Annotated in this window: 50 protein-coding genes and 1 tRNA gene (2 of these 51 running past the window's edge); 28 read left to right on the forward strand and 23 right to left on the reverse strand. The window is 70.9% G+C overall.

Annotated elements, in window-relative coordinates; translation table 11 throughout:
* Positions 1-1527, forward strand: partial view of a kinesin gene (locus K8638_RS05540; protein WP_223753344.1) — the 3' portion only. 729 nt of this gene lie to the left of the window's left edge; 1527 of the gene's 2256 nt are visible here — the last part of the coding sequence; its start codon lies beyond the left edge, outside the window; its stop codon occupies positions 1525-1527.
* Positions 1528-1546: 19 nt separating this feature from the next.
* Here K8638_RS05540 and K8638_RS05545 read toward each other — a convergent pair whose 3' ends face one another.
* Complete coding sequence (locus K8638_RS05545) at positions 1547-2857, reverse strand: amidohydrolase (protein ID WP_223753345.1); 1311 nt, start codon at positions 2855-2857, stop codon at positions 1547-1549.
* Between the two features lie 284 nt (positions 2858-3141).
* On the opposite strand from K8638_RS05545, the gene K8638_RS05550 reads away from it, so the two are divergent.
* The 8 genes from K8638_RS05550 (at position 3142) to K8638_RS05585 (ending at position 12619) form a co-directional block, all read left to right on the forward strand.
* Positions 3142-4044 (forward strand): symporter, encoded by a 903-nt coding sequence (locus K8638_RS05550; protein WP_223753346.1) that lies wholly within the window; start codon positions 3142-3144, stop codon positions 4042-4044.
* 93 nt (positions 4045-4137) lie between these two features.
* Complete coding sequence (locus K8638_RS05555) at positions 4138-5040, forward strand: tyrosine recombinase XerC (RefSeq protein ID WP_223753347.1); 903 nt, start codon at positions 4138-4140, stop codon at positions 5038-5040.
* Positions 5041-5167: 127 nt separating this feature from the next.
* Positions 5168-5695 (forward strand): ATP-dependent protease subunit HslV, encoded by a 528-nt coding sequence (gene hslV / locus K8638_RS05560; RefSeq protein ID WP_223753348.1) that lies wholly within the window; start codon positions 5168-5170, stop codon positions 5693-5695.
* Positions 5696-5707: 12 nt separating this feature from the next.
* Complete coding sequence (hslU, locus tag K8638_RS05565; protein ID WP_370643916.1) at positions 5708-7105, forward strand: ATP-dependent protease ATPase subunit HslU; 1398 nt, start codon at positions 5708-5710, stop codon at positions 7103-7105.
* A 44-nt stretch (positions 7106-7149) separates the two neighbouring features.
* The gene (locus tag K8638_RS05570) at positions 7150-8382 is read left to right on the forward strand and encodes an aspartate aminotransferase family protein (protein ID WP_223753349.1); all 1233 of its coding nucleotides are present in this window, start codon (positions 7150-7152) and stop codon (positions 8380-8382) included.
* A 118-nt stretch (positions 8383-8500) separates the two neighbouring features.
* Positions 8501-9877 carry a J domain-containing protein gene (locus K8638_RS05575; RefSeq protein WP_223753350.1) on the forward strand — a complete coding sequence of 459 codons (1377 nt, stop codon included), beginning with the start codon at positions 8501-8503 and terminating at the stop codon, positions 9875-9877.
* Between the two features lie 27 nt (positions 9878-9904).
* Positions 9905-11746 (forward strand): molecular chaperone DnaK, encoded by a 1842-nt coding sequence (gene dnaK, locus K8638_RS05580; RefSeq protein ID WP_223753351.1) that lies wholly within the window; start codon positions 9905-9907, stop codon positions 11744-11746.
* Entirely contained in the window at positions 11747-12619 is an 873-nt protein-coding gene (locus tag K8638_RS05585) for a tetratricopeptide repeat protein (RefSeq protein WP_223753352.1), read from the forward strand.
* 4 nt (positions 12620-12623) lie between these two features.
* Here K8638_RS05585 and K8638_RS05590 read toward each other — a convergent pair whose 3' ends face one another.
* From K8638_RS05590 to K8638_RS05610, 5 genes are read right to left on the reverse strand one after another with little or no spacing between them, the layout of a single operon-like run.
* Positions 12624-13106, reverse strand: coding sequence for a MaoC family dehydratase N-terminal domain-containing protein (locus K8638_RS05590; RefSeq protein ID WP_223753353.1), 483 nt, complete (start codon positions 13104-13106; stop codon positions 12624-12626).
* Between the two features lie 6 nt (positions 13107-13112).
* Complete coding sequence (locus K8638_RS05595) at positions 13113-13508, reverse strand: MaoC/PaaZ C-terminal domain-containing protein (protein WP_223753354.1); 396 nt, start codon at positions 13506-13508, stop codon at positions 13113-13115.
* 17 nt (positions 13509-13525) lie between these two features.
* Positions 13526-14683 (reverse strand): SDR family oxidoreductase, encoded by a 1158-nt coding sequence (locus tag K8638_RS05600; RefSeq protein WP_223753355.1) that lies wholly within the window; start codon positions 14681-14683, stop codon positions 13526-13528.
* Between the two features lie 23 nt (positions 14684-14706).
* Positions 14707-15303, reverse strand: a complete 597-nt coding sequence (gene coaE / locus K8638_RS05605; protein ID WP_223753356.1) for a dephospho-CoA kinase — start codon at positions 15301-15303, stop codon at positions 14707-14709.
* A 4-nt stretch (positions 15304-15307) separates the two neighbouring features.
* Entirely contained in the window at positions 15308-15775 is a 468-nt protein-coding gene (locus K8638_RS05610) for a hypothetical protein (protein WP_223753357.1), read from the reverse strand.
* Between the two features lie 131 nt (positions 15776-15906).
* On the opposite strand from K8638_RS05610, the gene K8638_RS05615 reads away from it, so the two are divergent.
* The 6 genes from K8638_RS05615 (at position 15907) to exoK (ending at position 23381) form a co-directional block, all read left to right on the forward strand.
* Positions 15907-16419, forward strand: a complete 513-nt coding sequence (locus K8638_RS05615; protein ID WP_223753358.1) for a cytochrome c family protein — start codon at positions 15907-15909, stop codon at positions 16417-16419.
* A 4-nt stretch (positions 16420-16423) separates the two neighbouring features.
* Positions 16424-17044: a ribosome biogenesis GTP-binding protein YihA/YsxC gene (gene yihA / locus K8638_RS05620; RefSeq protein WP_223753359.1), complete on the forward strand. Its 621-nt coding sequence runs from the start codon at positions 16424-16426 to the stop codon at positions 17042-17044.
* Between the two features lie 83 nt (positions 17045-17127).
* Positions 17128-19059: a hypothetical protein gene (locus K8638_RS05625; protein ID WP_223753360.1), complete on the forward strand. Its 1932-nt coding sequence runs from the start codon at positions 17128-17130 to the stop codon at positions 19057-19059.
* 60 nt (positions 19060-19119) lie between these two features.
* Positions 19120-20796 carry a DUF6178 family protein gene (locus tag K8638_RS05630; RefSeq protein WP_223753361.1) on the forward strand — a complete coding sequence of 559 codons (1677 nt, stop codon included), beginning with the start codon at positions 19120-19122 and terminating at the stop codon, positions 20794-20796.
* Positions 20797-20947: 151 nt separating this feature from the next.
* A complete protein-coding gene (gene exoJ / locus K8638_RS05635; protein WP_223753362.1) occupies positions 20948-22237 on the forward strand; it encodes a spore coat polysaccharide polymerase ExoJ in 1290 nt (429 codons plus the stop codon).
* Positions 22227-23381: a spore coat polysaccharide biosynthesis glycosyltransferase ExoK gene (exoK, locus tag K8638_RS05640; protein WP_223753363.1), complete on the forward strand. Its 1155-nt coding sequence runs from the start codon at positions 22227-22229 to the stop codon at positions 23379-23381. Before exoJ ends, exoK begins: the two co-directional genes overlap by 11 nt.
* A gap of 392 nt (positions 23382-23773) precedes the next feature.
* Here the strand turns inward: exoK and K8638_RS05645 are convergent, their stop codons facing one another.
* Genes K8638_RS05645 through K8638_RS05660 form a run of 4 tightly spaced genes read right to left on the reverse strand, consistent with a single transcriptional unit; the run spans position 23774 to position 27544 of the window.
* On the reverse strand, positions 23774-24904 hold the full coding sequence (locus K8638_RS05645) for a quinone-dependent dihydroorotate dehydrogenase (protein WP_223753364.1): 1131 nt from the start codon (positions 24902-24904) through the stop codon (positions 23774-23776).
* A gap of 11 nt (positions 24905-24915) precedes the next feature.
* Positions 24916-25914, reverse strand: coding sequence for an adenosine deaminase (gene add, locus K8638_RS05650; RefSeq protein ID WP_223753365.1), 999 nt, complete (start codon positions 25912-25914; stop codon positions 24916-24918).
* A gap of 37 nt (positions 25915-25951) precedes the next feature.
* Positions 25952-26668 (reverse strand): Smr/MutS family protein, encoded by a 717-nt coding sequence (locus K8638_RS05655; RefSeq protein WP_223753366.1) that lies wholly within the window; start codon positions 26666-26668, stop codon positions 25952-25954.
* Between the two features lie 48 nt (positions 26669-26716).
* Positions 26717-27544: a TerB family tellurite resistance protein gene (locus K8638_RS05660; RefSeq protein WP_223753367.1), complete on the reverse strand. Its 828-nt coding sequence runs from the start codon at positions 27542-27544 to the stop codon at positions 26717-26719.
* Positions 27545-27599: 55 nt separating this feature from the next.
* On the opposite strand from K8638_RS05660, the gene folD reads away from it, so the two are divergent.
* Positions 27600-28448: a bifunctional methylenetetrahydrofolate dehydrogenase/methenyltetrahydrofolate cyclohydrolase FolD gene (gene folD, locus K8638_RS05665; protein WP_223753368.1), complete on the forward strand. Its 849-nt coding sequence runs from the start codon at positions 27600-27602 to the stop codon at positions 28446-28448.
* Positions 28449-28489: 41 nt separating this feature from the next.
* On the opposite strand, the gene K8638_RS05670 is transcribed toward folD, so the two are convergent.
* Positions 28490-29551 (reverse strand): hypothetical protein, encoded by a 1062-nt coding sequence (locus K8638_RS05670; protein WP_223753369.1) that lies wholly within the window; start codon positions 29549-29551, stop codon positions 28490-28492.
* Positions 29552-30164: 613 nt separating this feature from the next.
* Between K8638_RS05670 and K8638_RS05675 the strand changes: the two genes are divergently transcribed.
* The 3 genes from K8638_RS05675 (at position 30165) to K8638_RS05685 (ending at position 32439) form a co-directional block, all read left to right on the forward strand.
* Complete coding sequence (locus K8638_RS05675) at positions 30165-31058, forward strand: hypothetical protein (protein ID WP_223753370.1); 894 nt, start codon at positions 30165-30167, stop codon at positions 31056-31058.
* A 96-nt stretch (positions 31059-31154) separates the two neighbouring features.
* Entirely contained in the window at positions 31155-31448 is a 294-nt protein-coding gene (locus K8638_RS05680) for an outer membrane protein assembly factor BamE (RefSeq protein ID WP_223753371.1), read from the forward strand.
* Positions 31449-31503: 55 nt separating this feature from the next.
* The gene (locus tag K8638_RS05685; RefSeq protein ID WP_223753372.1) at positions 31504-32439 is read left to right on the forward strand and encodes an ADP-ribosylglycohydrolase family protein; all 936 of its coding nucleotides are present in this window, start codon (positions 31504-31506) and stop codon (positions 32437-32439) included.
* A 72-nt stretch (positions 32440-32511) separates the two neighbouring features.
* Here K8638_RS05685 and K8638_RS05690 read toward each other — a convergent pair whose 3' ends face one another.
* Together K8638_RS05690 and metF are read right to left on the reverse strand one after the other, a co-directional pair.
* Positions 32512-32934 (reverse strand): hypothetical protein, encoded by a 423-nt coding sequence (locus K8638_RS05690; RefSeq protein WP_223753373.1) that lies wholly within the window; start codon positions 32932-32934, stop codon positions 32512-32514.
* Positions 32931-33803, reverse strand: a complete 873-nt coding sequence (metF, locus tag K8638_RS05695) for a methylenetetrahydrofolate reductase [NAD(P)H] (RefSeq protein WP_223753374.1) — start codon at positions 33801-33803, stop codon at positions 32931-32933. Before metF ends, K8638_RS05690 begins: the two co-directional genes overlap by 4 nt.
* 97 nt (positions 33804-33900) lie before the next feature.
* Here metF and gcvT point away from each other — a divergent pair, with 97 nt between their 5' ends.
* The 3 genes from gcvT (at position 33901) to gcvP (ending at position 38393) form a co-directional block, all read left to right on the forward strand.
* Complete coding sequence (gene gcvT / locus K8638_RS05700; protein ID WP_223753375.1) at positions 33901-34983, forward strand: glycine cleavage system aminomethyltransferase GcvT; 1083 nt, start codon at positions 33901-33903, stop codon at positions 34981-34983.
* Between the two features lie 41 nt (positions 34984-35024).
* Positions 35025-35414 carry a glycine cleavage system protein GcvH gene (gene gcvH / locus K8638_RS05705; RefSeq protein ID WP_223753376.1) on the forward strand — a complete coding sequence of 130 codons (390 nt, stop codon included), beginning with the start codon at positions 35025-35027 and terminating at the stop codon, positions 35412-35414.
* Positions 35415-35486: 72 nt separating this feature from the next.
* Entirely contained in the window at positions 35487-38393 is a 2907-nt protein-coding gene (gene gcvP / locus K8638_RS05710; protein ID WP_223753377.1) for an aminomethyl-transferring glycine dehydrogenase, read from the forward strand.
* Between the two features lie 116 nt (positions 38394-38509).
* On the opposite strand, the gene K8638_RS05715 is transcribed toward gcvP, so the two are convergent.
* The 3 genes from K8638_RS05715 to K8638_RS05725 form a co-directional block, all read right to left on the reverse strand.
* Positions 38510-39430, reverse strand: a complete 921-nt coding sequence (locus K8638_RS05715; protein ID WP_223753378.1) for a cation diffusion facilitator family transporter — start codon at positions 39428-39430, stop codon at positions 38510-38512.
* A gap of 71 nt (positions 39431-39501) precedes the next feature.
* Entirely contained in the window at positions 39502-40746 is a 1245-nt protein-coding gene (locus K8638_RS05720) for an energy transducer TonB (protein ID WP_223753379.1), read from the reverse strand.
* Positions 40747-40867: 121 nt separating this feature from the next.
* A complete protein-coding gene (locus tag K8638_RS05725; RefSeq protein ID WP_223753380.1) occupies positions 40868-42679 on the reverse strand; it encodes a SpoIID/LytB domain-containing protein in 1812 nt (603 codons plus the stop codon).
* A gap of 121 nt (positions 42680-42800) precedes the next feature.
* On the opposite strand from K8638_RS05725, the gene K8638_RS05730 reads away from it, so the two are divergent.
* A complete protein-coding gene (locus K8638_RS05730) occupies positions 42801-44432 on the forward strand; it encodes a nitrous oxide reductase family maturation protein NosD (RefSeq protein WP_223753381.1) in 1632 nt (543 codons plus the stop codon).
* Between the two features lie 67 nt (positions 44433-44499).
* Here the strand turns inward: K8638_RS05730 and K8638_RS05735 are convergent.
* A tRNA-Cys gene (locus K8638_RS05735) sits at positions 44500-44571 on the reverse strand.
* Positions 44572-44720: 149 nt separating this feature from the next.
* On the opposite strand from K8638_RS05735, the gene K8638_RS05740 reads away from it, so the two are divergent.
* From K8638_RS05740 to fdxA, 4 genes are all read left to right on the forward strand, one after another.
* Entirely contained in the window at positions 44721-45872 is a 1152-nt protein-coding gene (locus tag K8638_RS05740; RefSeq protein ID WP_223753382.1) for an acyl-CoA dehydrogenase family protein, read from the forward strand.
* A 123-nt stretch (positions 45873-45995) separates the two neighbouring features.
* On the forward strand, positions 45996-46349 hold the full coding sequence (locus K8638_RS05745; RefSeq protein ID WP_223753383.1) for a rhodanese-like domain-containing protein: 354 nt from the start codon (positions 45996-45998) through the stop codon (positions 46347-46349).
* 75 nt (positions 46350-46424) lie between these two features.
* The gene (gene asd, locus K8638_RS05750) at positions 46425-47513 is read left to right on the forward strand and encodes an aspartate-semialdehyde dehydrogenase (RefSeq protein ID WP_223753384.1); all 1089 of its coding nucleotides are present in this window, start codon (positions 46425-46427) and stop codon (positions 47511-47513) included.
* Between the two features lie 108 nt (positions 47514-47621).
* A complete protein-coding gene (gene fdxA, locus K8638_RS05755; protein ID WP_223753385.1) occupies positions 47622-47957 on the forward strand; it encodes a ferredoxin FdxA in 336 nt (111 codons plus the stop codon).
* A gap of 74 nt (positions 47958-48031) precedes the next feature.
* On the opposite strand, the gene K8638_RS05760 is transcribed toward fdxA, so the two are convergent.
* From K8638_RS05760 to K8638_RS05770, 3 genes are all read right to left on the reverse strand, one after another.
* Entirely contained in the window at positions 48032-48832 is an 801-nt protein-coding gene (locus K8638_RS05760; RefSeq protein ID WP_223753386.1) for a hypothetical protein, read from the reverse strand.
* 140 nt (positions 48833-48972) lie between these two features.
* On the reverse strand, positions 48973-50025 hold the full coding sequence (locus K8638_RS05765; RefSeq protein ID WP_223753387.1) for a hypothetical protein: 1053 nt from the start codon (positions 50023-50025) through the stop codon (positions 48973-48975).
* A 15-nt stretch (positions 50026-50040) separates the two neighbouring features.
* A complete protein-coding gene (locus K8638_RS05770) occupies positions 50041-51216 on the reverse strand; it encodes an MFS transporter (protein WP_223753388.1) in 1176 nt (391 codons plus the stop codon).
* Positions 51217-51292: 76 nt separating this feature from the next.
* Between K8638_RS05770 and K8638_RS05775 the strand changes: the two genes are divergently transcribed.
* Positions 51293-51769 (forward strand): GNAT family N-acetyltransferase, encoded by a 477-nt coding sequence (locus K8638_RS05775; protein WP_223753389.1) that lies wholly within the window; start codon positions 51293-51295, stop codon positions 51767-51769.
* Positions 51770-51775: 6 nt separating this feature from the next.
* Here K8638_RS05775 and hrpB read toward each other — a convergent pair whose 3' ends face one another.
* The 3 genes from hrpB to K8638_RS05790 form a co-directional block, all read right to left on the reverse strand.
* Positions 51776-54343 (reverse strand): ATP-dependent helicase HrpB, encoded by a 2568-nt coding sequence (gene hrpB / locus K8638_RS05780; protein ID WP_223753390.1) that lies wholly within the window; start codon positions 54341-54343, stop codon positions 51776-51778.
* Between the two features lie 43 nt (positions 54344-54386).
* A complete protein-coding gene (locus tag K8638_RS05785) occupies positions 54387-55673 on the reverse strand; it encodes a hypothetical protein (protein ID WP_223753391.1) in 1287 nt (428 codons plus the stop codon).
* A 69-nt stretch (positions 55674-55742) separates the two neighbouring features.
* On the reverse strand, positions 55743-56227 hold the 3' portion of the coding sequence (locus K8638_RS05790; RefSeq protein WP_223753392.1) for an HAD family hydrolase. 220 nt of this gene lie beyond the right edge of the window; only the last 485 of its 705 coding nucleotides appear in the window; the start codon falls outside the window, past its right edge; the stop codon is at positions 55743-55745.

Below are 56227 nucleotides of genomic sequence, written 5' to 3' on the forward strand. Positions count from 1 at the left end.
CGCCTGCGCGCGGAGCGGGTGGAGGGGGCGCTGGGGGACGTGGTGGCGCTGGGCAAGGCGGCGGGCGACCTGCCCATCGCACCTCCCGAGCCGTCGGGCGTGCTGGAGTGGTCGCGGCTGCACCGGGGCCCCGCGTACGAGCAGCTGGAGGCGTTCCACAAGGACGTGGCGACTCCGATGACGGGAGACGCGAGGCGGCTGACGGACCCGGCCTGGCGCGAGCTGCTCGCGAAGGCGGACGCGGTGCTGGCGTGGCAGGTGAAGTTCGACGCGAGCCCGGTGCGGAAGATGGTGGACGCGCTGCCGGCGGTGGCGGACGCGGACCTGGATGCGATTGAAGCGGAGTGCGCGGCGGACCTGGCCCTGAAGCCGACGCTGGACGCCATCGTGGAGCTGGAGCGGCTGGTGCTCTACCAGCAGTGGCTGCTGGTGTTCGCGAACAACTTCATCAGCATGCCCAACATCTACCTGCCGAAGCGGCTGGCGCTGGTGGAGCGGGGGACGCTCATCCTGGGCGGGCGCAAGTACACGCTGTCGGTGCTGGCGGTGGACCGGGCCGCGCACGCGGCGCTCACGGCGCAGGGGACCACGTGCATCCTCTACGTCCAGGTGGCGCCGAAGGACGGGGCGCCGAGCTACGAGGTGGCGGTGCCCGTCACGCGGGGGCGGAGCACGGACCTGGTCGTGGGCAAGCGCGGCATCTTCTACGACGTGGACGGCAAGGAGCACGACGCCACGGTGACGCACGTCATCCGCCAGCCCGTGTCGCTGTGGGAGGCGATGACCATGCCCTTCACGCGCATGGGCACGTTCATCACCAGCAAGGTGGAGGGGCTGGCGACGGCGGGGGAGAAGACGTTCGATACGACGCTGGAGAAGGGCTACACGCAGGCGCTGGCGGCCCCGCCCACTCCGCCGGCCGCGGCACCCGCGGCGGCGGCTCCGGCGACGGGAGGCCTCGGAGGGCTGGTGGCGGCGGGCAGCATCGCGGCGGCGGCGCTGGGCTCGTCGTTCGCGTTCATCGTCACGCAGGTGAAGTCGCTGACGGTGGTGGACCTCATCTCCGCGGCGACGCTGATTGCCATCGTGGTGATGGCGCCGGCGGGACTGCTGGGGTGGCTGAAGCTGCGGCGGCGCAACCTGGCGCTGCTGCTGGAGGGCTCGGGCTGGGCGCTGAATGACCGGCTGATGCTGACGCCCGCGCTGTCCTCGCTGGTGACCCGGCGGCCGAGGCTGCCCAAGGGCGCGCGGGTGGACCGGATGGACATGGTGCGTCCGGCGCTGCTGCGCCAGCAGGAGGAGGACGGCGAGACGGAGGGACTGTCCATCTGGGCTCGGCTGGCCATTGCCCTGGCGGTGCTGTTCATCCTGCTCTGGCAGGTGCGTGTGCCCATCCTCACCGCGGTGTGCGAGGCCGGCTGGTTGTCCGAGGAGACCTGCACGGTGCTGCTGCCGAACGTGGTGTCTCCTTCCACGGCGCCGGCTCCGGGGGCGACGCCCGCGGCTCCCCCGGCGGGCGCGAAGTAGGCGCCCGCCTCCGCGAACGTCAGGGCGCGCCGAGGAAGGCCAGCGACGCGGAGACCATGGCCTCGACCCCTCGGTGAAGGGTTCTCTCCCGGTCGGGGGCGAAGTTCGGCTGGTGCGGGCTCGGCACGTGGCTGAGCTTGCCCATGAGTTCCGGGCCGGGGGCCGCCTCCCAGGCGTCCCGCGGCGTGGAGGACAGAAGCCAGAACCCCATCGGGATTCGCGCGCCGTCCCCCCGCTGCCCCAGCGCCCCGAAGTCCTCGCTGCCCGTGACGGGGAACGGCAGCTCCTGCACGTCGTCGGCGAACAGCTCCCGGTGTACCTCCTCGAGCCGGGCGACCACAGGCCGGGTGTTGACCAGCACCTCGGCCGCCGCCCGGACCTCGATTTCGGGAGGCCTCGGGGTGTGAGCGGCTTCGCACTCGGCCCGGACGATGCGCTCGATGGAGGCGAGGATGTGCCGCATCACCTCATCGCTCATGGCGCGCACGGTGATCTCCAGCACGGCCTCGAGCGGAATGATGTTGGCCTTGGTGCCCGCATGGAATGAGCCCACGGTGACGACCGCCGAGTCGTAGGGGCTGAGCTCCCGGGACACGATGCCCTGCAGTCGCACCACCACGCAGGCGCCGATGTAGACCGGGTCCACGGCGAGGTGCGGCTGCGAACCATGCCCTCCCTTGCCGAAGATGCGGATGCGCAGGCCGCGGCTCCCCGCCATCATCGCGCCGCCGCGATGGACAACCCACCCGCTAGGCCCCGGGCCGACGTGCTGGCCGAGGATGACCTCCGGGACGGGAAAGCGCGACCAGAGCCCATCCGCGAGCATGGCCTTCGCGCCGCTGATCGTCTCCTCCGCGGGCTGGGCGAGGACGATGACCCGCCCCCGCCACAGCTCGCGGTGCAGCGCCAGTGCCTCGGCGCTGCCCACCAGACAGGCCGTGTGGACGTCGTGGCCACAGGCATGCATGACGGGAACCTCGACTCCATCCGCTCCGTGGGTGCGCACGTGGCTCGCGTAGGGGAGGCCGGTCTGCTCCTCGACGGGCAGCGCATCCATGTCACCGCGGAGCGCGACGGTCGGTCCCTCTCCGTTCTCCAGCACGCCGACGACGCCATGCCCGCCCACCGCGCGCGTCACCTGATAGCCCGCCGCCTCGAGCCGGACCGCCACCTTCTCGCTCGTGCGCTCCTCGTGCCCCGAAAGCTCCGGGTGCTGGTGCAGGTCCATGTACAGCGCCTCGGTGCGGTCCAGGACGCCATCCAGGCTCGCGAGCAGCCGCCGTGCCCGCTCGGCGACCTCCCGCGTGTCGCTCTTGTCAGGTGCCTTCATGCTGTCCTCCTCCTCGTGCGCGCATGAGGGAATGAGGGCCCGATTCCCCTCGGCGCGCGAACGATGGGGCTGTCCATCAGGCGGATGCACCACGCTTGCGACGTGCCGGTTCTCTGTCTGGTTGAGGGAGGGACCTGGGCCTGCGTCCCTTGCGCGGCTCGGCCGTCCCTCCCCCGCGTCGGAGGCGGCGGGGAGCGAGGGAGGAGGCTGTCACCCGCCACCCGCGTGGTCCGCGGCGCGCGGAAGGCACACCCTCCGGGGAGACCCGGGCCAAGGAGGAGCCCTTGCGCGAGCCGCTCCTGCGGGCAGTGACGTTCCTGGCTTCGAACCTGCTCGTCCTCATGGCCCTGGCCCTGGGGCTCTCGATGGACTGGCGCCGGAGCCTGGTGGAATTCCGGCGGCCCGTTTTCTGGCGCGGTGTCGTGCTGGCGCTCCTCGTCGTGCCTGCGTGGACCATCGCCATCGTCAAGGTGCTGCCGCTCCACCCCGTCGTCGCCGGCGCGCTCCTGCTCATGGCCTTCAGCCCCGGCGTGCTCCTGCTCGTCAGGGTCGTGCGGGGTCAGCGGGGGAATGTGCCGCTGGCCATGGCGCTGTCACTGACGTTGACCCTGGCGGCCCTCCTCCTGCTGCCCCTGGCGCTCCGGGGGCTCAACGCGCTCTTCCCGTTGACGTTCCGGGTTCCTTCCGCGGCGCTCTTCACCGCCATCCTCCCCGGCGTGCTGCTGCCACTCGCCCTGGGGAGCGCGCTCCGGTGGTGGCGGCCGGGCCTCGCCAGGTGGCTGCGGCCCGGAGCGGACCTCCTCGCCAAGGTGGCGCTGATCGCCAGCGCGCTCGTGTTGCTGGGCCTCGGCGTGCCGCGGCTTCGTGCCGTGGATGGATGGGCGCTGCTCGCGGTGTTCCTGATGGTCTGCGGTGGGGCCTTCATCGGGCACATGGCCGGGGGGCCCGCGCTCGAGGACCGGAGGACGCTCGCCATCGCCGGAGCCGTTGGCAACCCGGCCATCGCCATGTTCGTCGCGAGCGTCAGCTACCCCGAGATGAACCTGCTCCCCATCATGGCGGCCTTCGTTCTGCTGCGCACCCTGGCGCTCCTGCCGTACAAGCGGTGGAGCAGGCACCTCGAGATCCGGACGACCCCACGGCCTCCGGGGCCGCTGCTACGGTCGGGACCGCGACTCCCGGTGTAGCGCGCGCGGACCGGTGCCGCCTGGAGCGGGACGCCGGTTCCACGTCACCGTGAATCTTGCGAGGATGCGGGGGCCTCGTAGGCTCATCGCGCCATGACGAACCTGTCGCCGCTGCTGGAGAAGTTCCGCGTCCACCTGGAGGACGAGAAGGGCGCGTCGCCGCACACGGTGCGCAACTACCTCATCGACCTGGTGGACTTCGAGCGCTACCTCGTCGAGCGGATGAAGCTGTCGCTCCTGTCCGGCACGCACGCGGCGATTCGTGGCTACCTGGGCACGCTGAGCACGGACCACGCGCCCGCGAGCCGGGCGCGGCGGCTGGCGAGCATCAAGTCGTTCTACAAGTACCTCGTGCGGCAGAAGCTGCTGCCGGCGAGCCCCGCGAAGCTGGTGAAGAGCCCGAAGCTGCCCAAGGCGCTGCCCAAGGTGCTGCCGGTGGAGGAGGTGTTCGCCCTCATCGACGTGCACGACCTGAAGACGGTGCTCGGGCTGCGGGACAAGGCCATCCTGGAGCTGCTCTACGGGGGCGGGCTGCGTATCAGCGAGCTGTGCGGCCTGGACCTGCTGGACGTGGACCGGAAGGGGCGCATCGTCCGGGTGATGGGCAAGGGGAGCAAGGAGCGGCTGGTGCCGGTGAACGCGCAGGCCATCCGCGCGCTGGAGGCATACCTCGCGCGGCGGGGCGAGCTGCTGGCGACGCCGAAGCCGGGGCAGGACCCGGAGGCGATGTTCCTCAACTTCCGCGGGGGCCGGCTGACGCCGAGGAGCATCGCGCGGCACCTGGACGCGCACGTGCTGAAGTGCGCGCTGACGCGCAAGGTGAGCCCGCATGCGCTGCGCCACTCGTTCGCCACGCACCTGCTGGGTGGTGGTGCGGACATCCGCAGCATCCAGGAGCTGCTCGGTCATTCGAGCCTGTCCACGACGCAGCGGTATACCCAGGTGACCTGGGAGCAGCTCCAGCAGGTCTACGACGCCGCGCATCCGCGGGCGTGAGGGGGTAGGGGAGCCCGGGGCCCCAGGGGGGCCTCCGCTTCCACCCCGTCCCGGAACGGTACGAGAGCGGACAAGCAGGCAGTGTTCCTTGGAAAACCGCTGCCCGGCTTGTTAGACCCGTGGGCCTATGTTCCACGGCACCACCATTCTCTGCGTGCGACGCGACGGGAAGGTCGCCATCGCCAGCGACGGCCAGGTCTCCTTCGACAAGACCGTGATGAAGAACACGGCGAAGAAGGTCCGCAAGCTGGGCGAGGGCCAGGTCCTCGCCGGCTTCGCCGGCAGCACCGCCGACGCCTTCACCCTCTTCGAGCGCTTCGAGGGCAAGCTCAAGGAGCACCAGAAGAACATGGCCCGCGCCTGCGTCGAGCTGGGCAAGGACTGGCGCACCGACCGCTTCCTCCGCCGCCTGGAAGCCCTCCTCGTCGTCGCCGACAAGGAGAAGACCTTCATCCTCTCCGGCGCGGGCGACGTGATTGAACCCGATTACGGCATCGCCGCCGTCGGCTCCGGCGGACCCTACGCGCTCGCAGCCGCGCGCGCCCTCATGGCCCACACCCAGATGCCCGCCCGAGAGGTCGCCCAGCAGTCCCTCGCCATCGCCGGCGAAATCGACATCTACACCAACTCCAACATCTCCATCGAAGAGCTCTAGGAGTCACCGCCCGTGGCCGAGTCTCGAAAGATGTCCGCCTTCACGCCCCGCGAGGTCGTCAGCGAGCTGGACCGCTACATCGTCGGGCAGAACGACGCCAAGCGCGCCGTCGCCATCGCCCTGCGCAACCGCTGGCGCCGCCAGCAGGTCTCCGACGACCTGCGCGACGAAATCCACCCGAAGAACATCATCATGATTGGCCCCACCGGCGTGGGGAAGACGGAGATCGCCCGGCGCCTCGCGAAGCTCGCCCAGGCCCCCTTCGTCAAGGTGGAGGCCTCCAAGTTCACCGAGGTCGGCTACGTCGGCCGCGACGTCGAGTCCATGATTCGCGACCTCGTCGAGGCCGCCATCTCCCTCGTCCGCGAGGAGGAGACCGAGAAGGTCCGCCCCCGCGCCGAGGAGCTCGCCGAGGACCGGCTGATGGAATTGCTCCACGGTGGCGGCGCCGCGCGCCCGTCCACGCCGCCGCCCTTCGGCTTCGCCCCGCCGCCCCCGCCTCCGCCCCAGCGCCTGGGCGACGCCGAGCGCGAGAAGCTCCGCGCCCAGCTCCGCGCCGGCACCCTGGATGACCAGTTCGTGGAGGTGGAGACCGCCGACTCCGCGCCCACCTTCATGCGCGGCTTCTCCGGCCAGGGCATGGAGGAGATTGGCGTCAACCTCCAGGACCTCTTCAAGAACATGCCGGGCATGAACAAGACGCGGCGCCGCCGCGTGAAGGTGCCCGAGGCGCTCCAGCTCCTGCGCCAGGAAGAGGCCCAGAAGCTGGTGGACCCGGACCGCGTCCAGCGCGAGGCCGTGGCCCGCGCCGAGTCCAGCGGCATTGTCTTCATCGACGAAATCGACAAGATCGCCAGCCGCGAGGGCGGCAAGGGCGGAGCCGGTCCGGACGTCTCCCGCGAGGGCGTCCAGCGCGACATCCTCCCCATCGTCGAGGGCTCCACCGTCACCACCAAGTACGGCATGGTGAAGACGGACCACATGCTCTTCATCGCCGCGGGCGCCTTCCACGTCTCCAAGCCCAGCGACCTCATCCCCGAGCTCCAGGGCCGCTTCCCCATCCGCGTGGAGCTGGAGCCCCTGTCCGGCGAGGACCTGGTCCGCATCCTCCGCGAGCCGAAGAACTCGCTCCTGCGCCAGTACACCGCGCTCCTGTCCACCGAAGGTGTGCGCCTGTCCTTCACCGACGACGCCGTGGTGGAGCTGGCGCGCATCGCCCAGCAGGCGAACGAGCGCACGCAGAACATCGGCGCCCGGCGGCTGCACACGGTGCTGGAGCGCCTGCTGGACGAGGTGTCCTTCTCCGCCACGGAGATGGGGCCCCGGGACTTCCAGGTGGACGCGGCTTATGTGCGCGAACGCCTGACCTCCATCGTCCAGGACGAGGACCTGTCGCGCTACATCCTCTAGCGCGCTATACCCCGCGCGCCACTTCCAGCAGAAGGAAGACTCCCTTGTCGCAACCCCAGCCGTCCTCCGCTTCCTCCACGCCCGCCAACGACGCCATCATCCAGAAGGCGAAACGGCACCTGCTGCAGAACTACAAGCAGCAGCCCGTCGTCCTGGTGCGCGGCCAGGGTACGCGCGTGTGGGACGCGGACGGGCGCGAGTACCTGGACCTGCTGGGCGGCATCGCCACGTGCGCGCTCGGCCACTGCCACCCGGAGGTGGTGGCCGCGGCCAAGGCGCAGCTCGACTCGCTCTGGCACGTCTCCAACGTCTTCTACTCGCAGCCGCAGATCGACCTGGCCGCCCAGCTCACCGAGTGGTCCGGGCTGCCGCGCGCCTTCTTCTGCAACTCGGGCGGTGAGGCGAACGAGGCGCTCCTCAAGCTGGCCCGCAAGGTGATGAAGGACCGCGGCACGCCCGAGCGCTACGAGGTCATCAGCTTCGACAAGAGCTTCCACGGCCGCACCCTGGCCACCGTCACCGCCACCGGCCAGCCGAAGTACCACGCCGGCTTCGAGCCGCTGCCCGCGGGCTTCACCCACGTGCCCTACGGCGACATCGACGCCGTCCGCCGCGCCGTGGGCCCGGCCACCGCGGCCATCCTCGTGGAGCCCATCCAGGGCGAGGGTGGGGTGCGCGCCGCGCCCCCGGGCTTCCTCACCGCCCTGCGCGCCCTCTGCGACGAGCGCGGGCTGCTGCTCCTCGTGGACGAGGTGCAGACGGGCATGGGCCGCACCGGCAAGCCCTTCGGCTTCATGCACGAGGGCATCCGCCCGGACGCCATCAGCGTCGCCAAGGCGCTGGGCAACGGCCTGCCCATCGGCGCCATGCTCTGCCGCGAGGAGCTGGCCGTCAGCCTCACCCCGGGCACCCACGGCTCCACCTTCGGCGGCAACCTGGTGGCCGCCGCCGCCGCCAACGCCGTGCTGCGCATCCTCCGCCGTCCGGAGGTCCTCCAGGACGTGCAGGCCAAGGGCGAGCACTTCCTCGCCCGCGCCCGCGCGCTGCAAGGCCGCCTGCCCCCCGGCCGCATCCAGGACGTGCGCGGCCAGGGCCTGCTGCTGGGCCTGGAGCTGGACCGGGACGTGGCCCCGGTGATTGGCCTCCTCCGCGAGGCCGGCATCCTGGTGAATGCCGCCGGCGAGCGCACCGTGCGCTTCGCGCCCCCCTTCATCGTCACCCGGGAGGAGCTGGACGAGGGCCTGGCCGTCGTCGAGCGCGTGCTGGCCGCCCTGTGAGGTGCTGTCGGCGGCATCCCACTCACGAAAACCCGGAAACCGTGTCCTGGACGTTTGACGCCCCGCGTCCGGGGACTCTAGTCTGGCCCTTCCCACAGCCCTTTCGCGGACCGTCCTTGTGAGCGCGCCAAACACGATCACCGGGCTGGGGGCCCGGACGGACCACATCGCCACGGTGCCCCACCTCGACCCCGCCCGCCTCCAGCTCACCGCTGAAGAGGGTGCGGTGCTGTCGCTCGTGGGGCGGGTGGAGCGCATCGACCAGGTGCTGGCCCGCTCCTCGCTGGGCGAGGCCCGCACCATCGCCGTGCTGCTGGCACTGCGGGCCAAGGGCGCCATCGTCCCCGCCCGCGTGGTGTCTCGCGGGCAGCCGGCACCGGTGGTGGATGCCGCCATGGCCGAGGAGGTGGACCTCGAGCCGGAGCGGAAGAAGGAAATCATCGACCTGGAGCGGGCCCTGGACGCGATGGACCACTTCGCGGTGCTGGGCGTGAAGCCGGGCGCCTCCGCGGCGGAGGTGAAGCAGGCGTACTACAACGCCTCGCGCCGCTACCACCCGGACCGCTACTTCGGGAAGAACCTGGGCAGCTTCCGCGCCCGCATGGAGCGCATCTTCCGGCGCCTCACCGACGCCCACAACGTCCTCACCCAGCCGGACAAGCGCGAGGCGTACCTCCGGGCCCACCCCGCGCTGGCGTCCGCCGCCGCGGCCGCCACGCCGCCTCCCGCGGCTCCGCCTCCGCCCGAGCCGCTCCAGCCGCTGACGCTGACGCCCGAGCCGCCCCCGGTCCACGTCGTCTCGCCGGCACCTCCGCCCCGGCCCGTGGCCCCACCGCCGCGCGCCCCGAGCCCACCTCCACGGCCCCCGAGCCCGCCGCCGCCCGCGCCGCCCGCGCCGCCCGCGAACGACGCGGAGTCCGAGGCCCGCCGCGCCGAGCGGCAGGCCCGCCTGGCGCGGCATCCGTACATGGCGCGCACCGGGAAGCTCACCGAGCTGATTGCCCGGGGCAAGGCGGCCCTCGCCCGGGGCGACTGGGAGCGGGCCTACCAGGACTTCCACCAGGTGCAGCTCCTCGACTCGAAGAACCGCGAGGTGGTGACGCTGCTGACGGAGGCCCGCCGCAAGCACGACGAGCAGCGGGCCCTCTCGGAGCTGGCGCGGGGGCGCGAGCTGGAGCTGCACGGGGACATCAACGGAGCCCTCGCCGCGTACCGGCTCGCCAGCTCACTGGACGAGCGGAGCGCCGACGCCGCCTTCCGCGCCGCGCGTCTGGGCTACCAGCTCGGGTACGATGCGAACGAGGTTCGCACCCTGGCGTACCGCGCCGTGGACCTGCAGCCGGGGCGTGTCGAGCACCAGCTACTGCTCGGGAAGGTGTTGACGGACGCCGGAGCGAAGCAACGCGCGAAGCGGGCCTTCGAGGATGCGGCGAAGCTGGACCCGGACAACGCCGAAGCGAAGGCGGCGCTCAAGAAGCTGCGCTGGCCGTTCTAGACGCTAGGATGATGAGCACGGTTCCCCATGGCTGAGTCCGAACCCCTCATTGGAATCGACCTGGGGACGACGAACAGCATCGTCGCCACCGTCCAGGACGGTCAGCCCGTCGTCATCAAGAACCGCACGGGCCAGGCGCTCACGCCGTCCGTGGTGGCGGTGTCCAAGAACGGCAAGCGGCTGGTGGGCGGCATCGCCAAGCGGCAGGCGATTACGAACCCGCAGGAGACGGTGTACGCCGCCAAGCGGCTCATCGGCCGGAAGTTCTCCTCGCACGAGGTGCAGGACGCGCTGCGCTCGCTGCCGTACGCGGTGGTGGCCGGGCAGCACGACGACCTGCGCATCCGCATGGGCGGGAAGGACCTGTCCGTGCCCGAAATCAGCGCCATGATTCTCCAGGAGCTGAAGGCGGACGCGGAGGCGCACTTCGGCAGGCCCGTCTCCAAGGCCGTCATCACCGTGCCGGCGTACTTCAACGACGCCCAGCGGCAGGCCACCAAGGACGCGGGCCGCATCGCCGGGCTGGACGTGCTGCGCATCATCAACGAGCCCACGGCGGCGGCGCTGGCCTACGGCTTCGGGCGCACGGTGAACGGGCGCGTGGCGGTGCTGGACCTGGGCGGCGGCACCTTCGACGTGTCGGTGCTGGAGATCAACCAGGGCGTCTTCGACGTGGTGGGCACCGGCGGCGACACGTACCTGGGCGGTGAGGACTGGGACAACCGCATCATCGAGTGGCTGGTGTTCGGCTTCGCCAAGGAGCACGGCATCGACCTGCGCAAGGACCGCATGGCGTTGCAGCGGCTCAAGGACGCGGCGGAGAAGGCCAAGGTGGAGCTGTCCAGCGTGCGCGAGTCGCAGATCAACCTGCCCTTCATCAGCACTCCGCCCGGGGGCGGGGCGGCGCTGCACCTGAATGCCACGCTCACCCGGGACAAGCTGGATGACTTGACGTCGGACCTGGCGGAGCGCGTGGTGGGCATCACCACGGAGGTGCTGGGCGAGGCGGGCGTGCGTCCCTCGGAGCTGAAGGAGGTCATCCTCGTCGGGGGCATGTCTCGCATGCCCAGGATTGTGGAGGCCGTGCGCGGCTACTTCCGGCGGGAGCCCTGCAAGGGCGTGCACCCGGAGGAGGTGGTGGCGCTGGGGGCCGCCATCCAGGCCCACGCGCTGGCGGGGCAGGAGAGCGAGTTGCTTCTGCTGGACGTCACGCCGCAGAGCCTGGGCGTGGCCATCGCCGGCGGCTTCGTGCGCCGCATCATCCCGAAGAACACCACGGTGCCCACGTCCGCCACGGAGGTCTTCGCCACGTCGAAGGACTTCCAGCGCGTGGTGAAGATCATGGTGCTCCAGGGCGAGCACGAGATGGCGCAGCAGAACGAGCTGCTGGGCGAGTTCGTGCTCACCGGCCTGCGCGAGGCCTTGCGCGGGCAGGTGGAGATTGAAGTGACGTTTGACATCAACGCGGAGGGCATCGTCTCCGTGTCCGCGAAGGACCGGGAGACGGCGCTGCGGCAGTCCATCACCGTCACCGCGTCCAGCGGCCTCACGGAGGAGGAGCTCAAGCGCATCATGGAAGAGCAGCGCGAGTACCTCATGGCCGCGCGGCTGTCCGATGAGCTGAAGGCGAAGCGCGTGGAGCTGGACACGCTGGCGCGCGACGTGGTGGACGCGCTCACGCGGGCGCGGCTGCTGCCGGGAGGCGGCGGGCTCGCGGTGGACGTGATGCCCCGGGCGGAGCAGGCCCTGGACCACGCGCGGCGGGTGCGCGACGCGGAGGACGTGGGGGCGCTCGGCAGGGCGTGCGAGCTATTGTCGGGCTGTCTCACCCAACTTCGAGCGCCGGCCCAGGGCGGCGCGAGGCGCTAGATGAGCCCCCAGCGCGCCAACCAGCTCATCGAGGCGGGACTGTGGCTGCGGCTGAGCGGCGACCATCAAGGCGCGCAGAAGCTGTTCGAGCGCGCGTTGCAGCTGGACCCCGGCAACACGCGGGCCCGTGAGTACCTGGAGGGAGCGGGCGTGGCACAGGGGGCCTCACCGTTCCCGGCTCCCCCGACGGAGCCCGTGCGCGCGCAGGTGCTCGGGCGGATGACGCCGGTGGCGGCGCCGTCGCTGGAGGGAGACTGGGGCGCCTGGGCGGAAGGGCAGGGCGGACCGGAGGAGGCGAATCCCTGGAAGACGCCCGCGCCGGTGTACCTCCCGGAGGATGGGGGAGACGGCGGACGGGTGGATGCGCTGGAGCTGCTCTCACGGGAGGACGAGTCCGAGCCGGAGGTGTTCAGCCTCCCCGAGAGCGACACGCAGGAGTACGGCGTCCCGCCGGAGGGTGACACGCAGGAGTACGGCGTGCCCGCGGGGGACAGCGAGCTGGATTTGCTGCTGCGTGGGGCGGAGGACCTGCTGGAGCTGGATGACCACTCGGGCGCGGTGGACCTGCTGTTCAAGGCGCAGGAGCTGGCCCCGGGAGATCCGCGCGTGGAGGCGCTGAGGCAGCGCAGCGAGCGGATGCTGATGGCGATGCTGGAGTCCAAGCTGGGCGACCTGGGGCGGGTGCCCCGGGTGCGGCTGCAAGCCGACGACATCATCTGGCTGAACCTGGATCACCGTGCCGGCTTCGTGCTGGCGCAGATCGACGGCTCGGTGACCTACGAGGACCTGTTCGCCCTGTCCGGGATGACGCGGCTGGATACCGCGCGCATCCTGGCTCAGCTGCTGGACGAGGGCGTCATCTCGGCGGGCTGACGCTTCAGCCCCCGCGGATGACCGCCGTCCAGGTCCCCTTCACCACCGTCTTGCCGGTCTGGTTGCGGGACTCGCTGGACACGACGAGGAAGGACATGCGCGCCTTGTCGAAGATGTTCTCGATGCGCCCGGTGGTGGTCATCACGTCGCCGGGCCGCATGACGTCCAGGAACTCCAGCTCCTGCTCGCCGTGCACCAGCATCAGCATGTTCACCGCCAATTCCGGGTCGGCGATGGCCGCGCTGAACGGGCGCACCGCGAAGACGACGGCGAAGCTGGGGAAGGCGATGAGGTCGAAGTATGGGCCAGCCTTCGCCGCCCGCGCGTCGTAGAGCAGGGGGCTGACGTGGGCGGGAGGCTCGCCCGGAGTGCCGGCGCCAGGGCGCGCGCCGCCCACCGCGAGCGCGAACTCGCGGAGCTTCTCCGCGCCAATGGTGTACGTGAAGGGGCCGTACTCGCGGCCGATGAAGCGCTTGTCGAGGGCCATGGGGGTCTATCCGATGAAGGCTTCGACGACGGCGCCCTTGAGGACGTCCTCGCCGCGCTGGTTGGTGGCCGAGATTTCCGCGGTGAGCAGGCCGTCCTGCACCGAGCGGACCTTGCCCTGGAAGGTGATGACGTCCTCGGCCCGCACGGGCTTCGAGAAGCGCACCCTCACGCGCCGGATGCGGCCGGGGTCACCCACGAAGACGGCGACGGCCTCCACGGCCCAGCCCAGGGTGCACAGCCCCTGGAGGATGGCACCTCCAAGGCCGGCCTCCTTGCCGACCTCCGGGTCGATGTGGATGGGGTTGTAGTCCCCGGAAGCACCCGCGTAGTAGATCGGCCGGTACCGGTCGCACTCGCGTACATGCGTGAACGTGTCGCCTGGCTGGAAGGTGCGTGGCATCCCAGCGATCTACCACGTCACGGCGTCGTGGAACGGGGCTCTCGCTCGGGCGAAGGCCCGTGGTCCAGCGGGTCCTCCACCTCGGAGCCCTCGCGGCGCTTGCGGTACTGCTCGCGCACGTAGGACACGAGCTGGTCCAGGTAGGCGGCGAGGGGAGGGCACCGCACGCCCGTGCCGTCCAGCAGGTCCAGCGTGTTGTGGCAGTTGTAGATGGCCAGGTGATTCACGTAGCTGATGGCCGCGCGCTGGGGCCGGGCCAGCTTCTCCAGCACCGGCAGCCGCAGCATGACGTCCGCCGCGCGGGCGGAGAGGTTGAAGCGCGGCAGCTTCTTGTTGGCCTTCTCAGCGATGAGCTCGTACACGCGGCGGGCGCTCATCGGGTTCGGGTCCACCAGGTGGAAGGTGCGCCCCACGGCGCGCGCGTCCCTGGACAGCCGCCACACCGCCTCCACCACGTAGTCCACCGGCACCACGTTGAGCGGCGCCACGCCGTTGCCCGGCAGCGGCAGCGGCACCACCAGCGGCGACGTCACCAGCAGGATGCCCAGGTAGTAGGGCCCCTCGAACTTGTCGATTTCGCCCGTGCGCGAGTCTCCCACCACGCTGGAGGGCCGGAACACGGTGATGGGCAGGGTGGCTCCGGCGCGCTGCACCAGCCGCTCCGCCTGGAACTTCGTCTCCTCGTAGGAGTTGCGGAAGGCCTGGCCCCGGTCCAGCTCGTCCTCGGCGATGACGCCCACCCGGTCGCCGGACACGTAGCAGGTGGAGAAGTGGTTGAAGCGCGACAGGTGCGCGCAGTCTCGCGCCAGCTCCAGCATGTTGCGGGTGCCGTCCACGTTCACCCGCCACGCCGTCTCCTTGGGCACGCCCAGCTGCGCCACCGCGGCCAGGTGGAACATGTCCGTCACCCGCTCACACAGGCGCTGGTACTCCTCGCCGGACAGGCCCAGGTGCATGTCCACCACGTCGCCGGTGAGCAGCTCCACCGGGGCGCCCTTCACCCTGGCCGCGTGCTTCTGCGCTTCCTTGAGGTGCTTGGGCTGCACCAGCGCGTAGATGTGCCCCTTCGGGTCCTCCCGCGCGATGTGCTCCACCAGCCGCTTGCCGATGAACCCGGGGTAGCCGGTGATGAAATACGTCCCGGCCCCGCCGCCCTTCTTGCGCGTCTCGCTCATGCGGCGCGCAGCATACCCCTCCGTCAGCCCCGCGCGAGCATGGCCCTCCAGACCGACTCCACCTGGGCTCGGGTGGACGCCAGGTCCCCGCTGTTGTCGATGACCCAGGTGGCATGGGCCTTCTTCTCGTCCAGGGGAAGCTGGGCGGCCAGCCGGGCCTCCGCCGCCGCCGCGTCCAGCCCGTCCCGGGCCATCAGCCGGGCCTTCTGCTCGTCCCGGGGCACCCACACCAGCGCCACCCCCTCCATCCAGCCGTGCATGCCGCTCTCGATGAGCAGGGGGACATCGTAGATGACGCGCTCCACCCCCCGGGCCTCCAGCGCCTGGACCTTCTCCATGAAGGCCTCGCGCACCAGCGGGTGGGTGATGGCGTTGAGGGCGGCGCGCTCGTTCGCGTCCGAGAAGACCCGCGCCCCCAGCTTCGCCCGGTCCAGGCGGCCGTCGGGGCCCACCACGCCGGGGAAGCGCTCGGCCACGGCGGCCAGGCCCGGGGTGCCGGGCTCCACCACCTCGCGAGCAATCACGTCCGCGTCCAGCACATGGGCGCCCAGCTCGCGGAACATCCGCGTCACCGTGCTCTTGCCCGAGGCGATGCCGCCCGTCAGCCCGAAGACGTGCACGGGGTTACTTCGCGGCCTTCTGCGTGGTGAAGGTGAACGACTGCACCGTCTTGCCGTCCTCGTTGAAGAAGATGGCCAGCCCCAGCTTGGGGTAGAGGAAGTAGGTGCGGAAGTCGTCCGTCAGCTTGCGCAGGTAGCAGGGGCTGGCGGGCACCGGGCCGGACGGGCAGGCCGGGCCGTAGCTGTTTTCAATCGTCTCCTTGTCGATGACCGGCCCGGGGAACACGTCGATGCGCTCCACCGTCTGCGAGGCGGGGTCCACCTTGAACTGGGCCTGGGTGGTGCCCTTGATGGCCTCCTTGCCCAGGTAGGCGATGATTTCCTTCCCGTCGAGGGTGACGGTGCGAGAGGGCTCTCCGAACTTCTTGACGATTTCCTCCCGCTTGGAGACGCCCGGTTCGATTCCCTGCCACGGCTTGGCGGCGGCGGGGACGGCGAAGGCGAGCACGGCGAGCATGGTCAGGGTCCGCATCACGACTCCTCCCTAACGGATCGGGCAGGCAGGGCTCAAGAAAACCACGGTGTTTCAACGGATGAAGCTCCACGGCATTCAATCACGAGACGCCTTGCCCCGTCCGGGGGGGTCTGCTAGTCCGACGCACCATGCGTGCTCCTGGCTCCAGGGTCCTCCCCCTGCTCCTGCTGGCCTTCGGTGGCGCGGCGGGCGCCGCCGACTTCGTCGGTCCGGATAGCTGCAAGGGCTGCCACCCCGAGGCGTACGAGGCGTGGATGCAGTCCAAGCACGCCCGGGCCGAGAACTCCCTCTCCGAGCAGCAGAAGAAGGACGGGCGCTGCCTGTCCTGCCACTCGCCGGACCAGGCCGCGCAGGCCACGGCCAGCGTCACCTGCGAGACGTGCCACGGCGGCGGCCAGTACTACTCGCCCGAGTACGTGATGAAGGACCCGGAGCTGTCCCGGCTGGTGGGGCTGGTGGACCCGTCGGAGAAGCAGTGCCGCACCTGCCACGACGCCTCCTCGCCCTCCCTGCGGCCGTTCGACTTCAAGGAGTCGCTCAAGGCCATCGACCACTGGTCCGCCGAGCGCGCCCGCCGCGCGGCCCGCGCCGACGCCTCCTCCTCCACCCAGGCGCCGCCGCCCGCCAGCACCAAGAAATAGCCGCGTGATCAAGATCCTCGACGCCCGTTTCGTCGTCACCGCCGTGGAGCCCAAGGGCTACCCGGCGGGCCACACCGCGGAGGTGGCCTTCGTCGGCCGCTCCAACGTGGGCAAGTCCTCCATGATCAACGCGCTCACCCAGCGCAAGAAGCTGGTGCGCGTGTCCAACACCCCCGGACGGACCCGGACGCTCAACTTCTTCGACGTGGACCTGGAGCGCGACGGCCAGCGCCACCAGGTGCGCCTGTGCGACTTGCCCGGCTACGGCTTCGCCAAGGCCAGCAAGGCGGACAAGGCCCAGTGGGAGGAGATGATCACCACCTACCTGGAGAAGCGGCACCGCCTGGAGGCCGTCGTCAGCATCATCGACGCCGAGGTGGGACCCACCCCGGACGACCTGGCCACGCTGGACTACCTCCAGGCCCACAACCGCCGCATCCTCGTCGTGGCCACCAAGATGGACCGCCTCAACAAGGCCCGCCGCAAGCCCCGCCTCGTGGAGCTGTCCAAGGCCATGGACCTGCCCCTGGAGGTGATTCTCCCGTTCTCCGCGACGGAAAAGCTCGGTGTGGATGAAGTCTGGGGGGCCCTCCTGGGTACATTCGGGAAGGCCACCCGGGTTTGAGTTGACCGGGCGAGGCCATCCACGGTTTCCTGGTCTCCTTCGGGGGGGCAGGTCGCGCCGGTTCCGGCGCCGGAGGTCTCATCATGCGCCAGCATCTTCTTCTGGCCACCGTGTTCGCCACGGTGGTCCTCACGGCCTGCAGCTCGGGCGGTGGAGCATCCAAACCCGACGCCGGCGGCGATGACCCCCTGGGCACGACGGACGGCGGCCGCGACGGTGGCGGCGGTGACACTCGCGACGGCGGCGGCGACGAGCCGGACGGCGGAAGCACGTCCGTGGGCATTCCGCCCGGGGGCTTCAACCTGGACGCGGGCGTGGCCAACGGCACCGTCACCGTGGACGGCGTGCAGGTGGACCCCGAGGGCAACATCATCCTGGGCGGCGGCAGCACGTCGCTGGCGTTCGCGTGGATCGCCAACAACAGCGCGGGCACGGTGTCCAAGTACGACACGCGCACCGGCAAGGAAGTGGGCCGCTACCACGCCGTCATCCCCGTGGACGGCAGGAATCAGCCCAACGGCCTGCGCGGCAACGAGGGCCACAACCCCAGCCGCACCGCGGTGGACCTGTTCGGTGACGTGTGGGTGGCCAACCGCGCGCTGGGCGTGCAGGGCTCGGTGACGAAGATCGCCAACAGCAAGGCCTACTGCAAGGAGCGCAACGGCATCGAGGGCATCCAGACCAGCGAGGACAAGAACGATGACGGGCGCATCGACCCCGTCACGGAGATGATCATCCCGCAGGACTGGTCGAACCCGGCGCAGTACGACGAGTGCCTCCTGTTCAGCACGCCGGTGGGCCCCTCGTCCACGGACGCCGTCAAGGCGCGCGCCATGGCCATCGGCCAGGGCATCGAGAACAGCGCTGGCGACATCTGGGTGGGCGTCTGGGCCAACTCGCGCCTCATCAAGCTGGACCCGGACACCGGCCAGCAGGTCCCGGTCAACAGCGCGGGCGCCATGGACATCCCCGTGTTCGCGTCCGGCCAGGGCCCGTACGGCGCGGCCATCGACCGGCAGCAGCGGCTGTGGATGGTGTCCTCCAGCCTGAGCCCGCTGAAGCTGGCGCTCGTGGACACGGGCAATGGCGAGGTGGTGAACATCGACGGCAAGGCGTTCATCTCGCCGCCGTCCAGCCTGGGCAGCTCCGGCGCGTACGGCATCGCGGTGGATGGCCAGGACCGCGTGTGGGTCGCCGGCTGGACGTCCGGCCCCAAGGCGTTCCGTTACACCCACCAGGGCCTGTCCACCACCCTGGGCCAGTGGGCGGTGTTCGACTTCTCCAGCGCCATCAGCCAGCTCAACACCCGGATGCGGCGCGGGCGCGGCATCGCCGCGGATGACCGGGGCTTCATCTGGATGAGCTCGGACCAGGGCTCACAGCCCGGCAACCCGGACGCGACGCGGAATGCCTCGCAGGTCATCGCCTTCAACGGCGACACGGGGGCCCTCAAGAAGTTCCAGTGGACGGACTCGCAGCAGGTGGACTTCATCGACGCCACGGACGGCAGCTCGTACACCGCCATCGGCGTGGGCCTGGACGCGGACAACAACGCCTGGGTGAACAACAGCTCCGGCAACGTCATCCGCGTGGACCGCGAGTCGGGCGCCATCCTGCGCACGCAGCGGCAGGGCAGCGGCCTGTACACGTACTCGGACTTCACGGGCTACCAGCTCCGCAACTTCACCGCGCCGTCCGGCTGGTACCGGCAGGTCTTCACCGGCTGCGGCGCCAACACCACGTGGAGCACCGCCACCTGGGACGTGGAGAAGCCCGCGGGCACGGACATGAACGTCTACATCACCGTGTCCAACCGGCGTGACGGGCTGGAGGACCCCGCCAACCGCAAGGGGCCGTTCATCGCCCCGCCGGTGGACCTGGTGTCGGCGGGCTTCCCCAAGGGCAACTACCTGCGCATCGAGTTCGAGCTGAAGTCCACGGACCGCATCCTCAACGCCACGCCGAAGCTGAAGTCGTTCGACGTGGGCTTCCAGTGCGAGGTCATCATCCGGTAGTCGCCGCTCGCGGCGGCGTTCTGCTCCCCCCTGGAAGGGGGGTGTGGTAGGCACGCCGCCGTGTCCGAGAACGGCAAGGGAAATGGCAGGGATGCGCAGCTCGCCCCGCGCGAGCTGCGCCAGCGGTTGATGCGGCTGTCCCCGCGGCAGCGGGTGGACGCCCTGTTGGAAGTCCCGGAGGCGCGGGCGCTGGTGCGCTCGCTCCCTCCGGAGGACCTCTACGTCACCATCCAGGAAGTCGGGCTGGCGGACGCGACGGAGCTGGTACAGCTCGCGTCGCCCGGACAGTTCCGCGCCTTCGTGGACCTGGGCGGCTGGCAGCGCGACAAGGTGGACCCGCATGCGGTGCTCACCTGGCTGCGCGCCGCGCGCGGTGGCATCGACGACACGGAGGAGTTCCTCCGCAAGCTGCACGCGGTGGACCTGGAGGTGCTGGAGTACCTCCTGCGCGAGTTCACCGTGGTGCACGACCTGGAGGAGAACCCGGACGTCAACCCGCCGGGCGTGACGATGGAGACGCCCGAGGGGCGCTACCTCGTCGAAATCAAGGCCGAGGGCGTGGAGATGGCCGCGGTGCGCTCGCTCCTCAATGACCTCATCGCGGAGAACCCCTTCGAGGCGGTGCGGCTCCTGGAGGCCGTGCGCTGGGAGATTCCCAGCGAGATGGAGGAGACCGCCTACCAGTTCCGCCGCGCGCGGCTGGCGGACCTGGGCTTCCCCTCGCTGGAGGAGGCGGTGTCCCTCTTCAGCCGCGTGGATGTGGGGCCCTCGCCCCGGCCCGCGGGGACGGGGCCCGGCGTGGCGCTCGCGGCCACGGGCGGGCACGTGGACTACCTGGAGGCGGCGCTCCGCGGGCTGACGATGCTGGAGCGGGAGAACGCGGAGGACGAGCTGCGGGGCGTGGCCAACGCCGCGCTGGTGGCGGAGCTGGCCGACCCGGGAGACCTGGACGCCGCGCGCCAGGCGGCGGAGATGGTGCGCGACTACCTGTCGCTGGGGCTGGAGCACCTGACGGGAGCGGACCCGGGCCGCGCCACGGACGTGCTGCACGAGACGCCGCCGCGCCGCATCTTCCAGGTGGGCTTCACGCTGACGCTCCAGCTCAAGTTCCGCGCGGACCGGCTGATGCGGGCGCCGGGGGCGATGTTGGAGGGCGTGTTGATGGTGCTGCCGGAGGAGGCCGCCGCCATCCACGCGCTCCGGCGCAAGCGCCCGCGGCGCGCCCTGCGGGTGGAGGGCGCGGAGCCGGTGCCGTTCCGCTCGCTGCGCGAGGTGGCCGCCACCGAGGCGCTGCTGGCCCGCGCGGAGGCGCAGGTGCAGGTGTTCCGCGGCGTGCTGGGTGGCACCGCGGAGGCGGCGCGCGAGGCGGTGGCCCGCTTCGGCGTGCCGCTGGAGACGCTGGGCCTGGAGCGCCTGCTGGCCGCGGTGGTGGCCATGGCGGTGCTGGAGGGCAGGGCGGACGCGCGGCCGGTGCCGCTGGGACGCGTGGTGGAGCTGGGACAGCGCCTCTTCGAGGGCACCCCGGACGCGCCGCGTCTGCGGGCCACCGCCGCCGAGCGGGCCCTGTCCGGCCTGGAGGGCGCGGTGCCCCCGGAGTCCCGGGGCGAGCTGCGGCGCATGGTGGGGTTGACGCTCGAGCGCCTGCTGTCCGAGCTGGGCTCGCCGTGGCTCCAGGAGGGGCGGCTGGACGCCATCGCCGCCGCCGTCCTTCCCATGGAGAGCCAGCCGGTGCCGTAGGTTTTTCAGTCCGGGGCGCCCCCCCGGCGCGCGGTGGGGCGCCCAACCGTAGGAAGTCCAGGGCTTTGCCCGTCAGGGCGGCTGGCATGTCCTCTGCTTCAGTCAGTGCACGCGTGATTGTGCGCGAGGCAACTGCCGGGAGGTGGAGGGAATGGTGCCGGGCGAGCAGGGGCAGCGCCGTGATTCGTGGGCCTTCCATGCGCTGACCGCGTTCGCGGTGGTGATGTACGCGGCGCCGGGTGAGTGGATTCCCGCGCTGGCGCCGGCGCGGCTCGCGCTGGTGACGTCGGGGCTGGCGGCGGGGTTGATGGTGATACGCAGGCTGGGCCGCGCGGAGCCGCTCTACGTGGACGGCGCGCGAGGCCTGGCGCTCATCGGCTTCTCCACGCTGGCGGTGGCCTCCATCTCCTGGTCGCTGAACCCGGAGGTGACGCGGGCGACGGGCATCGAGCTGCTGAAGCTGACGGCCATCTACCTCACCCTCGTCAACGTCATCACCACCGGGCGGAGGCTGGCGGTGGTGTGCGGGGCCATGGTGCTGGCCTCGGTGGTGACGTCCATTGGCGTCATCGACTGGTACAACACGGGGGTGGACCTGGTGGAGGGCTTCCGCGCGCGCTGGGTGGGCGTGTACGCGGACCCGAACCACATGGCCATGAACCTGGGGCTGGTGGTGCCGCTGGCGGTGGCCTTCCTGGCGCGCAAGGGCAGCGCGTGGGTGTGGCGGCTGGCGTGCCTGGGGGCGGCGGGGCTGGCGGTGGCGGCCATCGTCCTCTCGCACTCGCGCGGTGGCTTCATCGGCCTGTCGGTGGCGATGGGGCTGTGGGCCATCCGCGAGAAGCGGCGCATCCAGGCCGTGGTGGTGGGCTCGCTCTTCGTGCTGGGCCTGCTGGTCTTCGCCCCCCAGAGTTTCTGGGAGCGCAACGAGACGGTGGCGGACTTCCAGGAGGACGCGTCCGCCATGGGCCGCGTGTACGCGTGGCAGGTGGCCAGCCGCATCAGCCTGGACAGGCCGCTGTTGGGCGTGGGGGCGGGGAGCTTCCGCTACGCGTGGCCCCTGTACGCGCCGCCGGAGGCGCGCCGCGCGTACGTGGCGCACAACATCTTCCTGGACGTGATTGGCGAGCTGGGCTGGGTGGGGCTCGCGTTCTTCCTGGTGTTCGCGGGAGGGGCCGCGGGCGCCGCCTTCGAGGCGTCGAGGGACAGGGAGATGGGCTGGCTGGCGCGGGCGCTATCGGCGTCGGTGGCCGGCTACCTCGTGTGTGATTTGTTCTCCGGCTACATCCTGTCCGCGCACTGCTACGTGCTCTTCGGACTGGCGGCGGCGGCGCAGCGGATTGCCCACGCGTCGGCGGCGGGGTCCCCGGTGGGAATCCAGAAGGTGACGGCTCCGGGTGGGCCGGCGGTGGCGACGTGGGAGGGGTCCGGACATGCGGCGTGAGGAGGCGCGGATGGGGCGGGAGCCCCTCCGCCTGGTGCAGTTCACCCGCTCGTTCCACATTGGCGGGACGGAGGTGCAGGTGCTGGAGCTGCTGAGGGGCCTGCCCCCCAGCTACCGGCTCCAGGTCTGCGTGCTGGAGGACGCGGGGCCCCTGATGGGGGCGCTCTGGAAGCTGGGCCACGCGCCGCGGGCGTTTCCCCTCGAGGGCTCGGTGGCGCAGCCCAACACCGTGTACCAGGTGTACCGGATGGCGCGCTGGCTGAAGGCGCACCGCGTGGAGCTGGTGCACGTGCACGACTTCTACTCCACCCTCATCGCCGTGCCCGCGGCGAAGCTGGCCGGGGTGAAAGTCATCGTCGGGCGGCTGGACTTGTCCCACTGGCAGGGCCGGGCGCGCCGCGCGGTGCACGCCCGGCTCACGCGGATGGCGGACCACGTCATCGCCAACGCGGAGGCCATCCGCCGCAGGCTGGTGGAGGAGGAGGGGCTGCCCGCCTCGCGCGTGTCCGTCATCCACAACGGCCTGGACCTCCAGCGCTTCGATGCCCGCGTGCGCGAGGGCCTCAAGGGGCCGCTGCCGGACACGGGCGGCGCGCCGGTGGTGGTGCACGTGGCCAACATGAACCACCCCGTGAAGCGGCAGGAGGACCTGCTGCTCGCGCTGGCCATGCTGCGCCACGGCGGCACCCGGCTGCAGGCCTTCCTCGTGGGGGACGGCCCGCGCCGGCCGGAGCTGGAGAAGCTGGCCGGGGAGCTGGGCGTATCCGACACCGTGCACTTCCTCCGACACCGCACGGACGTGCCCGCCATCTACGGGCGCGCCACCTTCGGCGTCCTGTGCTCCAACGCCGAGGGCATGTCCAACGCGGTGATGGAGGGCATGGCCGCGGGGCTGCCCATGGTGGTGACGCGGGTGGGTGGCAACACCGACCTCGTCCGGGACGGCGAGCGCGGCCTCGTCGTGCGGGCCGAGCAACCCGCCCAGCTCGCCCAGGCCTTCATCCAGATGCTCTCGAATCCCGAGAAGGCAAGAGCCATGGGCCGGGCCGCGCGGGACTTCGTGGCCCGGGAGTTGTCGCTGGAGAGGCTGATCCGGCTGCACGACGCGCTCTACCAGCGGGTGGCCCGGGGCACCGGCGCCTGAGGGCATGTCAGACCGCCCTGGATACTGCCGTCGAGTGAGCGGCAATCGGGCAGGCGGGTCCTACGTATGAAGGGTGCCGCCCTTCCATCGTCAATGGTGATGGCGCGAGGCGGGTGGATGCGGTAGACGGGAATAGCGTGGTATTCGCGGTGGTTCGGGAAGGCCCGAACAGGTCGGGGAACAAAACCGGGGTTGGAGCCGTCCAACTCCCGGTGGAATTCGGACCAACCGGGTGGCGTTGCAACGAATAGCTTTCGAGGCCCGTCAAGCACTGGGCCCGGGGCGCTCGCCGGTGAAACTCCAAGGCGCCGGCGAGCGCTCATTTTTTGTCGTACGGAGTGGTGCCCCTGGAGCTGGAGGGCCCCCCGGCCCCCACGAGAGCGGCCGGGGCCCTACATGTGCTCCCGGGGGCCTACCGTGTCAGCCTGCGGAGGCGCGGGTGTACCGGCGCTCCGGTGCTCCGCGCCGATGACGTCCTGGACGCGCTTGTACCCGTCCCGGGCGAGGAGGGTGGCGAGCGCGGGGAGGATGCGGCCCACCATGCCGGGCCCCTCGTAGATGAAGCCCGTGTAGACCTGCACCACGGACGCGCCGGCGCGCAGCTTCTCGTAGACGTGCTCGGCGGTGAAGACGCCGCCCACGCCGATGATGGGCAGGGCGCCGCCGCTGCGCAGGTACGCGCGGCGGATGACGGCGTTGGCCGGCTCGCGCACGGGCGCTCCGGACAGGCCGCCGGCCTCCTTCGCCAGCGGGTGCTCGAAGGGGCGGGCAATGGTGGTGTTGGTGGCGATGAGGCCCGCGAGGCCGCACGCGCTCGCCACGTCCACCACCTCGTCCACGGCCTCCGGGGTGAGGTCCGGGGCAATCTTCAGGAAGAGCGGCTTGCCGGGAGCCACCGAGGCCAGCCGCTCCTGCACGGCGCGCAGGAGGAGGGTGAGCTGCTCCGGCTCCTGCAAGCTGCGCAGGCCGGGCGTGTTGGGCGAGGACGCGTTGACCACCACGTAGTCGCCCAGCGGCGCCAGCGCGTCCACGCAGGCCACGTAGTCGTCCACCGCCTTCTCCAGCGGCGTGTCCTTGTTCTTGCCGATATTCACCCCCAGCGGGCCGGGGCGCCAGGTGCGCGCGCGCAGGCGCGTGGCTGCGTCCGCGGCGCCGTGGTTGTTGAAGCCCATCCGGTTGATGACGGCGCGGTGCTCCGGGAGGCGGAACAGGCGCGGCAGGGGGTTGCCGGGCTGGGGCCGGGGCGTGAGGGTGCCAATCTCCACCGCGGAGAAGCCGCAGGCGAAGAGGCCGTCCACGGCCTCGGCGTCCTTGTCCAGGCCGGCGGCCAGCGCCACCGGGTGGGCGAAGCGCAGGCCGGCCAGCTCCACGGCCATTCCCGGGGTGGCGCCTTCGAGGGCGCGTTCGCGCAGGGACTCGCACAAATCACGCGAGTGCCCCAGTTGGCGCAGCCCGGCGATGCCGAGCCGGTGCGCGCGCTCCGCGTCGAGCCGGAAGAGGAGCGAGCGGGTGAGTCCGTACATGGGCGTGGGGCCTAGGTGGCGGGGATGAAGGAGGCCTGCCGGGCCCAGGCGAGCGTCTGGTCCACCTGCTCCGGCGTGAGGATTCCGTTCTGCTCGATGATTTCGATTTCGCGGCGCATGTCCGTCTCGAGCAGGTAGGGGCCGTCGGTGTTGATGGTGAACTTCACCTTGCGGTCCCAGAAGGTGCGGATGATGTGGCGCAGCTCCTCCACGCCCTCCACCGCCTTGGTGTGGAGGTTGGAGGTGGGGCACAGCTCCAGGACGATGTCGTTCTCCCGGAGCACCTTCATGGCGTGCTCGTCGTAGGCGGCGCGGATGCCATGGCCGATGCGGTGCGGCTTGAGCTTCTCCACCACGGCCATGACGCCCTCGGCGCCGGTGCCGCGCGTCTCACCGGTGTGCACGGTGCACTTGAGGCCGGCGCGGCGGGCGCGCGCGAAGAGGTCCTCGTACTGGGCCACGCGCTCCGGGCTCAGCTCCATGGCGTTGGTCTCCGTGCCGGCCAGGTCGATGCCGTACACGCCGCGGGAGCGGTACTTGATGGCCTTGTCCACGAGGATGCTGTTGAGCTGGTGGTCGAACTCGCGGGCGAGGCAGAAGATGAGGCCCATCTTCACGCCGTACTCCAGCACCGCGCGGTCCATGCCGCGCAGCGCGGCGTGGATGATGTGGTCCAGGTCCAGCTCGGAGTTGAGGTTGCGCTTCATGGGGTTGAAGCGCAGCTCCATCTGCGTCACGCGGCTGCCGCGGTACTCCTTGCCGATGACCTCGTAGACGGAGCGTTCAATCGCGCTGGGCGAGGACTGAATCTTCTCCGTCCAGGTGTGGAGAATCTTGAGGTAGTCGTCGAGGCTCCCGACCTTGCCGGGGCGGGAGGTGATGAGCTCCACGAAGTCGAAGTAGTTCTTGACCGGGAGCTTGAAGCCCTGCTGGTGGGCGATGGACCAGAGGATGTGGGGCGCCACGGCGCCACCCACGTGGATGTGCAGGTCGATCAGATCGCGTGCCATGGCGGCATGTATGCACAGTGCCGGGCGCGCGTAAAGGTTAGCGCCGGAGCAGCACGTACACGGCTCCCGCGCCTCCGTCCTGCGGACGTGCGGTGGCGAACGCCAGCACCATGTTCCCGATGCGCTTCTGCGACAGCCACGCCTTGAGTCCCTCCTTGAGCACGGGAATCTGGTCCTTCGAGTTCAGTCCGCGGCCGTGGACGATGAGGACGCACCGCTTCTTGGCGCGGCGGCTGTCCGACAGGAAACGTTCCACGGCCTCACGGGCCTGTACCTGCGTCATGCCGTGCAAATCCAGGCGCCCCTGGACGGAGAAGTCGCCGCGGCGCAGCGCGCGCAGGAGGTTCCGGTCGATGCCCGGCCCCGCGCCCTCGATGTATTCGTCGGAGCCGGAGAAGTCGAAGTCACCCTGGCCGGCGACGAGCTCGGAGAGCTGCGCCAGGGCCTCGGCGTTCTCGTCGATGATTTCCGGCAGGCGCGGGTTGGGTTTGGGCGCCTCGCCACGGTTGGTGAGCTGCTGCACCCCGTCCATGGCGGAGTAGAAGAGGGCGGCCTCGTCCGACTCGCTCACCTTCGCGGCCTTCGGCGCCTTGGGCGGCGGAGGGGGCGCCTTGCGCTTCGCGGCCTCGGCGGCCGCCTTCTCCTGGGCCTCCTTCTTCTCCTGCTCCTTGATCGACTGGATGGCCGACTTGAAGGGGTTGTTGTGGAACGCCTCTTCCTTCTTCTTCGGGGGACCGCTGCGCTGCTTGCTCATGGCGGAGGTGTGTCCTCGTCGTGGGCGATTCCTGGATGTAACCCGGCGCTACAGTCCTCGCAGGCGCCGTATCTCCTCGTAGGCATCCCGGATTTCCTGGAAGCGGCGGGCGGCCTGCTCGGCGGCCTCTCTTCCGGCGTGGGCGGCCTTGTCGGGATGGTACTCGGCCACGAGCTGGCGGTAGGCCTTCTTCACCTCGGCATCGGTGGCGTCCGGGGTGAGGCCGAGCACGGCGTAGTGGTCATCGGCGTCGCCCAGGTGGTCGGCGGCGATGGCCTGCTCGTCCACCACGGAGACGCCCAGGCCCCGGGCCGCGCGGCGGAGGGCCTCCCGTTCGGAGCGCTGGAGGGGGCCGTCCACCAGCGCCAGCTCGAAGAGGGCGTCGAGCAGCCGGCGGCGCTCCATGGAGGGAAGCTGCGCCGCGCAGGCCCGCGCGGCGGCATCCAGGTCGGGCGGGCGGGCGAGGAAGGTCTTGAGGTGTCCCCTGACGAGTTGGAGGGACTCGGGGCCGTAGCCGAGGACGGTCTCGAAGTAGCGGCGCACCTCGCGCACCTCCTCGCGGCGGACGTCGCCGTCGGCGTGGGCCACCTCGACGAAGAGGGCGCAGAGGTCCCGGGCGAGCTCCTCGTACGGCTCTTCCTGGCGGGAGGACTCCGTCGCTTCCACGCCGGGCCGGTCCTCGTCCCAGGGCTGGGGGAGGGGTATGGCGAAGTCGGCGAGCACGTCCGGGTCCGTGAACGCGGCGTGCTGCTCGTCGAAGAAGTGATGGCCCACGAACGCTCCGGCCACCACGAGGAGGATGATGGCGAGCGGGTGGCCGATGAGCAGTCCCACCCCCAGCCCGATAATCGCCCCGAGAACTTTTCCCGCGCCCATGGCCGAGGTTTCACTCCCTTCCTGGCGGGGAGTTTCGCATAGAGTGCGCCGCGTTATGGCCCAGTTGATCGATGGCAAGGCAGTGGCGGCACGGGTGCGGGCGGAGGTGAAGGCGGAGGTCGAGCGGCTCAAGAAGGAGCGCGGCCTCGTCCCGGGGCTCGCCGTGGTTCGCGTGGGAGAGGACCCCGCGTCGAAGGTCTATGTCACCGGGAAGAAGAAGGCCGCCGAGGAGGTGGGCTTCAACTCCTGGGAGTACCACCAGGACGCGAGCATCACCCAGGACGCGCTGCTGGAGCTGGTGCGCAAGCTCAACGACGACCCGGCGGTGCACGGCATCCTGGTGCAGCTCCCGCTGCCCAAGCACATCGACCCGGACGTCATCATCTCCGCGGTGAAGCCGGAGAAGGACGCGGACGGCTTCCATCCGCTGAACGCGGGCAACCTGCTGCTGGGCCGGCCGGCGACGCGGGCCTGCACACCCTACGGCATCATGCGGCTGCTGGAGGAGATTGGCTGCGACCCGGCCGGCAAGCGCGCGGTGGTGGTGGGGCGCAGCAACATCGTCGGCAAGCCGATGGCGCTGATGCTGCTCCAGAAGAACGCCACGGTGACCATCGCCCACAGCAAGAGCGACGTGCGCCGCGAGGTGGAGAACGCGGACATCGTGGTGGTCGCGGTGGGCGTGGCGGAGCTGGTGAAGGGCGAGTGGATCAAGCCCGGCGCGGTCGTCATCGACGTGGGCATGAACCGCAAGCCGGACGGCAAGCTGGTGGGCGACGTGGAGTTCGCCAAGGCCGCCGAGCGCGCCTCGTACATCACCCCCGTGCCGGGCGGCGTGGGGCCGATGACGATTGCCATGCTCATCCGCAACACGCTGGAGGCGGCGGAGCGGACCGGGAAGTAACGCGCTCCGGCCCGGGGAGGTGAGCCCCGGGCCCGTGGGAGCTACCCGCGCAGCCAGCGCTCCAACTGGTCGCGCTTCTTCCCGCGCAGGCTCGTCGTCAGGCTCATCCCGTCGAAGTTCCACCGCGTGGGGAGCCGCTCGGCCGCGGCCGCGAGCCAGGATGGAAGTCCGGCGGGCTCGCACGTGCCCAGCCCCAGCTCGTCGCGGTGCACCTCGTCGCTGTTGAAGGACGTGCCTCGCGAGTGAAGGATGTCGGCGGGGTTCGAATCGGAAACGGAGATGGCGAACCACGTCGCCGAGCGGCTGTCGACGGTGACGTGCCCCTGGTGCCGATAGGCTGGCACGCCATTGAACGCGGCCGACGAGAGGTGGACCCGGAACCAGAAGACCTCGGGCTCACCGAAGCCGAGCCGCCGCGCGAAGTCGAGTGCGGGTGAGCGGGCCCGCCGCGCGGCGAGCAACGCCTGCATGCGCGAGAACAGGTCATCCATCACCGGCGTGGAGCGCGCGTGCGTGCGCAGGGCCTGGAGCCGGTCCAGCTCCCAGTCCTGCTGCCGCACCGCCCGCTCGACATGGGGGATGAGCGCATCGAGCGACGCCTCCGACGCGTCGGCGGCCAGCACGGCGAGCAGGTCCAGCGACACCTGCTCGCAGGCCACGGCCGCCGTCTGAAGGGCCTGGACGACGCGCGGTCTGGCCGCCAGCGCCTGGAACTTCGCCCGCTTCTGCTTCGAGCCCCAGGCGTACGTCGTCTCCAGGTCGAGCAGCACCTGCATCGCCTCGTCCCATTCGGCGGCGAGCGCGTCCGCGTTCAGGTCGCGCCGGACGTATTCGCGAAGGATGAAGGAATGGGGCCTGCGGTCGGACTCGAGCTGCTCCAGGACGGCGAGGATGACGGGCACTGGGAGCCGCCGGCACGTCCGCGCGAAGAGCCAGGCGGGGTGGTAGCTGTTACCGATGAGGCCTACCGCGGCCCGGGCCGCGAGGGCAGGGTCCACGTCGTCCGGGAGTGCCTTGAGGACCTCGAGGACGCGCGGCGACCGGTCGTGGTACGGCGTCCGGAGAACGGTCTCCAGCTCTTGTGGGGTGGGGCGGCCGGGCATGCCACGGAGTTGTACCCACGGCGCCCAGCGGGTGGAAACGTCATTGCGCGGGCGAGCGGCCTGGCTCGGCTCCATCGGTGTCACCGCTCATGTGGCTGCCGCCGCCCGTGAACGAACTGCCACCCGTGAGAGAGCTGCCACCCATGCGGCTGCCGCCGAGGCTGGAGCCATTGCCAGCCGCCCGGGGAGTCCGCTGACTGTCCGTCGCCGAACCGCTCGTGCCCGCGCCACTCCTGCCCGGGCCGCCCGTGCTGGCGCCATGTCCCGTGCTGACTCGTGAGCTCGTGCCGCCGCTCCCGTGCGCGCTGCTCGTTTCCGCGGCCTGCCCTCGCGAGCAGCCGCCGGCCATGAGTGTGACGGACACCAGGAGCCCCACCCGCAGCGCCCCCTTGACGCTCTTCATCGCCATGACGCTCCCCCCTGAACCCTTCTCGGCCCCGTGCAACGGTGGAGAGGACTCCCCGGGGCCGGTATCGCTCCCGGGGGTGGGCAGGGCGACCTGCGTTGACAGCCTCGGGCCGGGGCGGGGGCGGAATCCTACATCCTCGCCAGGAGCAACTCGGACCCGGGTTCCCGCGATAATGGGATACGTCACTTTTCTCAGGGGGAATCCATGTCCATCAACGTCCGCGGTGGCGACTCGCTCTCCAGCATCCTTCAGCGCGTGGGGAACGCCGTGAAGGAGATCGCGAAGCCGGCTCCGGCGCCCCAGGGTGCGAGCGTCGGTCAGTCCGTGCAGCAGCAGGCCCGTGTGCCGGGGTGGGATGGCACCAGCTCCTTCGAGACGGCCTCCGCGAAGGGCACCTCCGCCGCGGCGCCGGCTCCCGCGGCGTCCCGTCCCGACCTCGGCCGCGTCCTGCGCGACTACCAGGTTCAGGACGACCAGACGACGAAGTGGAGCCCGAAGGCCGGGGGCCTCATCCCCATTCCCTTCACCGGCGAGTACACCATCACCCAGACCGAGGCGAAGATGCTGGACGGGCTCTCGGTGTCCCGGGGCCTGGTGGGCCTGAATACGTTCAACAACATCAAGGACCAGGCCTTCGAAGTCTCCGACCGGCTCTATCCGAACCCCTCCAGCACCCCGGGCCATGTGCCGGCGGACCGGGAGCGGGAGTGGATGGGCAATGACGGCCACCGCGACGCCTTCCGCCACGCGTACTGGAACGCGCTGATGACGCGCGAGTTCGGCGCCGAGTGGACGCAGCAGTTCGCCACCGCGCACGAGGGCCTGCCCGGCAACCCCGCAACCCGCGAGGCGATGGACCTCTACAACAACGAGGTCGGCCGTCAGATTGCCATCGCGAACCCCAACGCCTCCCCCGAGGAGCTGGCCACGCTGGTGCAGCAGGCCGTGACGGACGGGAAGATGGTGGTGCTGGACCAGAGCGGCCAGCTCCAGTGGAGCGACCGGGTTCCGTACGGGCAGCACGGCCTGACGGACGGCGTGCCGGCGGCGGGCGGCCAGCCGGTGCCCAACGGCGACGCGAGCGCCCGGCAGTACTGATAGATGAGCCAGGGCGGGAGTAGGATGGGGGGCACGCGGCGCGGGCTGTGGCTCGGCGTCGCGTTGGCCCTACTCGCAGGTCTGGGGGTGTATCTGGTGTCCACGTCACAGAAGGGCGCCTTCGACGCGGAGCAGTGGAAGGCGCAGCGGGGCAGCACCGCGCGCCAGAATCCGCGCGTGGGCATGGTGGTGGAGCTGCAGGAGAAGCACCTCCGCAAGGGCATGAGCCGAGAGGAGGTTCAGAAGCTGCTCGGCGAGCCCGACCAGCGGCGGAACACCAGCGAGGTGTACGAGCTGGGCGCGTCTCCCTTCGGCCCCTCCTACGAGTACTTCGTCATCGACTACGACGGCGCCGGCAAGGTGACGCAGTTCCGTGTCACCCGGAGCTGAGGCGGCGTAGACTCGCTCCCCGCTCTCCTCGGGAGGGCAGGGGAGGAGTCGACGCATGCCGACGCGCGAGGAACGCATCTCGGGTGGGGTGTACGGACTGCTGGTGGGGGATGCGCTCGGTGTGCCGTACGAGTTCCACTCCCCCGCGGAGATTCCCGCGCCCGAGGCCATCGACTTCGAGCCTCCCGCCGGCTTCGACCGCGCGCATGGCGGAGTCCCGCCGGGCACCTGGTCCGACGACGGGGCCCATGCGCTGTGCCTGCTGGACTCGCTGCTCTACAACGGCCGGCTGGACGTGGAGGACCTCGGGCGCCGGCTGGTGAACTGGTACGAGTGGGGCTACCTCGCCGTGGACGGCAAGGTGTTCGACGTGGGCATCCAGACGCGCACGGCCCTGGCGAACGTCCGCGCCGGTGCGCCCGCGCTCATGGCGGGGCCCAGGGGCGAGCGCGACAACGGCAACGGCTCGCTGATGCGCGTGCTGCCGCTGGCCCTCTGGCACCACGGCGACGACGCGAAGCTGGCCTCGGATGCGATGGCGCAGTCGCGGGTGACGCACGGGCACATGCGCTCGCAGGTGTGCTGCGCGGTGTACTGCCTGTGGGCCCGGCGCATCCTGGAAGGCGCCTCGGACCCGTGGGCGGACGCGCTGGCCACGTTCAGGGATTTGTACGTGGAGGGCTTCGAGGCCCGCACCGAGCTGGACACGCACATCGCGCGGCCGGACGCGGAGGACACGCCGGGGACGGGCTCGGGCTACGTGGTGGACTGCCTGCGCTCGGCGCGGCATTGCGTGGAGGCGGGCCGCGACTTCGAGGGCGTGGTGAAGGCCGCCGTGAGGCTGGGACGTGACACGGACACCACGGCGGCGGTGGCCGGTGGCATCGCCGGGCTCATGTACGGCGTGCAGGGCATTCCCGCGCGGTGGCGCTCCGCGCTGCGCGGGCAGGAGCTGCTGAAGCCGCTGCTCGACAAGCTGCTGTCGCGCTGAGCGTTCCCTCGGCGGCCCACATTGCCCACGCCCGTTCAGCGGGAAGCGAAGCGGGCGGGGCGCGGGGGCGGCTCAGGCCTGGAACGCTTCCCGTACGCCCTCGCGGCGCAGGGTGAACAGCATCCAGATGGCCACCGGCACGCCGATGACGCAGCCAGGGGACAGGATGTACAGCGCGGTGATTCCGCCCACCGTGGCCAGGCCGTAGCCCTTGAGGTTCAGCGCGTTCAGCGCGCCCCACGCGGACAGCACGCCGCAGATGACGCCCACCACGAGCATCAGCGTCAGCGTCAGGCTCAGCTCCAGCGGAGCGGGCGTGGCGCCGGCGGGGACGAAGGGGGACGTCACCTTCATCGCGGCCAGCACGAAGCCGGCCACGTTGTAGATGATGTTCAGCACGCCCACGCACAGCAGGAAGAACGCTGGCGGCCGGATGATGTTCAGGACCTTGTTGCGCGGGTCGTTCGGGGGAAGCTGGATTCCAGGACCACTCATGAACGGGCTCTCAGGGCGCTCACGATCATCCGCGTCGCCGGGGACTTGTTGAGCGTGTAGAAGTGGATGCCGGGCACGCCGCGCGACAGCAGCTCCATGCACTGCACCGTCGCGTGCGCCACGCCGAGCTGCACCAGCGCTTCCGGCTGGTCCTTCACCCGCTCGAGCTGCAGCGCCAGCCGCATGGGCACGGTGGCTCCGCACATCCGCGTGAAGCGCTGGAGCTGCTCGTAGTTGGTGATGGGCATGATGCCGGGGACGATGGGGACGTTGATGCCCGCGCGACGGGCCCGCTCCACGAAGTCGAAGAAGAAGGCGTTGTCGAAGAAGAGCTGCGACACCACGAAGTCCAGCCCCGCGTCCACCTTCTCCTTCAGATGACGCAGGTCGTCGTCGCGGGACGCGGTCTCCACGTGGCCCTCCGGATAACACGCGCCCCCGATGCTGAAGTTGAAATCCTCTTCTCGGATGAATCGCACCAGCTCTGACGCGTAGCGAAATCCGCCCGGCGCCGGGACGAACTCCTTCTGGCCCTGGGGCGGGTCACCGCGCAGCGCCAGCACGTTCTCCAGCTTCGCGTCCGCCAGCCGCTGGAGCAGCTCGCGCAGCTCCTCCCGGGTGTGGCCCACGCACGTCAGGTGCGCCATGGCCTCGATGCCCGTCTCCTTCTTGATGCGGGTGACCAGCTCCACCGTCCTGTCGCGCGTGCTGCCGCCGGCCCCGTACGTCACCGACACGAAGCCCGGCTGCAAGGGGGCCAGCTCCTCCAGCGTCTTGAGGAGGTTGGCCACGCCCTCGTCCGTCTTCGGCGGGAAGAACTCGAAGGAGAAGCACGGGTTGGATGGATTCAACCGATTACGAATCTTCATGTCGCACCCAGTGTAGACGGTCCCCGCCGGTCTTGATCGGCGAAGTCTCGCGGCTATAGTCCGCGCCGTTTTCCACACCCCCCTCCAGGAGAGAGTGATGGTCCGGCGTACGCCCCTCAACGAGGCCCACCGCAAGTTGGGCGCTCGGATGGTTGACTTCGCGGGTTGGGACATGCCGGTTCAGTACTCGTCCGTCATCGGCGAGCACGAGACGGTGCGCACGGCGGTCGGCCTGTTCGACGTGTCCCACATGGGCGAAGTGGAGTTCAACGGCCCCGGCGCCCTGGAGACGGTCAACGCCCTCATCTCCAACGACCTCACCCGCATCTCGGACGGGCAGGCGGTCTACGCGGGCCTGCTCAACGAGCAGGGCACCTTCGTGGACGACATCGTCGCCTACCGCTTCAGCCCCGAGCGCATCTTCATCTGCGTCAACGCCAGCAACCGCGAGAAGGACTTCGCGTGGATGAAGGAGCACGCGAAGGGCGTGAAGCCCGTGGACCGCGGTGACGAGTTCGCGCAGATCGCCGTGCAGGGCCCCAAGGCGGCCGGGCTCGTCCAGCGCCTGACGAAGGCGGACCTCTCCAAGGTGGGCACCTACCGCTTCACCGAGGGCGAGGTGGCGGGCGTCAAGAGCATCATCTCCCGCACCGGCTACACCGGCGAGGACGGCTTCGAGCTGTACTGCCCGCCCGGCGGCGCGGTGAAGCTCTGGGACGCGCTGCTCACCGAGGGGCAGCAGGACGGCGTGAAGCCGTGCGGCCTGGGCGCGCGTGACAGCCTCCGGACGGAGATGAAGTACGCGCTCTACGGCAACGACATCGACGACAAGCATACGGCCCTTGAGGCCGGGCTCGGCTGGATTGTGAAGCTCGACAAGCCGGCGTTCATCGGCAAGGACGCCCTGGTGGCGCAGAAGGCGGCGGGCGTGAAGCGCAAGCTGGTGGGCTTCGAGCTGACCGGCAGCGGCATCCCCCGCCACGGCTACGCCATCCTCAAGGACGGCAAGCCGGTGGGCGAGGTGACGAGCGGCACCATGGGCCCGTCCGTGAAGAAGCCCATCGGCATCGGCTATGTGCCCACCGAGCTTTCCGCCGAAGGCTCCACCTTCGACGTGGACATCCGCGGCCGCGCCGTGCCCGCCGTGGTGGTGAAGACGCCGTTCTACAAGAAGCCCTGAAGCACCCAGCCCCCTTCGCAGCCCTTCCGAGGAGCAACGACATGGCCGAGACGATTCCTGGCGACCTGAAGTACACCAAGGAGCACGAGTGGGCCCGCGCCCAGGGCAAGGTGGTGGTGGTGGGCGTCACGCACCACGCCCAGGAGGCGCTCGGCGACGTGGTGTACGTGGAGCTGCCGAAGGTGGGGAGCACCGTCACCGAGGGCAAGCAGTTCGGCGTCATCGAGTCCACCAAGGCGGTGTCCGAGCTGTACTCGCCGCTGTCGGGCACGGTGGTGAAGGTGAACGAGGCCCTGGCGGACAACCCCTCCACCGTCAACACGGACCCCTACGGGGCGGGGTGGATCATCGAGGTCGAGCCGTCGGACCCCAAGCAGGTGGACGCGCTCATGGACGCCACCGCGTACGCCAACCTGCTGAAGAACGCGTAGCACTGAACAGCCACTCGCCGGCTGTTAGTGACGGTCCTTCGATTTCAAGCCTCGTACGCGAGCCCGACTGCCATGCCCTTGAATTGGAACTACCAGGAGTCGTTCGCCGGCCGTCACATCGGTCCGGACGAGCACGAGCTGAAGCAGATGCTGTCCGCGCTGGGCGTCACCTCGCTCGATGCGTTCATCGAGCAGGCCGTCCCGCCGGCCATCCGCTCCAAGGAGCCGCTGAAGCTCGGCCCTCCGCGCGGTGAGCACGAGCTGCTCGCGCAGCTCGAGGCCATCGCCGCGAAGAACCAGGTGTTCCGGTCCTTCATCGGGATGGGCTACCACGACACCCACGTCCCGAACGTCATCCTCCGCAACATCTTCCAGAACCCGGGCTGGTACACCCAGTACACGCCCTACCAGGCGGAGATTTCGCAGGGGCGTCTGGAGGCGCTGCTCAACTTCCAGACCCTCATCATGGACCTGACGGGGCTGGAGGTGGCCAACGCCTCGCTGCTGGACGAGGGCACCGCGGCCGCCGAGGCCATGGCCATGGCCCTGCACCAGAAGGGCGACGGCGCCGGTGGCGCCTTCTTCGTCTCCGATACCTGCCACCCGCAGACGGTGGACGTGGTGCGCACCCGCGCCGCGCCGCTGGGCGTGGAGGTGGTCGTCGGTGACCACCGCACGGTGGACCTGGGCTCGAAGAAGTTCGTGGGCGCGCTGGTGCAGTACCCGGCCACGGACGGAGTGGTGCATGACTACCGCGCCTTCGCGGACAAGGTGCACGCGGCGGGCGGCCTGTTCGTCGTCGCGGCGGACCTGCTGAGCCTCACGCTGCTCACCCCGCCGGGCGAGTTCGGCGCGGACGTGGCGGTGGGCAGCGCCCAGCGCTTCGGCGTCCCCATGGGCTACGGCGGTCCGCACGCCGCCTACTTCGCCACGAAGAACGCGTACACCCGCGTCATGCCGGGCCGCATCATCGGCGTGTCCGAGGACGCGCAGGGCCGCCGCGCGCTGCGCATGGCCCTGCAGACGCGCGAGCAGCACATCCGCCGCGAGAAGGCGACGAGCAACATCTGCACCGCGCAGGTGCTGCTGGCCATCATGGCCGGCATGTACGCCGTCTATCACGGGCCCAAGGGGCTGAAGTCCATCGCCGAGCGCGTGCACGGCCTCACCGTGGTGCTGGCGCGCGGCCTGGCGAAGCTGGGCCTCAAGCCGAAGCACGAGCAGTACTTCGACACGCTGCGCGTGGAGCTGACGCCGCCGCAGGTGCGCGCGGTGCTCGCGGCCGCCGAGGCGGCGCGGATGAACTTCCGCCGCATCGACGAGAAGACGGTGGGCGTGTCCCTGGACGAGACGACGCGGCCCGCGGACGTGGAGGCCATCCTCGCGGCCTTCGCCACCGGCGCCGGCAAGTCCGCCGCCCCCTCGCTGGAGGAGGCGGGCGCCAGCGTGGAGACGCCGGTGGCGCCGGAGCTGCGCCGCACCAGCGCGTACCTCACGCACTCCGTCTTCAACAGCTACCACTCCGAGGCGGAGATGCTGCGCTACATCAAGCGGCTCGAGGCGAAGGACCTGTCCCTCACGCACTCGATGATTCCGCTGGGCAGCTGCACCATGAAGCTCAACGCCACCGCGGAGATGATTCCGGTGACGTGGCCCCAGTTCGGCAAGCTGCACCCCTTTGCCCCCACCTCGCAGGCGGCCGGCTACAAGGTCATCTTCGAGCAGCTCGAGCAGATGCTCACGCAGGTGACGGGCTTCGCCGGGTGCTCGCTGCAGCCCAACGCGGGCAGCCAGGGTGAGTACGCGGGCCTGCTCGTGATTCGCGCGTACCACCAGAGCCGGGGCCAGGGGCACCGCGACGTGTGCCTGATTCCGTCCTCCGCGCACGGCACCAACCCCGCGTCCGCGGTGATGGCCGGCTACAAGGTCGTCGTCACCAGGTGCGACGAGGACGGCAACATCGACCTCGGGGACCTGCGCGCCAAGGCGGACGAGCACAAGGACAGGCTCGCGGCGCTGATGGTGACCTACCCGTCCACGCACGGCGTGTTCGAGGAGGAGATCAAGGAGATCTGCTCCATCATCCACGAGCGCGGCGGCCAGGTGTACATGGACGGCGCCAACCTGAATGCCCAGGTGGGGCTCACCTCGCCGGGCTCCATCGGCGCGGACGTCTGCCACATCAACCTGCACAAGACGTTCTGCATCCCGCACGGCGGCGGCGGCCCGGGCATGGGCCCCATCTGCGTGGCCAGCCACCTGGTGAAGTTCCTGCCGGGTCACCCCGTCATCAAGACGGGCGGCTCGGAGGCCATCAGCGCCATCTCCGCCGCGCCGTGGGGCAGCGCCAGCATCCTGCTCATCTCGTGGATGTACATGACGATGATGGGCGGCGAGGGCCTCACCCAGGCCACGAAGCTGGCCATCCTCAACGCCAACTACATCGCCGAGCGGCTCCAGCCGCACTACCCGGTGCTGTACCGCGGCAAGCGCGGCAAGGTGGCGCACGAGTGCATCGTCGACCTGCGCCCGCTGAAGAAGACGTCGGGCGTGGAGGTGGAGGACGTGGCCAAGCGGCTGATGGACTTCGGCTTCCACGCGCCCACCGTGTCCTTCCCCGTGTCGGGCACGCTGATGATCGAGCCGACGGAGAGCGAGTCCAAGGCGGAGCTGGACCGCTTCTGCGACGCGTTGATCGCCATCCGCCAGGAGATTCGCGACATCGAGGAGGGGCGCATGCCGAAGGACAACAACGTCCTGAAGAACGCCCCCCACACCTCGCGCGTCATCACCGCCCCGGAGTGGAACCGGCCCTACTCGCGCGAGCAGGCCGTCTTCCCCGCCGCCTGGGTGCGCGAGAACAAGTTCTGGCCGGCCGTGGGGCGCCTGAACAACGTGCTCGGTGACCGCAAGCTGGTGTGCTCCTGCCCGCCCGTCGAGGACTACATGACGCCGGACCCGAAGGCCGCGGTGGCCTGACGCCTCCCGCGTCCTGAAGGGCCGTGAAGCACCCGGGGCCGTCTCCCTTCATCGGGAGGCGGCCCTCTGCTTTTCAGGGCGTCCGCCCCGTCTCTGTCTTGGGGGAGGGGAGGGGCTCAGGCGCGCCCGGTGCGGGAGGGCGCGCTGAGCTCCGGCTCCACGTGGACCACCACGTCCACCACCTGCGGGTAGGCGGCCTGGAGCGTGCGCTCCACCCGGTCCGCCAGCTCGTGGGCCTGCGCGGTGGTGAGGTTCGGGTCCACCTCGATCTTGAGGTCCACGTAGACGCTCTCCTCCATGCCGCGGCTGCGCACGTCGCGGCAGCTGCGCACGCCCGCGACTTCCATCGTCTGGCGGGCCACCTCCACCGGGTCCAACCGCGCCGTGTCCGAGAGGATGCCCACCGCCTGCCGGACGATGCCGTAGGCCACCCACGCCACGAACACCATCACCCCCAGCGCGATGAACCCGTCCGCGCGCGGGTAGCCCATCCACACCAGCAGCAGCGAGGCCAGCACGGCGAGCGTGACGTAGACGTCGGACATCGTGTGGCTGGCGTCCGCCAGCAGCAGGGCGCTCTTGTACTTGTTCCCGAAGTGCCGCTCCACGCGCGTCACCGCCACGTTCACCACGAGGGTGAAGGCCATCACCCCCGCCATCGTCAGCGTCACCTGCGGGTGCTTGTCGTGCAGCACGGAGTCCATCGCCATGCGCCCCAGCTCCAGCATGCCGATGCCAATCATCGCGCCGATGCCGAGCGACGCGAGCGCCTCGAACTTGCCGTGGCCGTAGGGGTGGTCCGCATCCGCGGGGCGCGACGCCACGCCCATGGCCACCAGCCCCAGCACGTTGGAGCCGCCGTCGATGAAGGAGTGCAGCCCGTCCGCTGTCACCGCCGCGGACTGGCTGACGAGCCCGAAGGCGAGCTTGGCGATGGCCACCACCCAGTTGGCCACCAGGATGGCGAAGAGGACGAGGCGGACCTTCCGGTTCCGGTGCTGGAGGTAGAGGCTGCGGTCGGCGGCGGACGTTTCCACGGCGCGCAGGGTAGTGGGAAGCTCGCCCGGCGGCGAGTGACTCGTATTGCGCTCTGCCCGGAACCGCGCGTTCAGTTCGGCTGGCGGAACAGCCGCATCCTCGGGCCGCCGCCCATCTCCATGAAGAAGCCGAACTGGAACTTCACCTCCGCGTCCTGGGTCAGCAGGCCCGGCGGAGGGTTGGGGAAGGGCTGCGCGCGCTTGAAGGACGACACCGCCTCCAGGTCCAGGAAGTCCAGGCCGCTGCTCTTCTCCACCTGGATGTCCTTCACCTGGCCCTTCTCGTCGAGCGTCACCGCCAGCAGCGTGTACCGGTCCTTCCCCGAGTAGGTGGCGCCGGTGGGGTCCCTGCGGCGGAGCTGCTCGTTGGGGTTCCAGTGCATGCCCACGCTCTGCTTCACGCGGTTGAAGAAGCTGGCGTACTTCCACTCGCGCGTGTTGAGGAGGGTGGCGTCTCCCTCCTCCGCGTCCTGGAGGTGGTCATTGGGCGCCGCGCCCAGCACCTTGTCCATGACGGCGCGCGACGGCATCAGCGCGGCCATGCCCGGGGCCCCCGCGCGCCCGGTCGAGCCCGCCTCCTCGCCGCCCGTGCCCGGCTGGATGCGCAGGCGCTTCGAGTTGCCCGCCAGCTCGTCGCTCTCGTTCTGGTTGTTCACCGCCACGCCCGGGCCCCGCGTGTTGGGGTCCGTCTTCACGGCCACCTCGCTCTTGCGGCGGGCGTCGGGAATCTCGAAGGCGGGCTTCTGGCCGCCTTCCGACATGGGCTTCTCGTCGTTGCCCAGGCCGTTGTTGCCGGCGATGCGCGGGGCCTGCTGCGGCTGCGAGTCCGTGCCCGGCTGCTCCCGCGGGGCCGTCCGCTGCGGCATGGCGTTCTTGTAGAAGGGCGTCTGCTCCCGGGCGCGCGTCTCCTTCCGCACCCGGTTGTTGCTCTCCGCGAGGTACTTCGCGTTCGGGTCCACCTCGTCATTGCCGGGGGCGACATCCACCACCTGGCCCTGGGGCTTGTCCTCGGGCTTCTTCTCTTCCTTCTTCTCCTGGACGCGGGAGCGCTCCGCCACCCGTGACTTGGAGTTGACGTCCGCCTTGCCCCGGTTCTTCGCCCATTGGTCCGCGGTGAGCGGCCGGACGGCCACGGCGGTGGGCCGGGTGGCGGGCTTGTGCTCCTTCCCCGGGCCCTGGAGGGAGCCGCTCAGGAGCAGCGCACCCACATAGACGACGTGGACCAGCAGGGCGAGCGCCACCGCGGCGACGACGCGCCAGGGCGAGCCCTGCCGCCTGCGGCGGCGCCAGTCTGTTGGAGAAGAACCCGTGCTCACGGCGCGATGATAAACCTCCAGGCCGGCTGACTAGTCCCGTCCCGTTCGCGGCAGAACAGGCGGGCAGGGGAGGAGATTCGCGAGACGTGCACTGGTTCGCACGAGTAGCCCCCCTCCAGGCTCAATAGATGGGAGCCACCTCGGCGCCGTTGAAGTAGTGACGGAGGATGTCCTGGTAGCGCTGCCCGGCCTCCGCCCGGCCGATAGCGCCTGTCTGGCACATCCCTACTCCGTGGCCCCAACCCCCGCCACGGAAAAGCCAGCCGGTGAGCTGGCCCTCGGCGTTCCGTTCGGCCTCCACCACCGCCATGCTGCTGTTGAGCATCCCGAACAACCGGCGGATGTTCAACTCGCCCCGGATCTGCGTGGCCCCCCGCTCGCCGGACAGCGTCAGCACCCGCGCCCGCCCGGACACGCCCCTTTCGGACAGGGCCATGGCCAGCACCCGGCCCACGCCGAGGTGCCGTGTCAGCGCGTCCACCTGGGCCGCCGTGAAGCGCTTCTCCCAGCGGAACTTGCCCGCCGGCGCGAAGCTGGACAGCCGGCAGGCGGCCGGGAGGTCGGTTGCCGCCAGCCATTCCTCCAGGTGCGCCGGCAGGGGATGCCGACCCGACGGGGTCAGGAGGTCCGGGCGTCCGCGCAGCGACGGGTCCGGCGGGCCGCCCCACACCACGTCATTGTCCTCCGTGTGGCCGCCGCACATCGCGCTGTAGACGGAGTCCACCAGCCGGCCGTCCTCGCTGAAGAGGCCCTGGCCCCGGGTGGCCTCCACCGCGGCGGTGGTGCTGGCCACCTCGCCCGTGCGGCCCCGGTACACCGCGCAGTGCTGCTCCGAGCAGAGGAGGTACGGGTCCGCCAGGTGCTTGATGCCCACCTTGGCCAGCACCTCGCCGCGCGCGGTGACGGCCTGGGCCTTGAGCGCCTCCGGGTGCGCGCGGGCGTAGATTTCGGACGGCACCAGCCCCTTCAGCAGGTCCTCCAGGGGGACGACGTTCACCACCGCCAGCAGGCCCGCGCGGTCCACCACGAGCTGCAGCGCGCCCCGGAAGGTGCGGTCCTCGAAGCCGTGGAAGTCGTAGCCGACGCCGTACTCCACCTGGCGCACGTCGAAGCCCGCGCCGTCCGGCGTCTCCGCGTCCAGCCGGTCCTGCGCCAGCCCCACCACCACGCCGGACTCGTCCCGCACCTCGAGGATGGCGCTCGCGGGCGTGCGCACCTCCTCGAACAGCGTGGTCCTCACGCCGTATTGGCGCAGGAGGTCCGCCTGCCTGCGGGCCGCCTCCTCGGGGGAGAGCGCCTCGTCCATCAGCAGCAGGTGGCGCCGGTTGTCGATGACCTTGCCGGCGATGCCGTACACCGTGCCCAGCACGTGCGTGCGCACCGCCAGCCCGCGCGCCCGCCACTCCTCCTGGGCCGCGCTCATGCCCTCGCGGTCCGCGATGCGGAACTCGCCGAGCTGCACGCGCGCGGAGAGGACGGCCCGCTCGCCCTGCGTCACGCGCACCGTCCACCGCGTCCCCGCCGCCGCGTCCAGCACCTTGTCGTCGGGCCCGCCGAAGCGCAGCCGCATCCGGCCCCGGGGGGAGAACGTCACCTCGCGCCGGCCCTCCATCAGCCGGATGGGCACCCGGGGCTCACCGCCCCGGAAGTCCAGCCGCTTGAGGTCTCCCGGCCCCGGCAGGCCCTGTCCCATCAGGTCCTCTCCGCCCGGCAGCGCTGGCGGGGCGCCCGCGTCCGGGCTGGGGGGCGTTCCACCGTCGGCCAGGGGAGGGGCGCCAGCCGCGGGGGCGGCTTCCGGGGCCGCCGTGCCCCCATCCGGGGACGCGTCCGCCTGACCGGTGGCGGGGGAGGGGGCCGCTTCCGGCGCGGGCCTGGGGGCCGCGCAGGCGGAGAGCAGGAGGAGGGTGAGGAGCAGCGGGACGGCGGGTCGCACAGGGGGCGCCACCGTAGCCGCCACGCGCGCGGGCTGTCACGGGTCGTACGCCTGCCGGGCCGCCAGGGCCGCTGGGACACGCGGTGAATAGAGCGCCCGGGCTCCCGCGTTGCCCCTGCTCATGAAAATCCGACGAGGCAACCGCGTGAAGCTGAAGACCCCGGCGGCCGCTCTGGCCGCGAGCCTGCTCATGCTCGGCGTGACGGCCCACGCCGAAGGGCTTCCCCTTCCGGACCTGCAGGCGGGCGCTCCGGCGGCCCCCGCTCCCGGCGCCCCGGCCTTCAAGCCGGCCCTGGGGGTGCAGGCCGTGCCGAACACCCCGGTGGAGGCGCTGCCCGCGCACCCGGACCACGCCAACATCGCCGAGCCGTCCCCCCAGCCGGGCTCCCAGGCCTCGCCCCTGTCGGCCGCGGCCACCCCCCAGTTCTCCCGTGAGTGGGTGGTGAGCGAGTCCGGTAACGACTCCGGCGACGGCAGCGCCGCGCAGCCCTTCCGCACCATCGCCAAGGCCATCAGCCAGGCCAACCCCGGCGAGGTCATCCGCGTGCTGGCCGGCACCTATCCCGAGCGCATCGTCATCGCGGAGAACGCGAAGCCGGGCACGCCGGAGGCGAAAATCACCCTTCAGGGCGAGGGCCGCCCGCGCATCATCCCCGGCAACGGGGGAGGCGCGCTCGTGCAGGTGCGCCGCCCGAACTGGGTCGTCGACGGGTTCGAAGTCGACGTGCAGGGCCAGTCCTTCTTCGCCGTCACCTTCCAGGGCGACGTGACGGGCTCGGTGCTGGCCAACTCGGAGCTGCACCACGGCGGCGCCGGCGCGGGCGTGACGACCTACGACAACGCCACCGGCGCCACCATCGAGAACAACCACATCCACGACTTCGTGAAGAACACGGGCAACAAGGACTCGCACGGCGTCGTGGTGCAGCCCACGTCGCGCGACATCACCGTGCGCAACAACGACATCCACGACAACTCGGGTGACTCCGTGCAGTGCCTGGGGCCCGAGGGCTTCAGCACGCTGCCCCCCGCGGACGGGCTGGTGGTGGAGAACAACCACTTCTACGCCAACCGGGAGAACGCCGTGGACATCAAGACGTGCCACCGCGTGGCCATCCGCAACAACCGCATGCACCAGTTCCGCCCGTCCAGCACGGCCAAGGGGGACGTGGTGGTGGTTCACTACTCCGCGCGCGACGTGACGGTGGAGGACAACGAAATCTACGACGGCGCCAAGGGCATCTCCGTGGGTGGCAACCGCGAGGGCCCCATGCCCACGGGCATCGTCATCCGCCGCAACCGCGTGCACGACATCACCAACGCCGGCGGTGGCGAGGGCACCGGCATCCGCCTGGAGAACTCCAACGGCACCGTGGTGGTCAACAACACCCTCACCCGCGTCTCCACGGCGCTCATCATCGGCCATGGCACCGGCGGGCCCACGGAGGCCCCGGTGGTGCGCAACAACATCGTGGACGCCGCGCCCCTCGCGGTGAGCCTGGGCGCCCAGGCCCCCGGCATGCAGATGGGCAACAACCTCTTCCCGGCTGGCGCCCAGTTCAAGGAGAAGGGGACGCTGGTGGGGCTGGAGCAGTTCAAGTCCGCCGCCGGCGACACCACCTCCACCGCCGGCGCGCCGGACCTGGGCGAGGCCTTCGGCCCCGGCGTCGCGGCCGTGGACCATGGCATCGACGTGGGCCTGCCTTTCTGCGGCGCCGGCCCGGACATCGGCGCGGTGGAGATGGGCTGCTGACGGCCCCAGGCCCCTGAAACGACAAGGCCCGATGCGGAGTCGCTTCCGCATCGGGCCTTTGTCTTTGAGGCGCCACCCGGATTCGAACCGGGGAATGAAGGTTTTGCAGACCTTTGCCTTACCACTTGGCTATGGCGCCGAGAGGATGGGGTCGGCTTTATACGCAGCCGGCCCCTGCCTGGTCAAGGATGCAACAGCAGCCCGAACGCATTGCGTCCCGGTAGCATGGGTGCGCCAGAGGGTTCCACCCCGGGTGCGCCTGCGTACCCGACTGAGAGGTGCTTCGAGATGCTGCACGGCCACGGGATGTACCTGGAAGAGCATGACGCGTTCCGCCGCACGGTGCGGGCGGTGGTGGACAAGGAGCTGCTCCCCTTCGCCGCCGAGTGGGAGGAGCGGGAGGAGTTCCCCCGTGAGCTGTTCGCGCGCTTTGGCGAGCTGGGCTTCCTCGGGCTGAAGTACCCGGTGGAGTACGGGGGCTCGGCGGCCGGAGAGCTCTACGAGGCGGTGCTCCTGGAGGAACTGGGCCGGTGTGGCTCGGGGGGCGTGTCCGCCGGGCTGGCGGCGCAGTTCACCATCTCCACCGGGCCCATCCACCTGTTCGGCACGGACGCGCAGAAGCGCCGCTGGCTGGCCCCCGCCATCCGCGGGGAGAAGATTGGCGCGCTGGGCATCAGCGAGCCCGACGCCGGCTCGGACGTGGCCGGCCTGCGCACCACCGCGCGGCGCGACGGGGACTCCTACGTCATCAACGGCTCCAAGACGTACATCACCAACGGCGTGCGCGCGGACTTCGTGGTGCTGGCGGTGAAGACGAACCCGTCCGCCGGCCACAAGGGCCTGTCCATGCTGGTGGTGGAGAAGGGCACGCCGGGCTTCTCCGTGGGGCGCAAGCTGAAGAAGGTGGGCTGGCGCGCCTCGGACACGGCGGAGCTGTTCTTCGAGGACTGCCGCGTGCCCGCGGAGAACCTGCTGGGCGTGGAGGGACAGGGCTTCTCCCAAATCATGGGCAACTTCCAGTGGGAGCGCCTGTCGCTGGCCCTGGGGGCGCTGGGCGCCGCGGATGACATGCTGGAGAAGGTGCTCGAGCACGTGAAGTCGCGCCGCGCCTTCGGCCAGTCGCTCAACCAGTTCCAGGTGGTGCGGCACAAGCTGGCGGACCTGTTCACCGCCCGCGAGTGCGCGCGCCAGCTCACCTACCACGCCCTGCGCCTGCACGTGGCCGGCGAGTGGGCCGTCGCCCAGACGTCCATGGCCAAGAAGGTGGCCACCGAGATGGCCTGCCGCGTGGCGGACGAGTGCCTCCAGCTCCACGGCGGCGCCGGCTACATGATGGAGTACGACATCCAGCGCCACTGGCGCGACGCGCGGCTGGGGCCCATCGGCGGTGGCACCAGCGAGGTGATGAACGAAATCATCGCCAAGCAGCTCGGGCTGTAGGCCCGGGTCGCCCAGGGTGGGCGGCGCGGCGCGGCAGCCCTCCAGGGCCAGGCAGCCGGGGGAGCGCGACGGAACAGCCCCGTGGCGCTCCGGGTTCCCGGAAGAGACCCCGCGGAGGTCCCCGTGGAGCCCACCATCGTCTGTGCCGAGCTGTACATGCGTCTGGGGGACGACGAAGTGCTCGTCCTCGACTGTCGCGACCCGTCGGATTGGGAGCGCTATGAGCTGCACATCCCCGGTGCACTGAGAATGACTCCCGGGGAGATTGCCCGAGAGCTCCACATGCTCCCGGACGATGAGCTCATCGTCCTGTGTGGCTGCTCTCCCGACGGCAGGGACATCCGCCGCCTCTGCCGCCTGCTCCGGATGCGCGGGCGCGAGGCGGTGTGCCTCGAAGGGGGCCTCCCCGCCTGGGTGACGGGCGGCTACCCCACGGAGCGCCATGCCCGCGCCCCCCAGGTCGCCCTGCGGCACTGACGCGCGGCGGATGCAGCGCGTCGTCAAAGGGTGTATGCAGCGGCCGACCTCACCCTCCACTGGAGAGAACGCCCCATGGCCAGGCTTCGCGCGGCGCTCATCGGCGCCACCGGACTCGCCGGACAGCAGTTCATCGCAGCCCTGAAGGACCACCCGCACTTCGAGCTGACCGGCCTCGCCGCGTCCCCTCGCTCGGCGGGAAAAACCTACGGGGAGGCGCTGAAGACGGCCAACGGCATGACGGCATGGTTCGTCCCCGAGCCCCTGCCGGCCGAGGTGGCCCGCATGAAGGTGGTGGCGGGTGACGCGCTCCAGGCCAAGGACTTCGACCTGGTCTTCTCCGCCGTCGAGGCGGACGTGGCGCGCGAACTGGAGCCCCGGCTGGCGAAGGACATCCCCGTCTTCTCCGCCGCCAGCGCCTTCCGCTACGAGGAAGACGTCCCGCTGCTCATTCCTCCCGTCAACGCCTCGCACGCTCCGCTCGTGCGCGAGCAGCAGAAGCGGCGCGGCTGGAAGGGCTACATCGTTCCCATTCCCAACTGCACCACCACCGGCCTCGCCATCACCCTGGCGCCGCTGGCCGAGCGCTTCGGCGTGAAGGCGGTGCTGATGACCAGCCTCCAGGCCATGTCCGGCGCCGGCCGCTCGCCGGGCGTCATCGGTCTGGACATCATCGACAACGTCATCCCCCACATCCCCAAGGAGGAGCACAAGGTCGAGGTGGAGACGAAGAAGATCCTCGGCACCCTGCGCCCTGGTGGCGAGGCGCTCACCCCCCATGACGTCCGGGTGTCCTGCACCTGCACCCGCGTGGCCGTCATGGAGGGGCACACGGAGTCCGTCTTCGTGTCGCTGGGAGCGAAGGCCACCGTGGCCGAGGTCGTCCAGGCGATGCGCGAGTGGCGGGGGGCCGAGGTGGCTCGCGGCCTGCCGTCCGCTCCTCCGAACTGGATTGAAGTGCTGGATGACCCGTTCCGTCCCCAGCCCCGGTTGGACCGCGACACCCACGGCGGCATGGCCACGACGGTGGGGCGCGTGCGCGAGGACGGCGTGCTGGAGAACGGCTTCAAGTACGTGCTCGTCTCCCACAACACCAAGATGGGCGCCGCGCGCGGGGCCATCCTCGTGGCCGAGCAGCTTCGGGCCCAGGGGCTGCTGGGCTGACCGCGACGTCCGGCCGGCGGAGGGCTCAGATTCAGGGTGCCATCGCCGGCCCGAACCACTACTGTGCGCGCCCACGGACGCGCTAGATTCCGCTAGAGGAGAATTTTCATGGCCTACGTCGTCGCCGAGCCTTGCATCAAGTGCAAGTACACCGACTGTGTCGAGGTGTGCCCGGTCAACTGCTTCTATGAAGGTGCCAACTTCCTGGTCATCCACCCGGATGAGTGCATCGACTGCGGCGCTTGCGAGCCCGTGTGCCCCACCAAGGCCATCTTCCCGGAGACGGAGCTCCCCGAGAAGTGGAAGGAGTACAAGCCGCTGAACGCCGACTTCGCCGCGAAGTGGCCCAACATCGCCGAGAAGAAGGCTCCGCTGCCCGAGGCAGAGGACTTCAAGGACAAGCAGGACAAGCGCGCCCTGCTCGAGGCGAAGCCCGGCAAGTAGGCCGCTCACACCCGCGTGTCCACGGAAGGCCCTCCCGCCCCACGGCGCGAGGGCCTTCGTCGTCGCGGGCTTCCTCATTCCGCGCGCAGTGAGCGCAGCCGCAGCCCCCGCGCCTCCAGCCCCTCCCTCAGCCGCGCCAGGTCCTCGGATGGCAGTGGCCCGTTCCGGCCCTGGATGCGCAACGCCACCTCCCGAGGCCCCGTCCGCTCCACCTCCACCGTGGCGTCCAGGCCGCCCCGCAGGCTCAGGCTCAGCGCCGGCCGCTGGGACTTCACGAAGACCTCGATGCGCTCGATGAGCTCCAGCGCCGCCTCGGTGCGCGCGCCCGGGCCCGGCTCTCCGGCGCCGGAGGCACTCGCGCCTCCCGCCGCCACGGAGGCCACGGCGCGCGACTCCTGGGGTGGTGCGTCCATGCCATGGCGACCCGGCTCCGGGCTCGTCGCCCCGGGGGGGGGCCGTGCCTCCAGGGGCGGAGGAGGCGGGGCCCGCAGGTCCCGCGACAGCTCGCGTGCGATGAGCTCCGTGACTCGCTGCTCGGTGCGCTCCTGGACCTGGGTGCTGGCCTCGCTCCGGAAGGTGCCCAGCCGCTGGGCCTCCAGGTGCATCACCTGGCGCGTCCGTACGAGGTTCTCCGGGCTGGCCAGGGCCCCACGGGCGGTGGCGACGACCGGGCTCGACGCTCTCGCCAGCGGTAGGGCGGGAGCACGGACGGCCGAGACTCCGGGGCGGGCGGTCCCCGGGACTTCGGGCGTGGTGCCTCGGGGGGGCATCCGCCGCGGATCCGCTTGCTGGAGTGCCTTCTTGAACCGGGCTCCGTCCGGGGCCTGCTTCGCCGCTCCGGACTCGGATGGGGGTTCTTGCGCGTCGACCTTCATGGGTTCCCTCGCGTGGGTGGCGCGAGGGAGAGAGCAGGGGACGTGCCAGGGGGCGCGCCGCGGAAGCCCCCGGAGTCACGGGCTTCCGGTGACGAGGGGCGTACGCGCGGCGGGACGGGCGTCCGGGAGCGGGATGCCCCTCAGCGGTACGTGCCGAAGGCGCCGGGCTGCGTGGGCGCGAGCCCCGTCAGGTCGTTGACGGCCAGGGGGCACGAGGCCAGCGCGGCCGGGTCCACGAGGCCGGTCACATTCGTCCAGTCGCGCTCCGGGAACAGCAGCGCCTCGCGCATCTCGATGGCGGTGAGGCCCTTCTTGTACTCCCAGAAGCGGCCCCGCACGAGCACCCTGGTCCCCCGCAGCAGCTTGTTGAGGTCCACGTACTGCGACTCCGCGAGCTTCGCGGTGATGTCCACCTTGACGCGCTTGCGCGGCTTGCCGAACTGGAACTCGTAGGGCGCCTCCGAGGGCGGCTCCGGCTCCACCCAGACGAGGCGGGCCAGCATGTACGGCTGCTCCGGCTCCTCGCCCTTCTTGAGGCGCTTCTTCTTCGGCTTCTCCAGCTTCACGTCCACGACCTCCACGCCGGAGAAGGCCAGCTCGTGGTCCAGGTAGTTGTCGCGGAAGAGGGCCTCGGCGGTGGATGCGGCCACGGAGGTGGCCCGCTCCACGTCCTCCTTGTACCGCTCGCGCAGCACGGGGAGGGTGAGCAGGAAGCTGTCCAGCGGCTTCACGCCCTCGGACAGGAAGCGCAGCTTCGCCATGTCCATGGCGGGGTAGTACGGCGCCAGCGCCTGGGCCGTCCCCAGCCACTCGGGTGTCAGCTTCTGGTCGATGAGCACCCGCCGCACCATGGCGACGAAGAAGGCGTTGCCCGGGAAGCGCGGGTTGACGAGCTGGGTGTTCAGCGCCTGGACCAGCACCGGGTCGAGCATGAAGTTCTCGTCCCGCTTGTGGAACAGCGGCGCCGTCTCACCGAGCAGCGTGAGCATCGCGCCCACCACCTGCGCGCAGTTCGGGTCATTGGTTCCCTGGACCAGTGCCTGGTACAGGCGCGTCCTGACGAAGCGCTTGTCCATGTCCTCCTCGCGGAAGACGGGAGGCTGCCCGGTGCCGAAGAAGAACTCCGGTTGAGTGGCGGTGGCGGGCAGGGTCAGCAGACCCAGGGCGAGTGCGAGCAGACGGGCGGAACGCATGACGGCCCCAGCCTATCACGAGGCCTCCATGGGCAGGGGCTCCTCCTCGGGTGGTGGCGAGGCCTGGAGCACCAGCGCGGCGGCGACCAGCTCCAGCACGGCGGCCACGGCGAAGAGCCGGTGCCCGCCCAGCCAGTCGTACACGGCCCCGGAGGTGGCGTAGCCCAGGAGTCCGCCGACGCCGAAGGTGACCGCGGCGAACAGCGCCTGTCCGGACGCGCGCAGCTCCGGCGGCACGCGCCGCGCGAGGAAGGCGACACAGGCCACATAGAACGCGCCAAACGTCAGCCCGTGCAGCGGCGCGAGCGCCAACAGCACGCCCGCGGACGACGTCAGCGCCATGCCTCCCCACCGGAGCGCGCTCGCGGCGAAGGCGAAGCCCAGCACGTGCCGCGGCGCGAAGCCTCCGGCGAGCCGCGGGTACAGGAACATCACCACCACCTCGGCCACCACGCCCGCGCCCGCCGTCAGGCCCACCACGGCCGGTGACAGTCCCAGCGCCATGACGTGGATGGAGAGCGAGCCATGGTAGGGCGCGCACGCCAGCCAGTGCAGGCCCGTGGCCGCGAGCAGCCACCGGATGTCGGGATGGCGCAGGAGCCGCAGCCCCGCCAGCGGATGGGGCCGAGGGCCTGGCGTGTCGTTGTCACGCAGGGTGAGCGTCCAGGGCGCGAGCAGGGCCAGCAGCCCCAGTGGGGCCAGCACCAGCCGCTCGTCCACGCGCGGCACCAGCAGGCCGAACACCACGCTGGACGCGATGAAGCCCAGCGAGCCGAACAGCCGCAGGTGCGCGTAGCTGCCGCCGGCGCGCGCCACGTGGTGCATGGCCAGGCTGTCGATGAGCGGCGTGAAGCCCGTGGAGAACACGGCGTACACCGCCAGCGAGGCCACCAGGGCGGGGAAGCTCCGCGCCAACAACAGCAGCGAAAAGGCGAGCACGGCCCCGAGCGTCAGCCCGGTGAGCACCCGCGCCGCGCGGCCCGTACGGTCGGCCAGGTGCCCCCACAGCGGGGGCGCGAGCAGGGACAGGAAGGGGCTGATGGAGAGGAGCAGTCCCACCTGCGTCGCCGAGAGTGAAAGTGATTTGAGATAGGCAGGCAGGAATGGCAGGACGATTCCCACCGTCGCGTAATAGAGGAAATAGAAGCCGGCCAGGGATACACGGCCGGCTGCCTGCGGCGGGGCTGGCATGGGACCGCACCTTGACATGCCGGGGGCTTTTTTCCGTCTGTTGACCTCGCGGTCTTTTGTGTACCTTGCCCGCGACATGGCTACTCCCACGGATCTCTCCGCGCCCGTCACCATCACCCAGATCAAGAGTGAGGCGGAGCTCATGCAGGCGCTCGCCATCCGCGAGGTGGTGTTCATCGAGGAGCAGCACGTCCCCGAGGGCATCGAGCGCGACGCGGAGGATGCGAACGCCTACCACGTCATCGCGAACCAGGGCGGCCACGCCATTGGCACGGGCCGTCTGGTGATGCTGCCGCAGCCTCCCGCGGGCCGCGAGGGCAAGTGGGGACAGATTGGCCGCATGGCGGTGCTCCAGGCGCACCGCAAGGCGCGCGTGGGCTCCATGCTGCTGACCGCGCTGGAGGAAGAGGCGCGCCGGCGCGGGGTCAACGGCATCATGCTGCACGCGCAGCTCTACGCGCTCGAGTTCTACAAGAAGCACGGCTACGAGTCGGTGGGCACGGTCTTCCAGGAGGCCGGCATCGACCACCTGGAGATGCACAAGAAGCTGTAGCCGCCGTCAGCGGCGCGGCGGCCTGGGGGCGGGCGGCTGCGCGTGGCGAGGGTCCTCCGGCCACGAGTGCCGGGGGTACTTGCGGCACAGCTCCTTGCGGATGGCCGGGTAGTGCCGCTCCCAGAAGCCGGCCAGGTCGGTGGTGACCTGAACCGCGCGCATGTTGGGCGCCAGCAGGTGCAGCACCAGCGGGACGCGCCCCGCGCAGACGACGGGCCCCTGGGCCATGCCGAAGAAGTCCTGCAGGCGGGACTCGACCCAGGGCGGCTTGCCCGGCTCGTAGTGCACCTTGACGCCCCGGCCTCCGGGCAGCGTCACCCGCTCCGGAGCATGTGAGGCCAGCAGGCGCTGCTGCTCAGAGGTGAGCCGCGCGTAGAGGGCATCCAGGAGCGACACGCCCTCCAGGTCCTTGAAGCTGCGCGCGTCCGAGCACAGCGAGGCCAGTGCGTCGCGCAGGAAGGCATCGTCCACGGAGGGGAACTTCGCCTCGGGGAAGGCCTGCGCCAGCAGCGCCACGCGGGTGCGCCACTGCTCCAGCGCCTCCGGGTCCGCGAACTTCCCGGGGCCGGCGGCGAGCGCGGCCTCGACGAGCACGCGCGCGGTTTGCTCGGAGGGCGGCGCGGGCGTGCGCGTCTCCTCCAGCACGAGGTTGCCGTAGGACAGGCGTGTGAGGCGCTCCACGCGGCGTGCCTCGGCGTTCCACTGGAGGGTGTCCACCTCTTCCAGCGCATCGGGGTAGAGGTCCAGCAGCCACTCGGGCTCCACGGCGCTGGCCAGCCGGACGATGGCGCCACGGCCCGGGCGCTCCTCGGCGTCCACGGCCACCATGAGGTCGGCGTCCTGGACCACGCTCAGCTCGGAGAGGGACACGGTGCCGCCACCGAACAGGAGCAGCTCGGGCGCGCGGGGACGGCGCCGGCGGGCCACGCGGTCCGGGTAGCCGGCGAGCACGCTGAGCATCAGCGCCTGCTCCACGTCCTCTGCTCGCTGGGGGCGCTCGCCCTGGTTTCGCACCGCGCGCCGGAGCTGCTTCTGCACGCGGTCCACGGACTGCACCGCGCCCGCCTCCAGCGAGAGGGAGTGCAGGCGCCCGGAGGCGAAGCTCGCGCGCTCGGCGTCGCGGAAGCGCTCCAGCAGCTCCAGCAGGTCCGAGGGGCCGCTGACGACGGCGGCGCCGCGGCCACCGCCTCCGCCCATGTTGACGCGGGCCTCGCGGCGGATGTCGCGCTCGCCCATGAGGGCCGCGAGCGTGGCGGCCTCGGCGCCCACGCCCCGGCGCTCTCCCTCGACGATGACGCGGGCCTGGCGCGGGTGCACGGGGAAGCGCAGCAGCCGCTGGCCCACGTCTGTGACGCGCCCCTTCGGGTCCACCGCGCCCAGCCGGCGCAGGAGCGTCTCCGCCGCTTCGAGCGAGGCGGCGGGAGGCGCCTCGAAGAAGGGGAAGGCGCCCAGGTCCGTCACGCCGGAGGCGCGCAGGGCGAGCACCGTCTCCGCCAGGTCCATGCGGCGGATTTCGGGGGCCTCCTGCTCGGGGCGGCCGTCGAAGTCGTGCTGCGTGTAGAGGCGCAGGCAGTGGCCGGCGCGGGTACGGCCGGCGCGGCCGGCGCGTTGAATGGCGGAGGCGCGGCTGACCCTGGACAGCTTGAGCTGCGGCAGGCCGGACCAGGGCGAGTGGCTGGCCACGCGCGCCAGCCCGGTGTCGATGACCACGGCCACGCCGTCGATGGTGACGGACGTCTCCGCCACGTTGGTGGAGAGGATGATCTTCCGGCGCGGGCTGCGGCGGACGGCGCGGTCCTGCTCGGCCGGGGTCAGGTCTCCGTGGAGGGGGAGGACGTCGGCGCCGTGGCGCTCGGCGAACTCGGCGCAGGCGTCGCGCGTGCGGCGGATCTCCCCGGCGCCGGGGAGGAAGACGAGCACGTCCCCGTCCAGGCCGTTGGCGAACACGCGCTTGATTCCGGAGAGCACCTGCTGGTCCAGGTACCGCTCGTCGGGCGCGGGCAGGTACTCCACGCTCACGTCGAAGCGGCGGCCCTCGGAGCGCAGGGAGGGACAACCTCCGAGGTATGCCCGGATGGGCTCGGCCTCCAGGGTCGCGGACATGACGACGACCTTGAGGTCCGGGCGCGCCGTCTCCTGGAGCCGGCGCAGCATGGCGAGCGAGATGTCCGCGGACAGGTGCCGCTCGTGGAACTCGTCGAGCACGACGATGCCCACGTCGTTCAGCTTCGGGTCGGTCAGCAGGCGGCGGCCGAGCACGCCCTCGGTGACGAAGGACAGGCGCGTCTTCGCGCCGCGCACGTCCTCGAAGCGGACCTGATAGCCGACGGTTTCGCCCACGCGCTCGCCAATCTCCTCGGAGACGCGCTGGGCGGCGAGCCGGGTGGGAAGGCGGCGGGGCTGGAGGACGACGATTTCCTTGCCCTGTCCGAGCCCGGCCTCCAGGAGCGCGCGGGGCACGCGCGTCGTCTTGCCGGCACCGGGAGGCGCCTCCAGCACGAGCGAGCGCGCGCCCCGGAGGGTGGCGACGATCTCCGGCAGGAGGGGATCGATGGGAAGGGCGATGTCCGCCATGGCCGGGTTCCTCTAACGGCGCGGTCCGGGGACCGCTCGGTGCTCAGGGAGTGTCGGATCCGGAGGCGCCGGGAGCGGGCGCCGCCTTCTTCTTCCGCACGCGAGGCGCCTGTGCCTCCGCGCTGGGGGACGGTGCCTCTCCCTCGGGAGGGGAGGGGGCTTCCGCCTTCTTCCGGCCCTTCCGGGCGCCACGAGCCTCGCCCTGCGGCTCGGAGGGGGGCTCAACGGAAGAGGCCTCGGAGGCTTCGTTCCGTGCCGCGTCGTCCTCCGCGCCAGGGGCGGTGGCGCCATGGGAGTCCACCGTTGGGGCAGGAGCCGATTCCGAAGCGCCCGGTGCGGAGGCCTCGTCAGCGCTCGTCGCATCCTCTCCGTCGCCACCGGCCTGTGGACCCGCGGCCTCGGTGTCCTCCGCGCCTTCCGCCTCGCCCGGGGCGGATACGTCAGCCCCGTCATCCAGCGGCGCGTCGAGCGGCTGGGGCGCGGTCTCCCGCGCTCCAGCCGGAGCAACGGAGGCGGCCTCTCCCCCGGCATCGAGCGCGGCCACCTCGGCCAGCTCCGCCGCGGTGGGCTCCATGGAGTCCACGGGCTCTTCGCCGAACCCGGCCAGCGCCTCGTCGGCGGACGGGGCCAGCCCGCGTCCGGCGCGGCGCTTCGGCTTGAGTCCCAGCCCGGCGGCCTCGTAGACGCTGGGCACGGGCACCACCGCGGCCTCGGACAGCAGTCGCGCCTGGCGCAGGGCCACGTCGAGCTTGCGGCCCAGTGCCACCAGCTCCTCGCGCAGGACGGTCTCCACCTCGGGCGTGAGCGGCGCGGGCTCGTGGCTGGAGCGCCACGCGGTGTGGGCGGCGGCCACCTGCTCCATCACCGGCCGCACGAGCGCGAAGTCGTCGCGGGCGAAGATGCGTGTCACGTACGCGCTCTTCGTGCGCCGCTCGTACGAGGTGGCGTACTCGATGACGGCGTCGCGGGGCGCGCGGCGGAGCTGGGGGAACTTGACGTGCGGGAAGAGCGCCTCGATGACGGGCGCGCGGCTGCTCGCGGTGAAGGTGATGCCCGCGTGCAGCTTCTCCAGGGCGTCCACCCAGAGGCCCTGCTGGTGGAAGGCGTACTCCTCGCGGGCCTCCTCCAGCTCGGGCAGGTCCTTCACGCGGTCCAGCACGCCCGCGGAGGGGGCGCGCGTGGTGCGCACCAGCTCCAGGGCGTCGGCCAGCCAGCGCTTCTCGGACTCCAGGCCGGGCCTGCCCGCGAGCATCTCCCCCGCGGTGGCGAGCCGGGCCTCGAAGGCCTCGGCGAAGCGGATGAGCTCATAGGACTCGAGCGTCGACGACATGCGGCTCCTGGGAAGGGCGGCGGGAGATACCACACCCGGCGCTCGGCTCCGAGCGGCCGGGCAGGGGCCTCACCGTCCGTTGAGCAGCACCGTGAGGGCGTCACGGTGCGTGAAGTCCGGGAAGGCCACGTGGGCTCCGGCCTCCAGCAGGGCCTCGGGCGTGTAGGAGCCGGTGCCCACGCCAATGCATTCGGCGCCGATGCCCCGGGCCGCGTGCACGTCCTTGGGCGTGTCCCCGATGATGACCACGCGGCACTCCTCCATGGGCATGCCGAGCCGCGCCGCGCCCGCCTTCGCGCCGGCGCGGATGAGCTCCACCCGGTCCTCGTGGTCGCAGCCGAAGCCGCCGAAGTCGAACTGGTCGTAGATGCTGACGCGCTCCAGCTTCACGCGGGCGCCCTCGCGCACGTTGCCGGTGCCCAGGCCCACCGCGAAGCCCGAGCGCGAGCGGGCCTCCCTCACCGCCTCGCGCATGCCGGGGAAGACGCGGTAGTTCTGGTCATCCACCCGGTGCACCTCCCGGGCGAGGTGCGCGACGTAGGCGGCGATGACCT

Origin of the sequence: Myxococcus sp. RHSTA-1-4 (genome assembly GCF_020037125.1) — a bacterium.
Lineage (GTDB): Bacteria > Myxococcota > Myxococcia > Myxococcales > Myxococcaceae > Myxococcus.

Bases quoted from the DNA above. Each gene is read 5' to 3' on its own strand.
- hrpB (WP_223753390.1), bottom strand. From the start codon at position 54,343: ATGGCGGACATCGCCCTTCCCATCGATCCCCTCCTGCCGGAGATCGTC.
- hslV (WP_223753348.1), top strand. From the start codon at position 5,168: ATGTTCCACGGCACCACCATTCTCTGCGTGCGACGCGACGGGAAGGTC.
- K8638_RS05615 (WP_223753358.1), top strand. From the start codon at position 15,907: ATGCGTGCTCCTGGCTCCAGGGTCCTCCCCCTGCTCCTGCTGGCCTTC.
- fdxA (WP_223753385.1), top strand. From the start codon at position 47,622: ATGGCCTACGTCGTCGCCGAGCCTTGCATCAAGTGCAAGTACACCGAC.
- K8638_RS05675 (WP_223753370.1), top strand. From the start codon at position 30,165: ATGTCCATCAACGTCCGCGGTGGCGACTCGCTCTCCAGCATCCTTCAG.
- K8638_RS05585 (WP_223753352.1), top strand. From the start codon at position 11,747: ATGAGCCCCCAGCGCGCCAACCAGCTCATCGAGGCGGGACTGTGGCTG.
- exoJ (WP_223753362.1), top strand. From the start codon at position 20,948: ATGGTGCCGGGCGAGCAGGGGCAGCGCCGTGATTCGTGGGCCTTCCAT.
- K8638_RS05610 (WP_223753357.1), bottom strand. From the start codon at position 15,775: ATGCGGACCCTGACCATGCTCGCCGTGCTCGCCTTCGCCGTCCCCGCC.
- K8638_RS05590 (WP_223753353.1), bottom strand. From the start codon at position 13,106: ATGGCCCTCGACAAGCGCTTCATCGGCCGCGAGTACGGCCCCTTCACG.
- K8638_RS05760 (WP_223753386.1), bottom strand. From the start codon at position 48,832: ATGAAGGTCGACGCGCAAGAACCCCCATCCGAGTCCGGAGCGGCGAAG.
- add (WP_223753365.1), bottom strand. From the start codon at position 25,914: ATGGCACGCGATCTGATCGACCTGCACATCCACGTGGGTGGCGCCGTG.
- asd (WP_223753384.1), top strand. From the start codon at position 46,425: ATGGCCAGGCTTCGCGCGGCGCTCATCGGCGCCACCGGACTCGCCGGA.
- gcvP (WP_223753377.1), top strand. From the start codon at position 35,487: ATGCCCTTGAATTGGAACTACCAGGAGTCGTTCGCCGGCCGTCACATC.
- K8638_RS05645 (WP_223753364.1), bottom strand. From the start codon at position 24,904: ATGTACGGACTCACCCGCTCGCTCCTCTTCCGGCTCGACGCGGAGCGC.
- dnaK (WP_223753351.1), top strand. From the start codon at position 9,905: ATGGCTGAGTCCGAACCCCTCATTGGAATCGACCTGGGGACGACGAAC.
- K8638_RS05730 (WP_223753381.1), top strand. From the start codon at position 42,801: ATGAAAATCCGACGAGGCAACCGCGTGAAGCTGAAGACCCCGGCGGCC.
- K8638_RS05595 (WP_223753354.1), bottom strand. From the start codon at position 13,508: ATGCCACGCACCTTCCAGCCAGGCGACACGTTCACGCATGTACGCGAG.
- gcvH (WP_223753376.1), top strand. From the start codon at position 35,025: ATGGCCGAGACGATTCCTGGCGACCTGAAGTACACCAAGGAGCACGAG.
- K8638_RS05555 (WP_223753347.1), top strand. From the start codon at position 4,138: ATGACGAACCTGTCGCCGCTGCTGGAGAAGTTCCGCGTCCACCTGGAG.
- K8638_RS05625 (WP_223753360.1), top strand. From the start codon at position 17,128: ATGCGCCAGCATCTTCTTCTGGCCACCGTGTTCGCCACGGTGGTCCTC.
- gcvT (WP_223753375.1), top strand. From the start codon at position 33,901: ATGGTCCGGCGTACGCCCCTCAACGAGGCCCACCGCAAGTTGGGCGCT.
- K8638_RS05685 (WP_223753372.1), top strand. From the start codon at position 31,504: ATGCCGACGCGCGAGGAACGCATCTCGGGTGGGGTGTACGGACTGCTG.
- K8638_RS05690 (WP_223753373.1), bottom strand. From the start codon at position 32,934: ATGAGTGGTCCTGGAATCCAGCTTCCCCCGAACGACCCGCGCAACAAG.
- K8638_RS05600 (WP_223753355.1), bottom strand. From the start codon at position 14,683: ATGAGCGAGACGCGCAAGAAGGGCGGCGGGGCCGGGACGTATTTCATC.
- K8638_RS05740 (WP_223753382.1), top strand. From the start codon at position 44,721: ATGCTGCACGGCCACGGGATGTACCTGGAAGAGCATGACGCGTTCCGC.
- K8638_RS05785 (WP_223753391.1), bottom strand. From the start codon at position 55,673: ATGTCGTCGACGCTCGAGTCCTATGAGCTCATCCGCTTCGCCGAGGCC.
- exoK (WP_223753363.1), top strand. From the start codon at position 22,227: ATGCGGCGTGAGGAGGCGCGGATGGGGCGGGAGCCCCTCCGCCTGGTG.
- K8638_RS05545 (WP_223753345.1), bottom strand. From the start codon at position 2,857: ATGAAGGCACCTGACAAGAGCGACACGCGGGAGGTCGCCGAGCGGGCA.
- K8638_RS05775 (WP_223753389.1), top strand. From the start codon at position 51,293: ATGGCTACTCCCACGGATCTCTCCGCGCCCGTCACCATCACCCAGATC.
- K8638_RS05770 (WP_223753388.1), bottom strand. From the start codon at position 51,216: ATGCCAGCCCCGCCGCAGGCAGCCGGCCGTGTATCCCTGGCCGGCTTC.
- folD (WP_223753368.1), top strand. From the start codon at position 27,600: ATGGCCCAGTTGATCGATGGCAAGGCAGTGGCGGCACGGGTGCGGGCG.
- K8638_RS05655 (WP_223753366.1), bottom strand. From the start codon at position 26,668: ATGAGCAAGCAGCGCAGCGGTCCCCCGAAGAAGAAGGAAGAGGCGTTC.
- K8638_RS05670 (WP_223753369.1), bottom strand. From the start codon at position 29,551: ATGCCCGGCCGCCCCACCCCACAAGAGCTGGAGACCGTTCTCCGGACG.
- metF (WP_223753374.1), bottom strand. From the start codon at position 33,803: ATGAAGATTCGTAATCGGTTGAATCCATCCAACCCGTGCTTCTCCTTC.
- K8638_RS05765 (WP_223753387.1), bottom strand. From the start codon at position 50,025: ATGCGTTCCGCCCGTCTGCTCGCACTCGCCCTGGGTCTGCTGACCCTG.
- K8638_RS05660 (WP_223753367.1), bottom strand. From the start codon at position 27,544: ATGGGCGCGGGAAAAGTTCTCGGGGCGATTATCGGGCTGGGGGTGGGA.